The sequence below is a fragment of the Paenibacillus sp. PCH8 genome (assembly GCF_002968835.1).
GTDB lineage: Bacteria > Bacillota > Bacilli > Paenibacillales > Paenibacillaceae > Paenibacillus.
In genome coordinates this window covers 2,825,907-2,883,577 of sequence record NZ_PKQK01000001.1, presented here as the reverse complement: position 1 = coordinate 2,883,577, position 57,671 = coordinate 2,825,907, and the positions used below count along the sequence as shown (strand labels likewise).

41 protein-coding genes and 2 pseudogenes (1 of these 43 only partly in view) are annotated in these 57,671 nt (G+C 41.7%); 9 read left to right on the top strand and 34 right to left on the bottom strand.

Annotated features, from left to right (window positions below; genetic code table 11):
- Window positions 1-11,100, bottom strand: partial view of a hybrid non-ribosomal peptide synthetase/type I polyketide synthase gene (locus tag C0Q44_RS12225; protein WP_105407474.1) — the 5' portion only. The gene continues 5,598 nt to the left of window position 1, outside the view; the window shows 11,100 of its 16,698 coding nt (coding positions 1-11,100); its start codon is at window positions 11,098-11,100; the stop codon falls past the left edge of the window.
- A 62-nt stretch (window positions 11,101-11,162) separates the two neighbouring features.
- Window positions 11,163-11,639 (bottom strand): DUF6790 family protein, encoded by a 477-nt coding sequence (locus tag C0Q44_RS12220; RefSeq protein ID WP_181150958.1) that lies wholly within the window; start codon window positions 11,637-11,639, stop codon window positions 11,163-11,165.
- Between the two features lie 499 nt (window positions 11,640-12,138).
- Between C0Q44_RS12220 and C0Q44_RS12215 the strand changes: the two genes are divergently transcribed.
- A complete protein-coding gene (locus tag C0Q44_RS12215) occupies window positions 12,139-12,996 on the top strand; it encodes an SDR family oxidoreductase (RefSeq protein WP_105407473.1) in 858 nt (285 codons plus the stop codon).
- Window positions 12,997-13,136: 140 nt separating this feature from the next.
- Here the strand turns inward: C0Q44_RS12215 and imm48 are convergent, their stop codons facing one another.
- The 14 genes from imm48 to C0Q44_RS12150 all read right to left on the bottom strand — a co-directional run bounded on the left by imm48 (window position 13,137) and on the right by C0Q44_RS12150 (window position 30,427).
- Window positions 13,137-13,577, bottom strand: a complete 441-nt coding sequence (gene imm48 / locus C0Q44_RS12210; RefSeq protein WP_105407472.1) for an Imm48 family immunity protein — start codon at window positions 13,575-13,577, stop codon at window positions 13,137-13,139.
- 191 nt (window positions 13,578-13,768) lie between these two features.
- Window positions 13,769-14,758: a serine/threonine protein kinase gene (locus C0Q44_RS12205; RefSeq protein WP_105407471.1), complete on the bottom strand. Its 990-nt coding sequence runs from the start codon at window positions 14,756-14,758 to the stop codon at window positions 13,769-13,771.
- A gap of 295 nt (window positions 14,759-15,053) precedes the next feature.
- Window positions 15,054-15,923 (bottom strand): alpha/beta fold hydrolase, encoded by an 870-nt coding sequence (locus C0Q44_RS12200; RefSeq protein WP_105407470.1) that lies wholly within the window; start codon window positions 15,921-15,923, stop codon window positions 15,054-15,056.
- A gap of 211 nt (window positions 15,924-16,134) precedes the next feature.
- Complete coding sequence (gene rnhA, locus C0Q44_RS12195) at window positions 16,135-16,788, bottom strand: ribonuclease H (protein WP_105407469.1); 654 nt, start codon at window positions 16,786-16,788, stop codon at window positions 16,135-16,137.
- A gap of 79 nt (window positions 16,789-16,867) precedes the next feature.
- Complete coding sequence (locus tag C0Q44_RS12190) at window positions 16,868-19,003, bottom strand: peptidase domain-containing ABC transporter (RefSeq protein ID WP_105407468.1); 2,136 nt, start codon at window positions 19,001-19,003, stop codon at window positions 16,868-16,870.
- Between the two features lie 41 nt (window positions 19,004-19,044).
- Window positions 19,045-21,858: a type 2 lanthipeptide synthetase LanM gene (lanM, locus tag C0Q44_RS12185; RefSeq protein ID WP_181150957.1), complete on the bottom strand. Its 2,814-nt coding sequence runs from the start codon at window positions 21,856-21,858 to the stop codon at window positions 19,045-19,047.
- Window positions 21,859-22,001: 143 nt separating this feature from the next.
- The gene (locus C0Q44_RS29855; protein WP_146113448.1) at window positions 22,002-22,184 is read right to left on the bottom strand and encodes a class II lanthipeptide, LchA2/BrtA2 family; all 183 of its coding nucleotides are present in this window, start codon (window positions 22,182-22,184) and stop codon (window positions 22,002-22,004) included.
- A gap of 215 nt (window positions 22,185-22,399) precedes the next feature.
- Entirely contained in the window at window positions 22,400-24,550 is a 2,151-nt protein-coding gene (locus C0Q44_RS12180) for a peptidase domain-containing ABC transporter (RefSeq protein ID WP_105407466.1), read from the bottom strand.
- Between the two features lie 88 nt (window positions 24,551-24,638).
- Window positions 24,639-27,662, bottom strand: coding sequence for a type 2 lanthipeptide synthetase LanM (gene lanM, locus C0Q44_RS12175; protein WP_105407465.1), 3,024 nt, complete (start codon window positions 27,660-27,662; stop codon window positions 24,639-24,641).
- Between the two features lie 59 nt (window positions 27,663-27,721).
- Window positions 27,722-27,928 (bottom strand): plantaricin C family lantibiotic, encoded by a 207-nt coding sequence (locus C0Q44_RS12170; RefSeq protein ID WP_105407464.1) that lies wholly within the window; start codon window positions 27,926-27,928, stop codon window positions 27,722-27,724.
- A gap of 268 nt (window positions 27,929-28,196) precedes the next feature.
- Window positions 28,197-28,940, bottom strand: coding sequence for an ABC transporter permease (locus tag C0Q44_RS12165; protein WP_105407463.1), 744 nt, complete (start codon window positions 28,938-28,940; stop codon window positions 28,197-28,199).
- Window positions 28,937-29,851, bottom strand: a complete 915-nt coding sequence (locus tag C0Q44_RS12160) for an ABC transporter ATP-binding protein (RefSeq protein WP_105407462.1) — start codon at window positions 29,849-29,851, stop codon at window positions 28,937-28,939. The genes C0Q44_RS12165 and C0Q44_RS12160 overlap by 4 nt, the downstream gene beginning before the upstream one ends.
- Before the next feature lie 16 nt (window positions 29,852-29,867).
- Complete coding sequence (locus tag C0Q44_RS12155) at window positions 29,868-30,197, bottom strand: hypothetical protein (RefSeq protein ID WP_105407461.1); 330 nt, start codon at window positions 30,195-30,197, stop codon at window positions 29,868-29,870.
- Window positions 30,198-30,199: 2 nt separating this feature from the next.
- The gene (locus C0Q44_RS12150) at window positions 30,200-30,427 is read right to left on the bottom strand and encodes a helix-turn-helix transcriptional regulator (protein ID WP_105407460.1); all 228 of its coding nucleotides are present in this window, start codon (window positions 30,425-30,427) and stop codon (window positions 30,200-30,202) included.
- A 174-nt stretch (window positions 30,428-30,601) separates the two neighbouring features.
- On the opposite strand from C0Q44_RS12150, the gene C0Q44_RS12145 reads away from it, so the two are divergent.
- Window positions 30,602-31,959 (top strand): IS3 family transposase gene (locus tag C0Q44_RS12145; protein ID WP_105407459.1). Its coding sequence is split into 2 segments (ribosomal slippage): window positions 30,602-31,055 and window positions 31,055-31,959, totalling 1,359 coding nucleotides; the frame shifts between segments, so codons are not numbered across the junction.
- A gap of 163 nt (window positions 31,960-32,122) precedes the next feature.
- Here C0Q44_RS12145 and C0Q44_RS30930 read toward each other — a convergent pair.
- From C0Q44_RS30930 to C0Q44_RS12125, 6 genes are all read right to left on the bottom strand, one after another.
- Window positions 32,123-32,248 (bottom strand): hypothetical protein, encoded by a 126-nt coding sequence (locus C0Q44_RS30930; RefSeq protein ID WP_258166258.1) that lies wholly within the window; start codon window positions 32,246-32,248, stop codon window positions 32,123-32,125.
- Between the two features lie 48 nt (window positions 32,249-32,296).
- Window positions 32,297-32,659 carry a TroA family protein gene (locus tag C0Q44_RS12140; RefSeq protein ID WP_105407458.1) on the bottom strand — a complete coding sequence of 121 codons (363 nt, stop codon included), beginning with the start codon at window positions 32,657-32,659 and terminating at the stop codon, window positions 32,297-32,299.
- A 4-nt stretch (window positions 32,660-32,663) separates the two neighbouring features.
- A complete protein-coding gene (locus tag C0Q44_RS30185; protein ID WP_181150956.1) occupies window positions 32,664-32,834 on the bottom strand; it encodes a hypothetical protein in 171 nt (56 codons plus the stop codon).
- Between the two features lie 296 nt (window positions 32,835-33,130).
- Complete coding sequence (locus C0Q44_RS12135; RefSeq protein WP_258166296.1) at window positions 33,131-33,541, bottom strand: nitroreductase family protein; 411 nt, start codon at window positions 33,539-33,541, stop codon at window positions 33,131-33,133.
- Between the two features lie 130 nt (window positions 33,542-33,671).
- A complete protein-coding gene (locus tag C0Q44_RS12130) occupies window positions 33,672-34,439 on the bottom strand; it encodes an ABC transporter ATP-binding protein (protein WP_105407456.1) in 768 nt (255 codons plus the stop codon).
- Between the two features lies 1 nt (window position 34,440).
- Window positions 34,441-35,565 carry a FecCD family ABC transporter permease gene (locus C0Q44_RS12125; RefSeq protein ID WP_258166295.1) on the bottom strand — a complete coding sequence of 375 codons (1,125 nt, stop codon included), beginning with the start codon at window positions 35,563-35,565 and terminating at the stop codon, window positions 34,441-34,443.
- 232 nt (window positions 35,566-35,797) lie between these two features.
- On the opposite strand from C0Q44_RS12125, the gene C0Q44_RS30180 reads away from it, so the two are divergent.
- The gene (locus tag C0Q44_RS30180; RefSeq protein ID WP_181150955.1) at window positions 35,798-35,953 is read left to right on the top strand and encodes a hypothetical protein; all 156 of its coding nucleotides are present in this window, start codon (window positions 35,798-35,800) and stop codon (window positions 35,951-35,953) included.
- Window positions 35,954-36,147: 194 nt separating this feature from the next.
- Here the strand turns inward: C0Q44_RS30180 and C0Q44_RS12120 are convergent, their stop codons facing one another.
- The 6 genes from C0Q44_RS12120 to C0Q44_RS12095 form a co-directional block, all read right to left on the bottom strand.
- Window positions 36,148-37,359: a macrolide family glycosyltransferase gene (locus tag C0Q44_RS12120; protein WP_105407454.1), complete on the bottom strand. Its 1,212-nt coding sequence runs from the start codon at window positions 37,357-37,359 to the stop codon at window positions 36,148-36,150.
- Between the two features lie 70 nt (window positions 37,360-37,429).
- Complete coding sequence (locus tag C0Q44_RS12115) at window positions 37,430-38,794, bottom strand: MFS transporter (RefSeq protein WP_105407453.1); 1,365 nt, start codon at window positions 38,792-38,794, stop codon at window positions 37,430-37,432.
- Between the two features lie 210 nt (window positions 38,795-39,004).
- A complete protein-coding gene (locus C0Q44_RS12110) occupies window positions 39,005-39,292 on the bottom strand; it encodes a HesB/YadR/YfhF family protein (RefSeq protein ID WP_105407452.1) in 288 nt (95 codons plus the stop codon).
- A gap of 21 nt (window positions 39,293-39,313) precedes the next feature.
- Window positions 39,314-39,673 (bottom strand): HesB/IscA family protein, encoded by a 360-nt coding sequence (locus tag C0Q44_RS12105; protein WP_105407451.1) that lies wholly within the window; start codon window positions 39,671-39,673, stop codon window positions 39,314-39,316.
- Window positions 39,674-39,694: 21 nt separating this feature from the next.
- Complete coding sequence (locus C0Q44_RS31770; RefSeq protein ID WP_374955080.1) at window positions 39,695-40,012, bottom strand: winged helix-turn-helix transcriptional regulator; 318 nt, start codon at window positions 40,010-40,012, stop codon at window positions 39,695-39,697.
- A 12-nt stretch (window positions 40,013-40,024) separates the two neighbouring features.
- Window positions 40,025-41,383 (bottom strand): MFS transporter, encoded by a 1,359-nt coding sequence (locus tag C0Q44_RS12095; RefSeq protein ID WP_105407449.1) that lies wholly within the window; start codon window positions 41,381-41,383, stop codon window positions 40,025-40,027.
- Between the two features lie 166 nt (window positions 41,384-41,549).
- Here C0Q44_RS12095 and C0Q44_RS12090 point away from each other — a divergent pair, with 166 nt between their 5' ends.
- Window positions 41,550-42,209 (top strand): helix-turn-helix transcriptional regulator, encoded by a 660-nt coding sequence (locus C0Q44_RS12090; protein WP_105407448.1) that lies wholly within the window; start codon window positions 41,550-41,552, stop codon window positions 42,207-42,209.
- Between the two features lie 546 nt (window positions 42,210-42,755).
- Here the strand turns inward: C0Q44_RS12090 and C0Q44_RS12085 are convergent.
- Window positions 42,756-44,102, bottom strand: a complete 1,347-nt coding sequence (locus tag C0Q44_RS12085; RefSeq protein ID WP_105407447.1) for an amino acid permease — start codon at window positions 44,100-44,102, stop codon at window positions 42,756-42,758.
- 655 nt (window positions 44,103-44,757) lie between these two features.
- On the opposite strand from C0Q44_RS12085, the gene C0Q44_RS12080 reads away from it, so the two are divergent.
- The 5 genes from C0Q44_RS12080 (at window position 44,758) to C0Q44_RS12060 (ending at window position 54,262) form a co-directional block, all read left to right on the top strand.
- Complete coding sequence (locus C0Q44_RS12080; protein ID WP_181150953.1) at window positions 44,758-46,287, top strand: hypothetical protein; 1,530 nt, start codon at window positions 44,758-44,760, stop codon at window positions 46,285-46,287.
- Window positions 46,236-49,286 carry a hypothetical protein gene (locus tag C0Q44_RS12075; protein ID WP_181150952.1) on the top strand — a complete coding sequence of 1,017 codons (3,051 nt, stop codon included), beginning with the start codon at window positions 46,236-46,238 and terminating at the stop codon, window positions 49,284-49,286. Before C0Q44_RS12080 ends, C0Q44_RS12075 begins: the two co-directional genes overlap by 52 nt.
- 165 nt (window positions 49,287-49,451) lie before the next feature.
- Window positions 49,452-50,759 (top strand): glycosyltransferase family 2 protein, encoded by a 1,308-nt coding sequence (locus tag C0Q44_RS12070; RefSeq protein WP_181150951.1) that lies wholly within the window; start codon window positions 49,452-49,454, stop codon window positions 50,757-50,759.
- Between the two features lie 30 nt (window positions 50,760-50,789).
- Window positions 50,790-52,598, top strand: a complete 1,809-nt coding sequence (locus tag C0Q44_RS12065) for a FecR family protein (RefSeq protein ID WP_181150950.1) — start codon at window positions 50,790-50,792, stop codon at window positions 52,596-52,598.
- A gap of 44 nt (window positions 52,599-52,642) precedes the next feature.
- Window positions 52,643-54,262 carry a stalk domain-containing protein gene (locus tag C0Q44_RS12060; protein ID WP_105407442.1) on the top strand — a complete coding sequence of 540 codons (1,620 nt, stop codon included), beginning with the start codon at window positions 52,643-52,645 and terminating at the stop codon, window positions 54,260-54,262.
- A 145-nt stretch (window positions 54,263-54,407) separates the two neighbouring features.
- Here C0Q44_RS12060 and C0Q44_RS12055 read toward each other — a convergent pair.
- The 5 genes and pseudogenes from C0Q44_RS12055 to C0Q44_RS12035 all read right to left on the bottom strand — a co-directional run.
- Window positions 54,408-54,686 (bottom strand): annotated as a pseudogene (locus C0Q44_RS12055) (sigma factor-like helix-turn-helix DNA-binding protein); the annotation flags it as partial.
- Window positions 54,687-55,027: 341 nt separating this feature from the next.
- Window positions 55,028-55,218: pseudogene (locus C0Q44_RS30925) on the bottom strand (IS5/IS1182 family transposase); the annotation flags it as partial.
- A gap of 135 nt (window positions 55,219-55,353) precedes the next feature.
- Window positions 55,354-56,055 (bottom strand): RNA polymerase sporulation sigma factor SigK, encoded by a 702-nt coding sequence (sigK, locus tag C0Q44_RS12045; RefSeq protein ID WP_105407441.1) that lies wholly within the window; start codon window positions 56,053-56,055, stop codon window positions 55,354-55,356.
- Window positions 56,056-56,185: 130 nt separating this feature from the next.
- Window positions 56,186-56,365: a hypothetical protein gene (locus C0Q44_RS12040; protein ID WP_105407440.1), complete on the bottom strand. Its 180-nt coding sequence runs from the start codon at window positions 56,363-56,365 to the stop codon at window positions 56,186-56,188.
- Window positions 56,366-56,636: 271 nt separating this feature from the next.
- Entirely contained in the window at window positions 56,637-57,452 is an 816-nt protein-coding gene (locus tag C0Q44_RS12035) for an alpha/beta hydrolase (protein WP_374955097.1), read from the bottom strand.
- Window positions 57,453-57,671 lie beyond the last annotated feature (219 nt).

Below are 57,671 nucleotides of genomic sequence, written 5' to 3'. Positions count from 1 at the left end.
AACCTCTGAAACCTGACTTCGGTATCCGGAAGCATACAGTTCCCGAATCTTGCGAGCATCCCAATTTGCAGCTCCGCTGAGATAAAACACGACTCTAGGCTTTCCGTTAACCACGCTTGCCTGAACCTCATAATCACTGGCCTGCTCCCTTGGCGGGATGTGACCTTCTACGGCGATCAGCACCTTTCGGTGAATGAATCTGCTTCTTCCCTTCTGCAAGGTCCAGGCCGCATTGGACAGCTGCTCCGGCATAGCATTGATCGCCTGTAGAACCGAATCATAGGTACGTTCCAGCGCAGTTTCGCTCTTGGCTGAGAAGGGGAGCAGCTGCAACGACTGATAATTGACATGGCTCTCCTGAGCGGGCGGTTGTTCCAGAATAACATGGGCATTGGTGCCACCAATTCCAAACGAACTGACCCCTGCACGCAGAACCCGTTCTGAGTCTTGGAACCGCTGTGCCTCCGTATTGATATAGAAGGGGCTGTGCTCCAAATCCAGCATCGGATTGGTCCGATCCATGTGAATCTGTGGCGGAACCGTCCGATGATACAGCGTTAGAACGGTTTTAATAAAACCTGCAACACCTGCTGCAGCGTCAAGATGTCCAATATTAGCTTTGACCGAACCCAGCGCACAATAATTTCTATTTTCCGTCCCCCACGACTGCCTGAGCGCCTCAATCTCAATCGGATCGCCCAGTTTGGTACCCGTTCCGTGCGCTTCCAGATAAGATATCTCCTTCGGAGCGACTCCCGAACGTTGCAGAGCGGCTTGAATAACCTTAACCTGTCCGGTAACACTCGGGGCCGTATATCCAATTTTGTCCAAACCATCATTATTGATTGCCGAGCCTTTAATAACTCCATATATATGATCGCCGTCTCGCTGCGCTAGATGGAGCGGTTTAAGGACAACCATTCCGCATCCATTACCGGATACGGTACCCGATGCTTGCTCATCGAATGGCCTGCAATGTCCGTCTTTTGAATAAATCATGCCTTCATGCCAGAGATAGCCCTCCCTGAGCGGGTAGGAAATGGAGACGCCTCCTGCAAGTGCCACATCACACTCTCCCCGGATCAGCGATTCCGCTGCCTGATGGATGGCGACCAGAGAAGTCGAGCATGCGGTCTGAACCGCCATGCTAGGTCCTCTCAGATTCAATTTGTGAGATACCCGGGTTGTAATATAATCCTTCTCATTGAGAGTCATGGCTTCAAAAGCTTGCAACAGATTGCCGGAACGACCGAGAAATTGCACCATCCATGGCAAACTTAATCCACTACCCGCAAACAATCCGATGGAACCCTCATAGCTGTATGGATCGCATCCGGCATGCTCAAGTGCTTCCCATGCGCACTGATGCAGCAAACGAATCTGCGGGTCCATCATATTGGACTCCTGATGCGGATATTCAAAAAATTCGGAATCAAAATAATCGGTATCTTGCAGCACACCCTTGGCTCTCACATAATCGGGATGTTCGAACTGCTCAGGTGGGACACCCGCCGATGTTAGATCCTTCTCGGTCAGACGAGTAATGCCATCCTTACCCTCCATCAGGTTCTCCCAGAATTCTTCAATAGTTCTGGATCCAGGAAAGTGCCCTGCCATCCCAATGACAGCTATATCCGTTGAAGAAGGTATTCTGCCCGTTTGCTCTGAAACAAATGGGATAGCATGTTCCGCTGTGTTCAGCTCCAATGGACTCTGTACCTGTTCCGTTATGCTCTGTTCCATCTCTTCTTGCTCAGACATCAGATAATCGACCAATGATGCAATCGAGGAATGTTCAAACAACTGCACAAGCGGAACACTTTTCTTCCAATATGCATTCAGTCGGTTATTAATCAGAATAAGTCCCAGTGAGTTGCCTCCGCTGTCAAAAAAATGTTCATGGACTCCGACGGTGTCTACATTCAATACTTCCTTCCACGCTCCAATAAGCATCTGTTCCAGCGCTGCTTTTGCCCGCTCCGTTCCCTGCATGGATGAGTTGTACACTGAAGTCAGACGGGTACCCTGTTCCGTTGCAATATCAGTTACCCGGAGAGCATTACGGTTCAGTTTGCCATTAGGCAGCACCGGCAGCTTGTCCAGGCGAATCAAGCGTGAAGGCATCATGTAATGTGGAAGCCGCTCTCTTAACCAGGTCCGAAGCAGAGCATCCTCATCATGCTTCATTCCAATAGCCTCAGGCTTCAGACTATAAAACAGAATTAATTGCAGATGATGAGACTCGTTTCCTTCGGTTTTTGCGACGGCTTCCCTTACGATGTCATGGCTCATCGCTGCCTGCTCAATTTCGTTCAATTCAATCCGGTATCCACGAATTTTCACCTGCTGATCAAGCCTGCCCAGTAACTCTATTTCCCCATCCGGCAGTATACGAGCCAAATCGCCTGTCCGATACAAGCGGCCCCCCAAAACATTGGAATTCACAATGAATCGTGTATCCGTCTCGACTGCATTGTTGAGGTACCCTCGGGATAATCCATTGCCTGCAATGCACAGTTCCCCTTCACTTCCGGTCGGCAGCATATCACCCTCATCATTCAGAATATATATCTCTGTATTGGCAATGGGCTTGCCAATCGTAATGCTGGCTGTGTCATTCAATTCTTTGGTCGTTGACCAAATCGTCGTTTCCGTTGGCCCGTACATATTAAAGACACGAGCCGACGTAAGCCGTTTCAAATCAGTGAGCAGGCCCACCGGAACAACTTCTCCTCCGGTAAGAACACACTTCAGATTGACCAGAGCCTGAGCGAACTCGGGATTTTCGACAAAAGCTTTGATGCGTGATACCGTGCTGAGAATATGTGTAACTCCATGTTCACGAATCCGCCGTGCAGCCAAGACCGGATCAAGCTGCTCCTGCTCATCTGCCAGATATAGCGAATGCCCGGTACATAAAGGCGTCCACACTTCAAATCCGAAGATGTCAAAAGAAATGGTCGTTACACTGATGATGCGATCTGTATCATGTGTGAAGAGATGTCTGTGCCTGATGTCTTCAACAAAATTCACCATCGCCCCATGGGTAATCATGGCCCCTTTAGGTCGACCTGTTGAGCCTGAAGTGAAGATCACACAGGACAGATCAGAAGACAATACGTTCACATTCGGATTGACGGATGAACGCACATCTCGCACGGCCGGATCATAGATCATCTGTACTCCGCCAAAAGGTACCGTATTCTCCTCACCAGATGTACATAGCAGCAAATTCATCTGACTATCTTCCATCATGTTCAGAATCCGCTGCGCCGGGAAAGTGGGGTCCAAAGGTACATAAGCTGCCCCAGCTTTCAGTACAGCAAGCAACATAATGATCAGTGCCTCATTGCGTCTCGATAATATGCCTACAGGTTCATCCCGGCTTACGCCCTGATCCATCAACTTCCATGCCAGCGTATTGGCTTTTTCATTAAGTTCCTTGTACGTAAGAGCAGCTCCGGAAGCTGCAAGTAGAGCTATTTTGTCTGGCATAAGCTCCGCTTGCAGTTCGAACAGACGGTGCAGACCGAGTCTGTGATCATTTTCGAGACGCGGACCGGCGAGTGAACGCACTACGGGCTTCTGAGAAAGAGTGTTTCTTTCAAACAGCTCATCCAAAGGCAGATTCGGCTGCTCAACAACCTGTTCGCACAATCCGATAAAATCCTGCATCAACCTTTCAATGGTTGTCCGGTCGAACAATTCCTGCGAGTATTCAATATATCCTTCAAGCACTTGCGTCTCCTTGTTTTCTTGACAAGTCATCAACAGATCATAGGTAGACGTACCTGTCTCGACCGGAAATGAACTGAATTGCAAACCATCAAGTTCAAGCCCGTGCAGCTCCATGTTCTGATAATCAAAGCAAACATCAAATATCGAATTTCGGTTCAACTCTCGCTTTAAGCCCAGTTGCATCACAAGTTCATTAAACGGATACTCCTGATATGCGAAAGCATCCAGTGTATGTTGCTTGAGTTCACGCAAAAAGTCAGCATATACACGCTCAGGTGCAGGAAAGTTTCGCATCGCAATCATATTAACAAACATGCCTACCGTCTCTCTGCATTCCTCTTGCAACCTTCCCGCAACTGGTGTTCCTACTACAATGTCCTGCTGGCCTGTGCGTTGTGCGAGAATAAGATTCCACACACTGAGCATCACCATATACATGGAAGCTTCCGATGAAGAAGCAAGCTTGTGCAAGTGCTCTGTCAACGAAGGACTCAATGTGAAATGGATACGCTCCCCTTTCATGGATCGCTGTGAAGGCCGGTCATGATCCAGTGGAAGCTGCAGGACAGGTACAGATGGGCCAAGACGTTCCAGCCAGAAGGCCCGATGCGAATCGTAACCCTGTGAAGCGAGACGTTGCTGCTGCCATACTGCGTAATCCTTGTATTGCAAACGGACTGCATGTTCACCGCCAAAATACAATTCATTGAAGTCACGCGTTATGATCTCAACAGATGTGCCATCCGCGATAATATGGTGAATATCAAAAAATAGCAGATGCTTCCGCTCACCAATCTTAATCAGTGCAACACGCATAAGCGGTGTCTGTCCCAGATCAAATGGACGAATCAATGACTGAATAAAGGATGACACCTCTTGATCGTTCGCTAATTGCTGCTCGGTATAGCTCATATTCAAGTGAACTGACGGATGGATAATCTGCACGACCTGATCTGCCCTTATCTCAAATGTTGTTCTGAGGACTTCATGATTCTGCACCAGCTTCTCCAATGCTGCTTCAACTCTTGCACGATCCAATTCACCTTCAATGATCGTTGCCGATGGCAAATTGTAAGCCGTATTGCCTGGATCAAGCATTGTTTGGGTGAACATACGCATCTGGGCAGAGGAGATCGGGTAAGCATCCATAAGGGGTGCAGCCTGAATCATCTGCTGATTTAGTTTTGGTATTGCCATGGAATACAGATGCTCTGCCAATTGAACAGGCGTAGAGTGATTAAAAACATCGGCAACCTCGGGTTGAATTCCTGTATAAGTGCGGATCGATGCAGACAAGCTGACTGCCTTGAGCGAATCGCCACCGACTGAGAAGAAATTAACGCTTTCCTCCAGATCGTCGATGCCAAAAATTGTTCGATAGGCCTCAAGAACAACCTGCTTTAACTGGTCTGGACCACCCGTGTAAACAGTCCCTATCAAGGAATCAGAACTGCCGTCTTTACTCTGATCCGTGTAATTCGTATCGTACCTGTTACCCGCACCTTCGGCTGCTGATGGCTTCAAAAGCGAAACACCAACGGGATAGGCTTGTTTGTTGAAAACATACGCGGGCAGAGAGCATTTACGGCGTATCGTCTGGCCCTTGAGCACTTTCCAATCTGGTTCAATGCCTTCGCACCATAACTCGGCGAGTCTGCGGCTCACATACATACTGTCCTGCTCTGTTTCCTTAACATGACGTAACATATTCAGCACGGTCTGAGATTCAGATGCTTTTTTATGTTGTCTGGCAAAGGAACTCAGTGTTCGTCCTGCACCAACCTCAATCAATACGGCCCGTTCGTCCTTCAATATTTCAGCCAGGTTGGATTCAAATAATACCGGCTCTAAAATGTGGCGGGACCAATAGTCCGGATTCGTGATTTCATCGGCAATAGCCCATGTACCACTCGTATTGGACAGCAGCGGAATCTGCGGAATATGAAGCGTATGTGCTGCGAGACAACGTTTAAATTCCTCGGCTGCCTGATTCATCATGGGTGTATGGAATGCGTGGGAGGTTTTGACACGGATACACTTCCATCCCATTCCTTCGGCTCTGGCTTCCATCCGGGCAATCGCTTCCGCTGTCCCGCCAATTACGCTAGAGCCTGTCGTATTAACTAAGGCCAGCCACACGTCTTCTTCCAGTTGCGACTTCACCAGATCGGCATCCGCCATAATGGCAAGCATTACGCCGGGTTGCTGCTGCTGCATCAAACGTCCACGAAGTCGTACCAGTTGGACAGCGTCTCGCAGTTCGAACACACCCGCTACTGCTGCGGCAGCTAGTTCACCAATGCTATGTCCTATCATGCCATCCGGCCGGATACCCAGACGGAGCAGTGACTTGGCCACGGCATAACTTGTCATGAATAACGCGAACTGACTGTACTCTGTCTGGTTGATTCGCTCAGGTTGCTGATCTCCATACACAACGGACAGCATCTCTTCCCGTTCCTCCGCAGGAAGCAGGTCCAGAATCTCCTGAATATAACTTCTGAATAGTGGAGCAATGCCGGCCTGCTCTGTAGATCTGTACAGTTCTGCCCCCATTCCCTGATACTGACTACCTTGCCCTGGGAACATAAAGAATACGGGGCGGCTACCTTGAGCCGAATGGTGGTACACTCGTGCTTTCCCCAACTGTTGCATGAACTTGTCCGGATTATCCTTCCATGTTTTATCCAGCACAACCGCTTTACGATAGGAAAAAACAGATCGCCCTGTCTGTAAGGTCCACGCTGCGTCCGAAACAGACTGTTGTAGCGGCTGTTGTACCAGATGTTCCATAATCCGTTCAGCGGTACGGTTCAGCGAGTGCTCTGTTTTGGCCGAAAAAAGCAATACATTTACGTCTTCATCCGGACTGCACTTATCCATCTCGGGAGCCTCCTCCAATACCATGTGAGCATTCGTACCCCCCACACCAAATGAATTAATTCCTGCGCGCAGGACTCCAACATTAGCCTGTTTCCAGTCCACCCCATGCGCATTGACTTTGAAAGGCGTATTCGAAAAGTCGATCTTGGGATTTGGCTTCTCATAATTGGCGGTTCCGGGGATGTAACCTTGTCCAAGGCTGAGTGCCACCTTAATTAAACCAACTACCCCCGCCGCTGTATCCATGTGTCCCACATTGCCTTTAACCGACCCAAGGTAACAAAATTGCTTTTGTTCGGAGGCAAAGGCTCGCGTTAACGAATGGACTTCAATTGGATCGCCAAGCAACGTTCCTGTACCGTGCGCTTCTATATAACTCACCGTTTCCGGATCTACTCCAGCTACCTTGTATGCATCCTGGATGACTTCAGACTGGCCGCTTATGCTCGGAGCAAGAAAGCTGAGTTTCTCATGTCCGTCATTGTTAATTGCGGAACCCTTGATCACGCCATAGATATGATCCCCATCCCGCAGTGCGTCGGTTACCCGCTTCAGCACCACGATACCCATACCATTCGAGAACACCGTTCCGCTGGCATCTGCATCAAAAGGACGACAGTGCCCATCGGCAGAAAACATCATGCCATCTTCGTATACATAGCCCCCTTCATTGGGCAACTCCACGGTAATCCCACCAGCTACGGCTACATCACATTCTCCAACAATCAGTGATTGACATGCCAGATGTGGTGTAACCAGTGACGTTGAGCATCCCGTCAGAGCAGTATAGGCCGGCCCTCTCAGGTTAAGCTTATAGGCCATTCGGGTAGCCAAAAAATGATTGGTACTGAGGGTAAACGCCTCGTATTTGCTGCTATAATTGGCATCATTAAAAAGTACCTGGCGATACCATTCGAAATCATCTGACCCCCCAAGGAATACCCCTACTTTCCCCGCCTCATCGGGTTTGCACCCCGCATCCTCCAGCGCTTCCCAGATTCCTTGATACAGAAGTCTGAATTGAGGAGACATCATTTTGGCTTCGCCCGGCGTATAGTCGAAGAAACCGGCGTCAAACTCATCAATGCCATTGGCGCGACCTTTGGCTTTGACGTATCGAGGAGAGCGAAGCAACGCTTCTTCCACACCGAGTTCTCTTAATTCCTCATCACTATAAAAGTGAATGCTCTCACGTCGTTCAACAAGGTTGTTCCAGAACTCCCGAATATCCTCAGCGCCCGGCACATTGACTGCCATGCCCACAATAGCAATGTCCTCACGCTGGATACCCGCTTTTCGTTGGAACCTCTCTTTTCGCTCTTTGGGTATGTTACATTCCTCATCTTGCTGTCCCTGCGCTGCAAACTGCCGGAGTGTAGGACGTTCGAAAAAGCGAGGAACAGGGAACTCTACATCGGTATGATGCTTCAGTTTATTGTGAGCCTGAATGACGGAAAATGAATTGCCACCCAGTTCAAAGAAATGGTCGTCCCTTCCCACTTTCTCGACTCCCAGCACTTGAGCCCATACCGAGGCCACCAGTTTCTCAAGCTCATTGACCGGTGCGGCATAAGTCGCACTGGAAGCGTGAGCATGTGTCATGTCGGCGATAAGCGCATTCCGGTCCATCTTCCCGCTGCTGTTCAGCGGAAATTCGGATTTATGTACAAAAACGGACGGGATCATATATGCCGGTAATGAACGCGATACGTATTCTCTTAATTGGGCTGAAGGCAGTTCCTGATCGGAGAGATAGTAGGCGTAAAGCAAACCGGATCTGCCCTCGAACGATTTCATGACCACGACGCTCTGAATGATACCTGGATAAGACGAGAGGGTATTCTCAATCTCTCCCGTTTCCAGTCTGGCTCCCTGTATTTTCACTTGGAAATCAATGCGTCCCAGGTATTCTATCGTTCCGCTCGGCAGTGAACGAACCAGATCACCTGTACGGTACATATATCTGAAATACTCGGGGTCCTGCCCTTCCTTAAAAAAAGGATTGAGGACAAACTTCTCACGTGTCATCTGCTCCAGATTAAGATACCCACGCGCAAGTCCAACTCCGCTGAGGCACAGCTCGCCCGGGATGTCGATAGGCTGAAGCTCTTCATGAGTTCCAACGACATACCATCTGGACTCATTAAGCGGGTATCCAATCGGTACATTGCCCAATCCCTCGTAGGAGCTTAATGGATAATGGGATACCCATATTGTGCATTCTGTAGGGCCGTATACATTTTCCAAACTTGCTCCGATACCCAATCTCTCATATTTCTGAATAACATCCGGTGTGACAGCCTCTCCGCCTACAAACAGCCATTTCAGCGTTTCGAGCGCGGACAGATTCGAGCGAAGCTCCATGGTTTCCAGAAAAAGACGGAACAGAGTGGGTACAAAATTGATATGGGTTACCTGATGTGCTGCCACGGTAGACGCAATACGTGAGGGGTCTTTTTCCGCTCCAGGCTCAAGAATGCTTAATGCACCTTCACCCATAAACCAGCCAAATAGCTCCGTCGCAGAAACATCAAAGGTATAAGCCGTCTTCAGCAAATAAACATCATCCACCTGCATCGGAAAGCGCCGTTCCAGATCAAGCAGTGTGTTCACCACACTATGATTCTCGATCATGACTCCTTTAGGTTTGCCTGTGGACCCAGATGTGTACATGATATAGGCAAGACTATGCGGATTAAGCGGCTCTTCAAGATTCGAGCTATTTCCTGTATAGGCCTTATCATCCTCCGTGTAGATATAATGGACATCCAGAGTTTCGTCCTCTTTGTCAGGCCGCATAGCCAGCACGATGGAGATGTCTGCATCCGTTACAATATAGTCCTTTCTGGATAAAGGATAAGATGGGTCTACAGGTACAAAAGCACATCCAGCCTTCAATATCGCCAACAGGGCAATGACCAGATCCGAGCTGCGCGGCATCTGAACGCCGACTGCCTCATTATTGCTTTTCTTTCTCGCCACAATCTGTCTGGCCAATTGATTGGCCTTCGTATTGACTTGAGCATAGGTCTGGTATTGGGTTCCTTCCAGCAAAGCCTTCCGCTCCGGGAATCGTGCGACTTTTTCGTGAAATATATCCATAATATGTTGCGGAGAGTAAGGAAAATAGGAAGTTTGATTGAATTGGTGCAGTTCGTTTTCTTTCTCATCCTGCATCAGCAGGCTGAACTCGCTGATTCTCTTCTCGGGATTGGTTACCAGTTGATGGAGCAAGTATAGGAACCGTTGTCCCATCCGATCCATGGAATCCTCCCGGAACAAGCCAGGCTTATACTGCAACTTCAATTGTGCGCCTTGAGGTGAGCGATTCAGCACAACCATCAGATCGCCTGGAAATGTAACCTTGTCCTGTTCCAACATGCGCGTTCCAAGTGCATCTTCTTCATAGGAATCATAGACAAAGGAAATATCAAATAAGGATGGTGATCCGGGCTGAGCCTGTAAGTTGCCATCTCTGACAATGAGGTTATTGGGGTATCCGATATGTCTGTAGGTGTCCATCCAAATTGTGGCTACTTGCTGCAGCAGAGGTGTTAAAGTGGATTCGGGGTCAATATCAAAACGCATGGGCAGCATATGAACAAAACAGCCGATGGTTTCGTCCAGGTCCATGCCTGGACGATGAGAATAAGGGGAAGCAAACGTGATATCATTCGTACCGGCGTATTTATTCATCAGAATGCCAAAGGCACCCATAAAGAACATAAAGACGGTTACTTCATTGTCCTTGGAGATTTGCGTAATATCCGCCATCAATGATGCCGGAATATCAAAACGTCGTTCACGTCCAATGCCTTCTTGTGAAGAACCTGCCGGAAAATCGTGCTGTAAAGCCAGAGGTTCTGCACCTTTCATTCGATCTAACCAGTATTCCTGCTCTCGGATGTATTTGTTCTCATGCAGTTTCTGATTCTCAGCCTCGACGTAGGCGATAAATCCTTCGTCCTGCTTCACCTCCACAGGTCGATCTTGAAGGAGGCAAGTGTACGAGTAGAGCAGTTTGTTTTTCAACAGTTCAAGCGACATTCCGTCGCAGATCAGATGATGGATACAAAGGGTGAGGATATACTGGTTTTCGTCCAGCTGAACAACCATCATACGGAACAGAGGGCCTTGCTCCAATGCAAAAGGTGTCCCCATGCACTCTTCTATCCATGATTTAAGCTGCTGGTCCCTCAGATCCATCTGCTTCTCGCTGTTCAGATCCCTGAAGACAAGTGAGTAGTTCATATCTTCATGAACTGCCAGCACTGGCACATCATTTAGAATCTCAATTCGAGTACGCAGCACTACTTGTTGATAGATGAGTAATTCGATAGCTCGATGAAGTATCTCCATATTCAATTGACCTAAATGTATTGAAGCAGAGATGTTATACGCAACTGGATCATTCATCTGACAATCAAAATAAATTCCTTTTTGTGTTTCCGAAAGTTCAACGGTTTTTCGTACTATCATGACCACACCTCGTTCATTAATTGAGATTCAGGGGCTGAATGAAGCAAAAATCCGATAAGCGCTTAGTGCATTACCCAAATTCCTCCAGCCCATATGGAGAGAACCGTAATAAACGTCTGATACACAACATCCATAATAAGATTAGAGATACTATCTCCATCTGCTTTGCGATTTTTAATCATGACATAAGTATGAGACCACAGACCACTTAAACCGTATATGTACATCGTTACCAGCACACCTACCCAAAAATTTCCCTGAAACCAGATGGCCATAATGCCCATAACACCAAGCCCTACTTGAGAAAATCCATATTTGACCTGGAATGGTCCACCGGGCCAACCCAGCATTTTAGCTGTTTGATCGGCTCTGGCAATGTTGACAACATAACCTATAACACCGACCAGTCCAAACGTAACCACAAATTGATGAAGCAGCAGTACCCTGCTAATTTCGCTCATTTCCCCTGGAAAACCAAGCACATAAAGATGTACTCCCCCTGAGATTAGACCTAACAACCATAGTGCTAGAAACCACATTCTGTCCCACTCCTGCCACTTGTAATTTTGGAATCATTTGTAACTAAATGTATGTTTTTTGTAGATAACCACATTATATAATCGCTTTTTTATTTGTCAATTAATACATAATTTTCTATTTTGTCGAAGCATTTGTCATTTATATTCTCATATACGCAAAAAACAACTCTCTATAGTTCTATATAACTTGAAAATATTAGTACAAAAAACCTAAAATTACATTTATACCTGTGAAATCCACTTCTTTTTTAACACTCCAAAAGAACTACAACTCATTTATTTAGTACATACATATTCCCAAAATCTTTGTCCGTTTGACCTGTTAACACTAAATATGATCCATGATCCAATCCGATTTCAACGATGAAAAATTGACACTCCGACTTTTTGTAACTATTATTGTTACAAAGATGTTTATTGCAAATGAGTTGCTTCAGCAGGTCTGATATCACAAAGTTCCCTATTTTTTTGAAAACCACACCCACAGGAGGAAAAGAAGATGAAAATGCTAGTTACAGGCGCGACAGGTCATTTGGGTTCACTGGTAGTTGAGGCATTGTTAAAAACAAATGTTACAGGGGATTTGGCTGTGAGTGTGCGTTCACCAGAGAAAGCGGAATCACTGCGCGCTCAAGGCGTAGATGTTCGTCATGGTGATTTCGATCAACCAGAGACTTTGGAGAAGGCTTTTGCCGGTATAGACCGTTTGTTGCTGATCTCCACCGATGGTGATAATGAGACCAGAATTCGTCAGCACCAGAATGCTGTTGACGCTGCTCAAAAAGCAGGTGTAGGATTCATCGCTTACACAAGTGTTGTGAATGCAGAGAAAAATACCCTCTCCTTGGCTGAAGTACACCGCGTGACAGAGCAAGCTATTCGTGAGTCCGGCATTCCTTATTCATTCCTGCGTAACAACTGGTATTTGGAAAATGAAGCAGGCAGTGTGCAAGCGGCTACCCAAGGTGCACCTTGGGTTCATGCCACTAACGATGGCCAGGTAGGCTGGGCTACCCGTCAGGATTATGCCCATGCTGCTGCCGCTGTACTTGCCGCTGAAGGACATGAGAACACCGTATATGAGTTGTCCGGTAAACTGCGTACTCAAGCTGAATTGACTTCGATTGCGGGTGAAGTACTCGGACAGGAACTCAACGTACACAATGTAGCCGATGCCGCTTACGCTGACATCATGAAAGGTGCGGGTCTGCCTGACTTCGTCGTATCGATGCTCGTAGATATGCAAGGTGCGATTCGTGAAGGTGCGCTGGCTGTGAAGAGCGATACACTGGAGACATTGCTTGGTCGCCCCGCTCAACCATTGAGCGAAGGAATTAAAGCCATTTTGGGCAAGTGAGTTAGAGGTATGAGGGCTTTACAGATTTGAATTCTCTCTATGTTATATAAATAAAATACAAAGGGACACACCAACTCGTATTGGTCGTGTCCCTTTTCGATTTAACACCGGAGAGTCTTCCAAATCGGAATAAAACTCGGCTATTTCTGAGGTTGCACCGCTGTTAAAATTTCCTGAAAGTTACGTGCCAATCCTTCATCGTCTTCCTGATTGAACTGGCGATGTCCATCAATTCCACGCTGGATAATGGTGTTCATCACCGGATGAACTTCACGGTCAGAGGCTACTCGAATCAAGTCGTCGGCAAAATCGACGGCCTGCTGTTCACTGTAATTGAACGGCTTAATCAGCATCCGAATGCTCAGTGCATGAGCCTGCGACTCTGCCAGTTGATCCCGATGAGTTATGCCATATACCGCGCCAAAACCAAAAGCAGCCATAACTTGGCGCTCCAGTTCCGTCGTTTGCTCCAAAGGCGTACCGATCAGTTCACACATTCTGTCCACCATCTGCTCCAACTCATTTGCTGCTGCAGCCAGAATGACGTCATTAATATCGTCAGCGTTAATAAAATCAGTCATATTGTAATTCCCCATTTCTTTAGTTGTAATTGATCTATTCTCTCAACTCTATGAGAACATTGTATCGGAGTTAGGGTATTCGTTTCAAATTCGATCTAAAAAAAGCCAAATCTCCCCGATTACGAGTCGACTTGGCTCATCTCCATTGTACATAAATCTTCTAGCAAACTCTTCTTCAGCACGATACTCGCTTACGCCGGCTCATGCTGCTTCTTCGGTTCCAGATTATAGACCTGCGTATGTTCATTTTCTGCCAATGCCCACTCTACTTTACCCGGTTTACGTACTTTCCACACCCAGGCTTGAACTCGAAGTGAGCTTTTGACCCAAGTTAGGGAAGCACAGCGCTTCTCGGAACGAACTGTCAGTCCCCAATGAATAACACGAGCCAGCCACGGATTCACATACTCATTATGTGAGCGAACAGATGGTAATTCATCCTGGAACAATCGCTGCTTCACGTCCAGAGGTGCCTGCCCGCATGTCCAATAATGGAGCAGAGCCGCGAGGCTATAGATATCCGACATGGGTCCCTGACTGGATTTCTCCGAATAGAACTCCAACGGTGAGTAACCCTTGGATGTAAAGATCGCCTGTCTCTCTCCAGATGGCATAGGCCAACGAGTAGCGGAACCGAAGTCCAATAGTTTGGGAGTACCATCCTCCATCACCATAATGTTGGAAGGTTTCACATCCCGATGAAGAATACCTTGCTTATGTATGTAGTCCAGTGTATCCACCAACGGAAGCAATGTCTCCGTAATGAATGCAGCATCAAGAGCATGGTTATGTTCGTTCAGATATTCGGTTAGCGTGATGCCCGTACAATATTCCATGATGAGATATCCCGTATCATGCGCTTCAAAATGATCCACATATGAAACAATATGAGGGTGATTCAGCTTCGATAACAGTTCACCTTCAAGCAGAAAAGCAGACAGCAACTCCTGGTATTGACCGCCATATCCCCGCGAAGAGCAGAACACCCCTCGCTTGTCTGACTGACGTTCAGCCAGTCTCTGCGGGAAAAATTCCTTAATGGCTACCTTGGCACCTGTGTTACGATCTCGCCCCACATATACAATAGCCAGCTCACTACAAGATAATACCTGTCTCACCTGATATGTATCATTTAAAATCACATTGCGCTGCAATGCCATTTTGTAATTGTCTTTTCTCATAACAGACCTCTTTTCAACCTTGTCGATCGGAAGACTTTCCACATATTGCATCATTCGGTTCAACCAGAAGACAGTCTATCGCCAACTATGTTTATAAACCGAATGACGCTGTTTGAAACACATCTATGCGAAATATAATTTTTTTTGATATTAAACGTACTCTATCTATCACTAATTCATATTCACACTCTTTATAGTAGAAAGGACTCTCTTATATACTGTATCGACAGATGGGACGAATTTCGTTATTAAACCAGAATAGAAAAATGTTCCAATCCCATCTCTTATAGATTTTTCAATAATTCTTCTGTAAGAACTTCCCTATTTCCTCGTTCATCTGAACCAGTACATCCTGCGACGGAAAATGGCCTGTATCATACTTAATAGCTTGTACATTTGAAATAATTTTCTGAGCGCGCTCAATACATTTATCCGCAGGGAAAAAGACATCCTTCTCTCCGACCAATAACAAGGTTGGTGAAGTATAATTAACCAGTTCCGCTCGCTCCGTGAGCTTAGGCAGATCCTGCTCTATACTCACGTATTTGAAAAGTTTACCGATGATATTTTTATCCATTTCTTTCATACAGTTGCACGACATGTTGTCCGTAATTTTTTGCAAAGAAGATGGTGAAGACGTCATGCGATACTTGACGAGCGGCAGCGTGATATCCTGAGCTGTTTTAATTTTGGAATTGACCGCGAGACCCGCAGGAGCAACCAATACGGAGCACGAAATGCGTTCCGGAATATAGGTAGCCAGTCTGAGGATAATGCCTCCTCCAAACGATGGACCGATAAATGCACTCTTTTCGATATCATAGTGGTCAAGCAGATCCGACACCCATAATGCCAAACTATCAAACCGTGTCGAGATGCTCGCTTCCTCACTATAGCCGGGATGACCAATCGTATCTGGAGCAATAATCCGGTATTCTTTGAACAAGGAAGAGAACCATGACAACGTCATCGGGTTCACACAATTACCGCCCTGAAGAATAAATAACGGCTTGCCATCTTGAGGACCTGTCATTAAAACATGCGTCTTCCCAAAACGTGTCTCCACATACTCCCGTGTAAATCCCTCACCCAACTCATTCAAATAAATCTCATACTCTTCAAGTATGCTACTCTTGCCTTCTTCACTTCTATAAATGGAACTCATGTCTGCCTCCTGCAAAATATACTCAAAATAACTGATTCTAGTGAATGGACTTGCTAATCAATGGAGCAAAAAGATAAAGAGGGCCTGCAGATGACAGGCTCCTCCATATGTTTAACTAATCATATTCAGATGATTATAGAGCGGAAACTGGAAATTGTAAATAACGATTCTAATAGACCAGAAATAAAAGGTTATTCTTAGAGGCAAATCGTTATTTCCGGCCGTAATCGGCTTTGATTTCGCCCCACTGCTTCGTCTGCCATTTCAGTACCTTATTGCTGTACGTATTCGTCTGTAGCCACTGCTCTGCACGTTCAATCATCAGCCAGATCTCTTCCGTGGAGTTGTCCCGTGCTAACGTCGTGGCTACTTTCTTCTGCTTCAGCCATTTCATGGCATTGACCGAGTCGGTATACACCGTTTGGGTACTGCCTTCTTTCTTCAGATGTGCGAGGGCATGTACAATAGCCAGGAATTCGCCCAAATTGTTCGTACCTTTGGAGATGGGTCCGACGGAGAAGATAATTTCACCTGTGCGGGTGTCTACCCCTTTGTATTCTACAGGTCCGGGGTTACCACGTGTGCCCACATCAACAGAAATGCTGTCGTAATCCACTCCTTCCGACGTTTCCATACCTGCGCTTCTTCCACTACCAGCCGACTTCGTCTTCGACGCTCCGCCTGCACTTGAACCCCAGTTCCCTTTCCATCCGGCACGGTATGCCTCTTCTGCGGTCGCTTTGGATTCATACGATTTATATTTAGCTCCGGTATACTGATCCGTCTGTGCTTTGCATTCTGCCCATGTGCTGTACACGCCTGGCTTCTTACCTTCCCAGACTACGTAGTATTTCTGCTTTGCCATCCATAACCGCTCCTTTGTTTACTGCATCAATATCCTATTGTAAACGATTGGGAGGGATGAATGAAAGTGTCTCACGCTTCTACTGCGGCACTAATGAGTTGGACTTTAATAGATCGAAATAATTTCTATAAAAATCATTATTTCCCAGCAAATATTCGTGATTTCCACAATCATCAATTTCCCCATTTTTTAGTACAACAATTTTGTCCGCATCTCGAATCGATGAGAGTTTATGAGAAATAATTATTCTAGTACAATGTATTTCTTTTAAATAATCATCAATTTGCTTTTCGTTTTTATAGTCCAATGAGCTTGTTGCTTCATCAAGAACGATGAATTTAGGATTATTTATAAGCGACCTAGCAATGGCTATCCTTTGCCTTTGTCCACCGGATAAATTGGTTCCTGACTCAGAGATTAATGTGTTAAACTTCATAGGCATGCTCATAATATCATCGTAAATGTTGGTTTTACTTGAGATTCTATTTAAATGTTCCTCATCAACTTCATCACCATGAAGTATGATATTTTCTCTTATACTTTTATTGAAAAGGGTAATTTCCTGCGGGACAACACCAATTAAACTTTTCAAATAATTAGTCTCAATTTCACTGCTGTCATATCCATCAAAATATACGTTCCCAGAGGTTGGGGGATATAATCCAACTATAATTTTAGCTAATGTACTTTTCCCACTTCCACTCTCTCCAACTAGCGCAACTTTTTCTCCAGAATTAATACTTAATGTTATTCCACTCAAAACATTTCTTTTTCCATATTTGTAGGTAATATTATCTAAGAGTATATTACCTTCCAATGCTGGCTTTATTCCCTCTTGGTTGCCTACTTCCTCATCCTCAGCTAGAACATCATGTACTCTGTTTAAATACAGTGTTGATGCAACGAAAGAAGAATAAAGCTGAAATAAAGACTTACATATACCAAATAGCTGGATCGATAAGGAATAAAGCATTACAACTACCCCAATATTTAACTTTTCTTGTAAATAGAGATAGGAACCCAGTCCAATAACAAGTAATGGAGAAACTGTTTCAAATGCGCCTATTACAGTCTGTAAATAATTTGAAAAGTTCTCCTTTGCTCTGATCGATGAGATAAAACATTCTAATTTCTTTTTCCATTCCATATATACTTTTGATTCAATTCCGTTAATTTTTACTGAGAACATATTAAATATCATTTCATTTTGATAGGATTGCAGCTTTGAAGTATTCATTACCTCAATATTCGTAAATCTGGCCAAATACTTTCTATTCACTAACAAAAGTAAGCTATATATCAAAATCAGAACACAACATAATAACGCGATGGGAGTGGAGAAAAAAAACATATACATGATTACAAAGACAAGAAAAAATAAATTCATTGCGCTTGTTATCACTTCTGTAGACAATGTATTTCTTATAATTCTTATACTGGAAGCACTATATAAAATATCTCCTGATGAACGAAATTGAAAGAAATGGTATGGTAGCTTCAACAAATGAGAGAAAAAATCATCCATGAATTTATAATCGACATTATTATTAATATACAACACTGATTTTCCCTGAACTAGTTTAATAATCGTTTGGAATGCTACGACGATTAAAGCTGAAATTAAAACACTTTTTATGTTTATTCCGTCGCTACTTAATCGATTAATAATTTCTTGTATAAAGTAACTCAGTATTAGCGTTATCCCATATAGTAGTAATGAAGAAAACAAAAAAACCATCATGGATTTTTTGTTTAAAAAAATATACTTCACATAGTGACTCCACACACGCTCCCTTTTCCTTACTTCTGTCTTTTCAGTTGTAGCTACTTCTATAATATAGTTACTAAATTTCCTGTTAAACTCTTCATAAGAAATTCTAACCTTATCTATCGATCCTGGATCGAATATCCAAACACCTTTTTTATCAAATTTTTCAATAACAACAAAATGATTTTCTTCCCAGAAAGCAATGCAGGGCAAACCAAAATTTTCTGTATCATTTGCTTCAATATGATATACTTTTGCTTCAAAATTTAGATTTTCAAATATTTCAATCATATCCAATAAATTCAATCCGTCTCTTCCCGTTTTCCCCATTGCCCTCAATTCTTTAAGGGTTACGTTACACTTGTAAAAATCACATATCATAGCTATGCAAGAATATCCACATTCAGTCTGATGGATTTGTCCAACCATCCTCATTCTTTTTTTCACTTTACGCTCTCCCAATTTAAATTAATAACCATTTAGTAGCGTCAAACTTCTAAGTAAAGAACTTTAGGAATATCTTGAATTAAAATGGAAATTAAGAAGTAAACTAAACCGGCCTCCCCTAAAAACAGCCCTATGGACTCAGCATTTGCTCCTAAACCACCAATATAGTCGTTTCCATTTTTCGGAACATAAAAATACTTTTCATGTAAAGCATTGTTGTACTTCAAAATCAGGAAATTCCCAAGATAGCCATGACATAAGGAATAATTCGTAAACCGCTGAAGCGATTTTTCCGAATTATCTTTTAATTGATCCAGCATCAAAATATCTTGAGGCATATTATATTTCATTATATTCCTGGAATAATATACTCCTACCGATCCTTGACACCAGTAGTCCTCACTATGCTCGTTATCGTTCTTCCTAGTATCACACCACTTGTGCATAGATGGATCATATTTCTCGTTTTCCATTTTAAGAAGTGCCACCATTATATTATGTGGGATACTAGTATAAGCAGAGGCGAGATCTAGAGCAAAGGCAATACCAGAAAAACCATGTGCGAAACCTGTACGGTAATCCTGAGCTGACATCTGAACTTCTATCTCATCTATAATATACTTAGTGATCACTCCTATATTTATGCTCAGCTCTTTGGTTTCAGATGCATTATTAACTCTGCACAAAATGGCTAACAGACTACTTATACCACTAACAAAATCAATTTCAATCTGTTCTTGTTCGATCATACTTATAACTTTAATTGAGAATTTCCCTGCCAGCTCGACCGCTTTAGATATTAACATTTCTTCATTTCTTAACTTGCCTAAATAAAGATACGTGTAGATAATAGAAGCAGTGTTCCCAAATCCACATATATTATTTTCATGCTCAAGTACCTTTTCTTCATTAGTGACGATATCCTCAAGTAAAAGTGAATAATAAGGTTCATATTTCTCAGAATTAATGTACTTAGATAATAAACTAAATAAAATACTCATTCCTGTAATACCATCGTATAAACCATACATCATATAACCCAACTTAGCTTTATGATTGTGATCATTAATGTGTGAGAACCATTGAATTCGCCCACTTGGTAGCTTGGTGGATTTATTTAATATATTCTCAACCCAATAATCTATTTGTTCTATAATAGCTGCTTTGTCGTCAATGTGTATTCTCAGAGCTTCTTCTGAGTCGATATATTTTGAATCAACATCCGTTTTTGATAATTCGAATTGAAGAGACAGTTTTATAATTTTAACTTGTAACTTCAAATCATCATTATTTAGTAAATTAATTTTCTCTTTTGCATATGACATTGGAGACGCTTTGAAATAATTATCCATTTGAACAGTATTAATTTTTAAAGATTTACTTCCGATTGTAGTAGAGAAGTAAGGTACATCTTCATTTTCTAAACTTTTCATCTCTTCTTTAATTGCAACAAGAGGAAATTTTTCGGATTCAGATTCCAGTAACAAGTTAAAAAGCTCTTTTCTTTTTTCATTGCTTATTAAGTATTTAGGATACTTAGACATCGCAATAAATTCAGCATAAGTTTGAGTAGGCCGTAAAACCACTCTTATTGTATCTGTCTTGAAAATATCAATGATCTTTGAAAATTCATCTTTGAAAGATCGTATTAAATTATAGCCATATGTAAATCCTTCGCAGATTTCATCAATGTACTGAGATGCTTCTCTTTTTTCTCCTTCAAAAGAAGGTATATTTCTTTTCCCACTTACCACAAAAGGTTTTTTAATAAATTGCATATCGTCACTATTAATATTCGTAAGCTTCAAGTTTGAATATAGACTAGATACCTGGCCGTCTTTTCCTGATAATCCACTTATCTCAAAATCCAATATTTTTCCATAATCCATAGGAAGCATCATCGTAGACAACACGGATGACTGATAAGATTCTGTAAGTTCATCTCCATCATAAGATTCTATACTGGAAAAGAATGTTTCGATATCGATCAGGACTGGATGTGACTCATCCGCAATTAAATTTTCATAATGAAAATCACTGGCATTGAGAATGTACATAAGAGCTATATTGATCCCTTGCCTATAGTAAAAATCACGTGCTGAGTCTGAACTCTTTAAATCTCTATTATTGATATATTCCTGCCATCCATATTCTTGTTTATCTATTACTTTAGGATATCTTAGAAACCGATTATGGCTGCTCCCTTTGGAATTAATCCAATCTAACGTTGCATTAAAATGCTTCTCCAAACTTAATGATTTAGGCTTGTAAACAAATTTCCCCAAAGAGCTCTCTATTAATTTGACACTTTTTCCATTATTATGAGAATCCCCCATTCCAAATTTATACCCAATTAGAATAAAATCAGAATGAAAGAATATGCTCCTAATATCATTGTAATCCTCTCTCACTTTTGTAAGAATATAAATTTGCTCTTCTAATATTTGATTTATACTTAATACTATTAGTGATAGTAATTCAGAATACACTTCTATGATCTCAAAGAAACCTTCCTGAGAACCTAATATTTGTTCTACAAAATAAGAGTAACGTTCTTCTTTAGTTTCCCCAAGCAATGAACCGCTTACTCGATTTATGTTTAATTCTGTTAATAAAGTGTTTGAACAAATTTCTCTGATTTTATTCAAAATCTCATCTTGTATGTTATTGAAGTAAATAGAATGAAAGATAGTTGAGTTCATAAATGACATAAAGTTACTTTCAATAAGACGTTTGATTGAATAACAAAATGGATTATAAAAAGTGTAGAAATATTCAGCTGTTTCTGAACTCGTTTTCTCACCGATAATAAAATATTCCGTAAGTAAACTTAGTAGCTCTTGATTATTTTTCAATAGTGGAAAAGTACAAGTACTATTCATTATTCCGGCCCCTTTATCGTTCAATAAATGGTATCCCATCGTACAAAAAAAGCAAATTATCAAGAGTACGACTTTGACTAATTTGCTCTTCTTCTAAAAAATTATAATTTCAAAGATTAACAATCACCTGTGCAAGCTGTTGATGGACAAACTGCCATCGTAACTAAGCCACAAATCCAAGAAGAAGTTGTGATAGGAGGAATAGCCCCTCCGACTCTATCCTGCAGCTCACTTACTTCTTTCTCACAAATAAAAGTGTTATTCTCCAAAATTTCTTTTCTAATTTCGCGTTTTGTCATTTAATATTCTTCCCTTCGTAATCAATTTTTAAGAAACTATTTATGTTAACTTTTGTCAAAGTCGTACCCAATAATTAATATTAATTTTTTGACCACCGCTTGATCTAAACAGGAAAGAAAGATGCTTCTCTTATACTTCAAACGGTGGTTGAAAATTGCTAGAAATATTTAAAATATGAATTGGACTCTAGGCAATCACCATGGATGAGAGAGATCTAATCCGAATATAAGCTGCAATATTTCCCTTTATTATCCATCAACTCACTGTGTGTTCCTTGTTCTACTATTTCTCCATCTTCCATAAAATAAATACAATCACAATTCTTAATGCTATCTAACCGATGTGCAACAATTATTGAAATATTTTCCTGACTGAGTATGTTATTCATGATTTTTTTCTCAGTTGTATAATCAAGATAACTCGTTCCTTCATCAAATATGAGAACTGTTGGATTGTTCAATATGGCTCTTGCAATTGCAATTCTTTGTTTCTGTCCACCAGATAAATCCATACCAGAGTCTGTAGTTACTGTATAATATTGCATAGGAAACTTAGATACATCTTGATCGAGGCACGCAGCTTCTGCAGCTTTCTTCACATCTGCCTCATTATAGACATTTCTTTGTGCACGTATATTTTCATAAATTGTATCTGCATAAATATGCATATCTTGGAGGACACAAGATACCTGCTTACTTAAGGAAATCGTGTCTATTTCATTCGCTGGTATGCCATTATAAAAAATAGGCAGATTTTTCTCTCTATACAATCCAGATAACAATTTGATAAGCGTACTTTTACCACAACCTGTTGAGCCCACAAATGCTATTTTCTCACCACTTTGAATACAAAGATTAATATTCTTAAGAACCAAACTGGCATCCTTTGCATACGCAAAGTTCAAATTTTTTATTTCAATTTTTATGATTTTATCTATTTCTTTGATGCCTTGAATCTCTTCAGGATGCAGCACGATATCATTAATTCTTTCAATGAAACTTGAGTTGACAATGTACTCACTATACGTGTTCAACACTTGACTTATTAATGAGATCGACATAATGGTAAACGTTTGGGCAATGATAATGTCGCCTAGTGTTACTTCCTGATAAATGAATAAATAAAACCCTACTAAAAGTAGCAATAAAGGAATTACAATGTTGATTGTATTTCCGAAAGTTGAAAGAATACCTTGATAAATCTGCTTTCTTTTTCTTATCTTTTGTAATTGAGAAAACACATCTTCCCATCTTGAGTAAATTTCATTCTCTGACCGCATCACCTTCGTCAACTGAATTGAGTGTAGTGTCTCTATTTGAATACCGTTAGATAATGAATTTAAAGTGAACTCTTGATGACCCAATTCTTTGATTTTATTGGATAGACTGATAATGAGTATTTGGTTCAGTACTAATAAAATAATGTGTATCCAGAACAATTTCACTGATATTGAACAGACATATCCAATTAAAATGAGAAATAATCCAATATCAAAAAACATTTTTATATACTTGTCCAAAAGGAAATCTTTCAGAAGATTCACACTACCCAAGCTAGTCATCAATTCGCCATTAGTCCGAGATTCAAAAAACGAATAAGGTAAATTCAACGTTTTTTTGAATGCTTCTGACACTATTTTTTTCTCAGTATCCACACGAAGAGACAAAGAGATAATCTCACGAATGAATGCTGTAATGCCTACAACCATGAAAAACAGTATCAATACAATAAGAAAATCATTGATAGTCCCTAAATGCTCTTCAAGGTTAGTATGATTCGTAACTTCTGAGATGCTATTAATTATTCTTTTAGAAAATTCTGCAGAAAAAATAGTTATTAGATACATAAAAATCGATAGCACTATGCTTAATGTTATTTTGCCTGCTGATGATTTCAATGATGAAATAAAGAAATACCATTTTTTCTTAAACCCTATATCAGGTATTTTTAAAGAATCCTCTAATGGATGAACCTCTAATAATATGTTATTGAAATGAGTTAATATATCCTTTTCAGTACAAGAAATCCTACCTAATTCAGGATCTATAATCGAATAACGATTATTCTTTATGCTTTCCAATACAACAAAGTGTCTGTTGTCCCAGAAAAGAATAGCTGGGAGATTCACCTTTTTCAGTGTGTCTGTTATACCAGCAGTCTTTATTTTTAGTACTCTGGCTTTGTAATTATACTTTTCAATATATCCTTTTATATGAAATATATTGACTCCATCCCTAATTGAACCAATCTCATTGCGAATATCTCTTAATTGAACATGACAACCATGATAATCTAATACCATTTTGCAACAACAAAGCCCACATTCATTGGGTTGTAATTGTCTGATTATCTTGATTCTTTTCATTTAAACACCTCATGAGGGGGCAATTTCCTATCTTCTTCGTTTTGTGTAGGTGCCACTACACTGGTCTTTGAATCTATTTCACTAGCATTTATAAGGTAAAGAAATCAAACGTTTGTTCTGGATACAAATGTTGCAATACGGAATGTCCCCAGCCCGAAACGCCTATCACTAAACCTAAGGATTCTGAATGGGATAACACTTGTTTTTTCCATTTTTTATCTATAGTTTTATGGAACATACTAATATATGTTGTATTGCATTGTTCCAGAAGATTCTCATCACCAAACACCATCGCGTATTTTTGAATAATTCTCAAGCTTCCTAAATCTCCATGACAATAAGAAGGATTAGCTCCAAATCCTTTTTCGACGATAATATCAACTAAATTTCTTATATATCTTTCATCTTTCAGCATTTCTGACTTGGATTCTTTAGCTATTATTTGAGTTAATAACAAACCTGGAACTCCATGACACCAACCGTGTGAATATTTTTTTGATTTAGGAATATTTTCCCAATCATTCAAATCTTCATCATAAGCTGTATCAATGTAATTGGATATTTCTTTTAAGAAATCATTACTTACAAGTTGATATCCTATTACGTCATCCTCGATTGATTTTAGTTTGATCAGTGATGCCAAAATACCAGCATTTCCATGGGCATAGCCAACATATGCTAATGTATTTTTGTTCTCCCAATAACAAAAATTCTCCTTGCGTACAGCGTTCGTATACAAATTAGAATAAGAGTCCTCTAACAATGGACGGATAAGGTTACGATAACCAGGATATAATTCATCTAAAGCAATTAAACTTGTGATTAATCCACTAGATCCCGAAAAAATATCATAGTTATTACTATTTTTCACCAATCGCTTCAGTCTTTGTAATGATGTGTCCATTATCTCTTCAAAATTCTGAATAGGTATTATTTTATTAATAACCGCTATACTTAATAATAATCCACTGGTTCCATTGTAATAGCCAACATTGCCACTTTCATATAGTTTTTCCTGTTGTAAAAAACGGATATTATAATTCATAGCTTTGATAACAATTTCTTTATATTTTTCATTACTAGTGAATTTATAAAGTTGAGCCAGGAAGAGGGCAATTCCTGCATTACCTAAGTAAACATCATTCCCTACTGGTCCAACACCAAATTCCGATTCTTCTTTTCCTAGAATAGTAGTACTGATCCATGTAACAGATTCTTTGTTAGCATGAATCGCTCGTTTTATTAATAGATCTCCAATATTTTGAACAAGATATCCAGCTTTTTCAAGCTCGATATTATTTTTTTCTCCTTCTAAAGATCCAAAGACAATATCTGTTTTATCACCTTTGTATTCTTTTAATCTCATTGCTTGGTCAATCAAAATTTTCTGGTTATCTAGGTCATCTAATGACATCTTATTTATTTTAAAAATCGTACTCTCCAGTGGAGTTTTATCTGAAAGTACACCTAGATTATTATTATTGGAATCCATTATCTCTAAACCATTCGTATTTGCATAAAATATTGGAATGTCATAGTTCATTAGTTGATTGTATTCACTGTAAACAAAGGATAATTGATTCTCACGTTCAAAAGCTAATTTGGAAAAGAGTATTTCACGATTCGTTTTATTCCCTATAATATAAATATTTTTACTAAGGAGAAGTAATTTAGAATATAAAAAAGTAGGACGTAATATCACTCTAATTTTCTGATTACTGAAATATTTGATTATCATATTCTGGTAAAGAATCTTATTATTCAGAATCCACTTATAAAAATATTCAAAACTACTTTGTATAATTAAATTCATTTCAAATATCTTAGAATCATCAATCTCTTTAATCGGATTATTTTCACTTACCCCATTGAATCCGAATTTCCTCACATGTTTTGGCTTTCCATCTTCGTCAATGCTAAACTCCGAAAATTTAAACGGTGAAGTTTTTTGTTTTTCCGCACCAATTCCACCAATCTCTAAGGAGTAATCATCTGAATCGTAGTTTTTAACGATCTTTTTAGGTAGTATTCCTATATCTAAAACCGTAGGATCAGAAGATTTGATAATTTCCAAAAATCCGTGATCATACAAATTCTCATTTAGGAATATGTTGGAATGAAAAAGTGATTCCAGATCAACTAAAACAGGATCTTTTCCATGCGCAATAATATTTTCACTGTGAAAATCAGTGCCATTTAATGTATACATAACACATAAAATATATCCTAATTTTTCGTAGTATATCTTCATTTCTTCCTGGTTTTCAACAAGAACATGTTCAACTTCTTTGAAGTAGGAATAGTTGAGTTCACTGATAACTTCTGCTCGCTTAAAGTTGAATTTCTCATCATATGTAGATAATTGATCCATAAAGTCAAAAAAGTTTATATCAAGCTCACCAGTTCTCGGTTTGTAATATACAATCCCCTGATTAAATTCAATCTTAGCAACACTCTTACCATTGGAATGTGTGTCACCACTCCCAATTTTAATATCCTTCACTTTAAGAGATGAATTGGATATCGGTAATAAAGATTGTATTTTTTTTAAATCAACCGTTATATTATTAATGATATTTTCAATATATTGTAAATAATGATTAATTCTTAGGCTAATTAGAGAGAACAGATCAGGATATAATATTTCACATTGGCTTCTAAAACGTTTAGTGTGAAATACTTCTTCAATGAAGATTTGAAGAGCCTCCTCACCGTTTTTATTTATGAAATTTGTATTATTCTCTTTAAAATAAAGCGTAGCCTCATCAATTAGAAAATACCACAGATCATTTTCTATGATTTTCTCCAGCTGATTATTCTGGGACTCTCTGAAATTGATTTTGTCCAATAAAATTTCACAAGGATCGATAATGTTATTCAATTTAATCAAGAAAAAATCGAGTTCCTTTTTGAAAAAATCATCTTTCTCTTGACCCAATTCAATACTTTCAATGCTTAATATTTTGTTTGCGTTTTCATTGTTAATTTTATCAACTAACATATCTATACTTGCATCGAAGAAGTGTTCGAGATGAGATTCCAAATTTTTTTCATTCGGAATACTTAGTAGAGATTTCCAGAATGGTATTACATCATCTTTAGTCAAATTCACAATGGTCCCTCCCTAAACTCTTGATAAAATAAGCTGGGTATATGTATAACCTAATTTAATTAGTTACAGGCGCGCTGACATTCTTTTGATAATGTACACCAACCGCCTTCATTACCTAAGAAATTGCTGAGTGTAAACGTATTTGTAGTACATCCACCTTGAATACTGATGTCAACTTCGGTAAGTTCTTCTGCTAACACAGGAGATAAAAATTCCATTTTCTCATTTTTATTGAAAGTAATAAAAGGGTTTCTATTATTTACCATTACAATCACTCCTACTTTTTAGAATATATACCCAGCTGATTTACATTATAAGACTTTTTTTTACTTTTTCAATCTTTTTTTTGATTATATTTACATTTATTGAAGTTATATGTGTTTTGTTTGTGACATTTTATATCATTCTCCTCTCATCCTTCCCCTTACAAAAAAAACTACACTATCCTAGGTTAAACACCTACGATAGTGTAGTTTCATGTTTGTTTTAAATTCCAGGAACATCACTCTTCATATATGTCAAAATTCTTTAAACTCATATCTCTTTTTTATTGAAAATTAGATTTCCTATAATAAAAGCAATTGAGAAATACACCACAGCCTCTAACCAATTAAATAAGACACTTCCAACCGAAAAGGGTATATTATCGGTCATTATAATAACAGGAAAAATTTTCAGATAAGGTTTAATTCCAACAATCAAATTCTCAAAATTCCCAAAAAACACAGGTATTATATACGTAATAATATAATACTTCACCAAATTAGAGATTATCTTTTCTTCTGTAAAACAAAGCATTATAGATATTGAAAAAGCTGCAATAAGAAGAGGAATTGTTTGAATTATACTTTGAAAAAAAATAGTTTGTTCGGTAGGATTTTTATGTACTATAAGCAACTCAATCGTAGAAACAATAAGGATCAAATCAATAATACTGATTAAGACTAATATAGAAAATATGATAACAAATTTTGATATATATATGCTTTTTCTGCTTATTCCTGACGCAACTACATTTTTAAACGTACCATTGGAATATTCGCTGGAAAACAGATAAATCGTTAGAAATGGTATAATAAGTATAAGACTGTTAAATGACAGTCTGCAGAATTTATATATAAACCCTGTATTGTTATAACCGAAATCAGGGTTTGAAAGCCCAACCGACCACACTAGAAAAACCCCAAATATAGGAATTGCCGCAATAATAAAAGGTAACAAATATATAAGTTTTCTAGATTTTATTCTGTATATTTCACTTTTAAGATAATTATTCATCTTTCCACACCTCCAACTAAATTGATAAAATAGTCTTCCAAGGAGTCAGTATCTTCATGTATGGATTGTATTTTCTCGTCTGCCTGAAGGATAACTTTTGATATACCCGAAATATCTATATGTTCACCAGATATTTTAATAGCCAGATTATCTTGCAGAGTTACTTCGTTATTTTTAAAAGTGTTTTTTAGAAGAGGATATATTTTATTGTAATTAGAAACTTTGATGATAATTGAGCTCTTAGCAATCTTTTTAAAATCTTCAATACTAATTTCCTTAATCATTTTCCCATTATCAATAAAGCCTATTTTTGTAATTAAATGTTCAAGTTCAGATAGAATATGGCTAGAAATCAGTATAGTCGTATTCGATGTTTTATTTAATTCCAGTAAAAAATTTCTTATTTCTTTGATGCCAATGGGATCTAATCCGTTAATTGGTTCATCCAAAATTAAAATTTTTGGATCATTTAGTAAGGCGAGAGCGATCCCCAGTCTTTGCTTATTCCCAAGAGAATATTGTTTGAACTTCTTTTCTGCGAATTTATTTAAATCTAAATCGTTAAGAAGTTTTTCAATGCGCTTCTTATCAGTGATTCCTTTTTGAATTCTATAATATTCCAGATTTTGCCTACCTGTTAACTCGGGGTAAAATGCTGGATATTCTATTAAAGAACCGATGTTTCCCCTTTGATCAGAACCTTGTTTCAGTTTTTTTCCAAACAACTCTATTTCCCCTGAGTATTGAGTAGATTGACCACATAATACTCGAAGCAAAGAAGACTTACCTGCGCCATTTTTCCCAATTAAACCATAAATATCGCCTTCATTAATTCTCAGATTGATATTATCCAGAGCTAAGGTATTTCGATATTGTTTATTTAAATTTTCTATTTTAATTAATGTGCTCATCTGTCCCTACCTCCGCTCAATTTTTAAAGTCTCTAACGTAGTAATAAGCAGCTGATATAGCTCCTACCAGGACAGTAACCGCAAAGCACATATAAATGATTTGTTTGTAATGCAACATATCGTTTGGAACTAAAACAACAAATAGGGCGAATACAATGATAAGTGAGATAAACATCTTATTCGTCACATTAAGCCTGATTTGTAAGCTGTATTCATCTTTTTTTCCAATCTTGTTCAAAAACAAAGTATATACAAACGCACTGATTATCCCTATAAATGTAACTACACCTATGAAAATGTTGAAATTACTACTAACGTCTAACCAGCGATCTAAATTATTCATCATGCTCAGATCCCCCCCTTTTGATATATAAAAACTTCTTCGATACTTACGCCAAAAAAATCAGCAATTTTATACGCCAAAAGCAAAGATGGAGAGTAATTATTCTTTTCCATAACAAAAATCGTTTGTTTAGAGACTCCTACAACTTTTGCAAGATCGCTTTGAGACATTTTTCTTAGTACCCTGAATTCATAAACTTTATTTAAGATCAGATCAGATTTATTTTCCAATATTGATCACTCCTTCCATTTAGATTGTAAATTATTTCTTAAAAAAAGTAAAGTATACTTATACTTTTTTAAGAAATAATTTACCACGCTGAACCTCCAAAAAAATAAAGACCACCCCTCAATTGAACTGCACCCCAATTGTTAGACACAATTACCAATTGGAGGTGCAGTTTTTTTATGACCAAATTTAGCACAGATGAAAAAATACAAGCTGTTATGCGTTATAAAAAGGGATCAGAGAGCATGAAAAGCATCGCAAAATCGATCGGGCTTCACCATTCTGTCTTTTTAAACTGGATTAGACAATATGAGCATCATGGTGAAAAAGCCTTTATAAAGGGCTATACATCATATCCTGCACAGATTAAACTAGACATACTTCATTATATGAACGAATTTGGGACGTCTGTTAGAGAAACGGCTACTATATTTAATATTCCTAGCCACAGTACCCTTTTAAGCTGGATTAAAAGCTTAGAATTACAAGGGGGAGACGCCCTGCAACCAAAGAAAAAGGGGCGCTCATCCATGAAAAAAGGAACTAAATCACAGAAGGATCAAACGTTAGTAGAAGGGTCTGTAGAGGCTTTACAAGCAGAGGTAGAGCGTTTGAGAATGGAGAATGCCTACTTAAAAAAGTTGAATGCCTTAGTTCAAAACAAGGGAAAATCACCAAACAAGACAAAGCTCAAGTAGTCTATGAACTAAGGAATCAATTTTCGGTGAAAGCACTTCTTCAGCTAGCAGATATCCTGCGTAGCACGTATTATTATGTGGTAAAGGCGTTGGGAGCGCCAGACAAGGATTCGGAGTTAAAAGACATGATCCAAGCGATTTATGATGAGCATGAGGGACGCTATGGTTATCGTTGTATTCGTGACGAGTTAATCAATCGTGGACACCGTGTGAATCATAAAAAGGTACACCGTGTGATGAAGGTATTGGGATTAAATTGTTTGGTACGTATGAAGAAATACCGTTCGTATAAAGGAACGATTGGCACGATCGCACCGAATCTATTGGAACGCAACTTCCACGCGGAAAGGCCAAACGAGAAGTGGGTTACAGATATTACAGAGTTTAAATTGCTCGGAGAAAAATTGTATTTATCCCCCATACTCGATCTATATAACGGAGAAATCATTACATATACGATTGGTTCAAGACCAGTCTACTCCCTTGTTTCCACGATGTTAGATCAAGCATTTTACCGATTAACAGATGAGGATAAACTCCTTATTCATTCGGATCAAGGTTGGCACTATCAGATGAAACCGTATCGTCATGCCCTTGAAGAACGCGGTATCACGCAAAGTATGTCCCGTAAAGGTAACTGCTACGATAACGCCGTCATGGAGAACTTCTTTGGCATCATGAAATCCGAGTTTTTGTATTTAAAGGAATTTGAAAATATCTCACATTTTAAACAAGAGCTATCCAAATACATTGATTATTACAACAACAAACGCATTAAGGCAAAACTAAAGGGCATGAGTCCCGTACGCTACCGGATTCATGCCCAACAAGTTGCCTAATGATATAACCTGTCTAACTTTATGGGGTCACTTCAAATTGAGCAAATCAACATTGCTCAATTGAGGGGTGGTCTTTATCACTTCAATTTTAATTTTCAACTTATATCAACTGTCATGTACATCTCCACTCACCTCTGGATCATGTCCTGCATAACTAAACTATTTACAACCATGATTTCTCCATATAATCTATCAACAGATTCAGTACAATTGGATCATAATAAGCAATCCACAGTGTAGTATCCATCGTATAGACCTGCTTCGCTTTAACCACATCAAGTTCATCCATAACGACGTGTTGTGGATTTCACCTCTAAATCCTGATTGCTGTAATCCCTCAGAACAAAGAGGTAATTGCCATCAAGTTCAGCAAAATCTCCACGAATATCATTGTACTGTTATCCTTGTCATTCTCCATCAGTTTTGGTGCATTCATTCTCAGATCACCATACAGAATACTAGCTGTAAGGTGCGAAGTAGTATGCAGACAGACACTATTGTCTTTTGGACGAAACAACGCAACAATATCTTCTCCCAGCTTGGCGGACAAGGCTGATTTCATCTCGGTAATACGAGTATTGTATTGATCAAGTACCTGGTCTGCTTCCTGATCCTTATCCATGATCTTTCCAAATTTCTTCAATGTATCACGCCAGTCTTCATTCCGTTCCAGCATCAGTGTATTCGCAATGAGTGTCAACTTCTCATAGATTCCTTCCTGGGAACTCGGTGTAGATGATCATATCGGGACTCAGTTGCAAAATGGCTTCCAGATTCGGCTCGTCCCAAGTACCGATCTGTTTCACATCAACCAGCCTATCTACAAGGTATTCCGGGAATTGCTCATGATCCGTTTCAGCTAATACGCTACTCACATGATCCTAGAAAAAAGGCTACCTCTGATCCAGAAACTATATCCTAATTCGAGAAATTTCCAGCGTAGTAACTTTCCCGGCATGACAGACCAGTTTACTTCGTGCCTAATGTTCCATCTCATCCAAGCGGAGAAATGCTTCCCCCTAACAATTAGAAGCGAAGCCCTCCCGGGCCTCGCTTCTAATTGTTAATCGTTAGTTTATCTGCTGCATACATATGCGGACGCGGCTTGGGAATGACATCGGGATAACCAATATGCAATACACCCACAATTCGCTCCCCAGGCAATACCCTGTCATCTCACGGAAGTTCGGGGTAACAGGAATGTATTCGTTTTCCATACTACGCCAAGTCTGCTCCCAAGCTGCAAGTTGAAAACTTTGAATCCAGCTGCACACCGTACCAAAATCTTCGATCCATTGCTTTGACCGTGGATCTTCCTCATGACAACGACCAGATGTAGTTGAATGACAGCATATTCTGCTCTGCGGGATTCCTCGTACCCACGACGATCTTCGGTAAACTGCTCGCGGAAAGCATCCGAAAACTGGATATATCGCCAAGGCTCACGTAAGCCATGATTAGGTGCCCAATTCGCCGTATTCTGCAAGAATGCCAGCACTTCCTGCGGAACCGGATCACTCTTGAACCGCCTTATGGCTCGATGCTCCATAATTGCCTGTGCTACCGGGGACATCTCGATCACTTTCGTCAAACATCACTCCTTATTATCTGGTTGTATCGCTGATGTTTAGCTTGGTTGATTCGTTGGCGGAGCGGGTTATTTCTGACCTCTACGTTCTCGTATAAATGCTTAGTTCAATTAATAGTCGTAATCACCGTGTGCTCAGGTAAGCAATACCCAGACCGCCCGTAACCGGATTCTGATAGATTTCACAGTCTACGTCGAATACCTCACCAATCATCTCGCGAGTCAGAATATCAGCCGGTTTGCCATGGACAACAATCTGGCCTTTTTTCACTACATAGAGATAATCACAATATTCTGCGGCGAGTTCGAGGTCATGGAGCGCTGCCAATATACCAATGCCGAGTCCACGAACAATGTTCAGAATCTGAAGCTGGTATTTGATGTCCAGATGGTTGGTCGGCTCGTCCAGAATCAGGAATTCAGGTTGCTGTGCCAGGACACGCGCCAATACCACACGCTGTTTCTCTCCCCCAGACAAAGACACGTAATTACGCTCCGCATGTCCAGTCAGATGTACTTTTTCCAGCGCCTGCTCCACGATTGCATGATCCTGTTCATTGTCCGATTCCAGCAGTTTTTTGTGTGGAGTACGACCCATCATGACCATCTCGCGCACCGTAAAATCAAAGCTCAATTCATTAAACTGGCCGACAACGCCCAAATGTCTGGAGACAACCTTCGGACTAGATTTGAGAATATCGATATCATCCAGAAAAACCTTGCCATGCTGCGGTTTGATCACTTTATAGATGCTCTTGAGCAAGGTAGATTTGCCACATCCATTCGGACCAATCAGTCCAACAAACCGCTTGCCGTTCACCTGTAATGAAATGTCCCTTATGATGTCCGTATTCAGCACGGAGATGGATACATTTTCAACGTTCAGTTTCATGTTAATTTCCTCCAAAACCGTAGCCTTTTTTGACGAGCATATACATAAACATCGGCGCACCAATCATGGCTGTAATAATACCAATCGGCAGCTCAACACTGGAAATTAGTGATCGTGCAATAACGTCCGTCCAGATCAGGAAAATAGCTCCGAACAGCACGGATATAGGCATCACTTTGCGATGATCTGAACCAACCAGACCTCTCACGATATGCGGAATAATCAGTCCGACAAATCCGATCATGCCGCATCCGGCTACCATCACGCCCGTTACCAGAGCAGTTAACAGCATGTACAGCCTGCGGTATACACTCAGATTGATGCCTAGTGTAACCGCTGCTTCATCCCCCAGTAACATCGTATTGAGTACTCTCGACTGCAACAGGAAGAATAGAATGGCTACAAGCACCACAATACCCACCAGCGGAAGTTTGTTCCATCCGGAAGCTGCAAGGCTGCCCATGGTCCAGAACGTCACTGTCTTGATGCCTTCGGCATTGTTGGCAAAATAAATAATAAAGTTGGAAAAGGCGCTGCACAGCGCGTTAATGACCATACCGGCAAGCACCAGCTTGACCGATGTCATTTTTCCCCGTATACCCGCAAGGGTCAACACCAAGAGAGAAGCCCCCATCGCTCCGGCAAAAGCCCAGAAAGCCACACCGGTCTGACCCAGCCAGCCAATGGCGCCAAAGCCAATGAGAATTGCAAAAGTTGCTCCGAGTGAAGCGCCTGAGGATATACCCAATATGTATGGATCAGCTAGCGGATTCTGCACAGCCGCCTGTATAACAGCACCGCACAAGGCCAGACCTGCACCGATAAACATCGCCATCAGCACACGCGGAAAACGAATCTGCCAGATGATATCCGTAAAGGACCCTGCTTCGATTGGTGTTGCTCCCCACTGAAATCCTGTTAATTTGTACAAAAGAATACGATAGGACTCCCCCAGCGGAATACGTACTTGTCCGATAGAAACTGCGATACCCACGGAAATGATCGTAATGATGATCAAAGCTGCAATCAATAATGCAAACCCTGATTTGCTATGAACCATAGACTCTTTTTTCCCCACTGTACGCTGTGTCTGAACCTGAACCATCTGTGCCATCTCTTCCCCCATCAATTCTGTGTAAATTAAATATAGATACTTGAATCAATTTCATAACTCACTAAAATGGATTTTTTGTAACTAGATATAGACAAAATGAACCCTTTTGATCTATATCTAGCCTTGATTGAAGCAGCTAAAGGTATTATGAAATTGATTCACTTACAACGTATTTTCTCGGATTATAATTGAGAATGATTATCTTTGTCAATTATAACCACATAGAAAAGGGGTTCATCGTTTAATGAAATTCACATCCAGAACCAGCGGCGTTGCTGCTCTGTACGGTTCCGTTACACCGGATGTGGCGGATGAGTTTGCCAAAATCTTGATAGCCTGTATAGCGATATTGCACAACTCGGGCAAATCTTCGACGTTCAGGAAAATGCCGCAACATTAATGTTACAGATTTCAGCCAGTTCTGGGGTTATGGATATCAAATTCTGGATGGCGTTGAGAAAATGGCACAGCAAATGAGCAGGAGAAGAAATTCTCACTGCTCATTTTGCTGCTGCGCCTCTAATAAATCATGTAGGCCCGCAAGTGGCTCAACTGGAGTTCTGAAGACGTGTATCCGTGTTAGCACTAGGGAGATTAAACCTTGGCAAAATGGTTCATAATCATTTTGGCAGCCTGCTTATAACCGCCAGCCTGCCTTAAAGATTCACCGATGAGGTAAGCCTGATGTTTATAAAGCGAATTATGTAGTACTTCTACTAATGCCTCTCTCAAATCAGTTGCACTAAGGTTATGTTTGTTCAAAGTAATACCCGCACCCAACTCCTGTACCCGATTGGCGACAAGAGGCTGATCCGATGTTAATGGAATCATCACCAGCGGAACGTTATAATAGAGAGCCTCACTCGTGCTGTTCATTCCGGCATGAGTAATAAAAACATCCGTATGCTGCAGCATGTCCAACTGCGCAATGTATGGCCTGACGATGAAATTAGAAGGAATTTGATCCGCCAGCGGTTCCATATCCGTGTATTTTCCTGAAGATAGAACAACGTTTAATGGCAGATCTCCCAGTGCTTCAAAGCACAGCTGGTAGAAATCCAAATTTTTATTCAAAATGGTTCCCATGGCAATGTACACCGTATGCGGATGACGTTCATGAAGCAGTTCGAACGAGAAAGTTGGAGCATCTTGGCGCGGTATGATTGAAGGACCAGTGAAAATAAAACGATCATCCAGCTTGTCTGCATGTGGCTGAAAATAACGGCTCGTATACACAAGCTTTAACCGACCTGCATGTGCCGGAATTTCTTCCATGGCTGGCATGTTCACTTGAAATTCATGGGCTAACTCACGCGTGATTTTCATCGTGGCCTCATATAGGCCTTTTGTATCCGTATCTCTCTCACTCAAACCTTGTGTAGACCCCAGAGGCTCTACAAAAGCAAAGGAAGCAATCGAACATACCGCAGGAATTCCCAATTTTTCTGCAAGAATAGTCCCTCCCCATCCCATCAGGGAATCAAAGATCATATAATCGAACTTTTGATTTTCTATCACTCGCAGCACATTGGGGATGATCCTCCGAATAATACCGCTTACCATCATATGAATGAACTGATAAGAATGCTTGTACTCCTGGGGTTTCAACACCGGATCATGAGAGAAGGCATCTTGTGGAAATGGATAGGTAAGTATCCGGGCACCGGTTTGTTCAATTCGGGAACGATATTCCTCCGTACATACATAGACAACTTCCTCACCATTGTCTATCAACTGAGTAACTAATCCTAACGACGGATTCACATGTCCTTCAGCTGGAGTAATGACTACTAATACACGTGCCATCTTATCCACCTCCCAATATAATTTGTCCCCCCGTTCTTCGTGATGTATTTAACGACGCGACCGTCATCCGTTACATGGGAATGTTATCCTTCAACTGGCTGATCGGATGATGTTCTTGATGAACGAGTTTGGTAATTCGAAGTGATGCCAAGAAACTTAACAAGACCCATAGTAATTGCAGTGATAACACGATCAAAACGCCAGTCGATATGCCCCATTGTAAAGTTTCGGACAAGGCAATCAGAGCGCCACCGACTCCAATGCTTACTCCCATATAGAAGGAATCTACGAATTGCAGATTCGCGGACATTTCTCCCTCTTTCCTGGGCAAGGCATGTTGTAAAGCAATGGCTGCAGTTGTAGGGTTGGCCAATCCAACGCCGAACCCTGTAATCATTTGTGAGAGAAGAATGAGTATTATTCCACCGTCCGTCAGAATAAGAGCTAGGATCACAAGTACAGTCCCAGCGATCATAATCCCAATGCCCGTCATAACTCTGCCCTTTCGGGCACGACCCTGATCTCGTACATCAAGCTTGGCTTGCAACCACGCTGCGGCAGACCAGCTCAGAGAACCTGCTGCTACAAGGAGGCCAGCAAGGTCAGCTGATAACCCTTTCACTTCGGTTAGTGCCAAGATCACAAAACTCTCCGTTGTAAAATAACAAGCAACATACAGTCCTCTGGAAACCAAAGTAGCAGGCAATCCTTTTTTTACCGAAAAAGTGCCCACAGGCAGCAGTTTACGCATTGGTGGAATCATGACGACTAATCCACCCAAAGTGAGTACTATGCCTTTCCAATCCGTTATCATACCAAGTCCTGTGAGTAACAGGCCCGTTCCAACGGCAAGTAGAATCGCGTAAATAATCTTTGAGTCAGCAGCTTGCGCTGGACCTGTCAGATCTTGCCCTAGCTGCAAATCACGGAAAGAGCGGAATGTAAGACTCAACGCTATTCCAATCAAGGGTAAAACGATCCAGAAAACATATCGCCACGAGATGTAGGAAGCAATAAGGCCTGCTGCATAAGGCCCGATTAAGGTAGGCAGGACAAATGCCATGGAGAATGCAGCCAGGATTTGAGTACGAAGTGCATCTGGATAATGCAACGTCACACAGGTATAAACGCATGTGATCAGGGCCCCCGCTCCAAAACCTTGTAGGGCTCTTCCTACAATAAGCATATGCATATCGAAAGAGACAGCTGAGACCACAGTTCCTAGCACAAAAACACTAAAAGATATCAGCATCGATGTAAAAACGCCGCGCTTGTCAACCTGTTGACCCATAACCAAGGTTCCAATAAGCTGAGATAACAAAAATGCGCTGAAAATCCAACCGTATAAATGAATTCCCTCTAAACTTTGTGCCATTTTCGCGGCAATTGTCGTGATAGCCAGTCCTTCGAAAGCTACGGTGGCCAGAACCAGCATTATCCCAATCGTAGGCGCCCTATACTGAGCATCAAAAATCCCAATCTGATGGTTATTTGTCTTCTACACCTCCGTAATTACATGGTTTATATGGAAAATTAATCCTATTCCACTTCCTAAATATACATTGACCACACTACTTTGTAAAGTTAAATGTTTAAATAGTAGGATCATGGAGTAGGATCATGGTCTAGAATATGATTCCCATGTTCAATAGGAGATTTTGCTTGAAAATATGCCATTTTCATTACAGTCAATTTGGAGAAGTTCATCCTGCAGGATCCAGGCATCTGTTTTTTCAACAAAGAAATCAAATCCTCCAATAGATTGAACCAATGCGGGATCGACTGGTGTAGCACTCGCATTGATGCCAATTGTAAAAGCATCGGAGCCTCCTCCAACATATTTTGCATAAATCCTTACATATTGGCCCTCTTCCAATTCCCATTCATTCTTAAATGAATCGATTGCTTTATCAGATACTACAAATGAGATCATTGCTCTGCACTCCTTCCTTAATTAATCACATTTTTTCACTTCACCACGATAATTGGCCATTCTGAAACTGGCCCCGCATCCACACGAAACTTTGGCATTTGGATTATTCATCGTGAATCCGCCTAACATTCCGCTTTCTTCATAGTCAATCTCAAGACCATCAATATATGGAATACTGTTCGCGTGAACCAATATCCTAAATTGCTTTTTATTTAACACAATGTCTTCTTCTGCCTGCTGCTCATCCACGATAAGGGTATAAGATAAACCACTGCATCCCCCTTCATCAACACCTACTCTAAGGAAGGCATTTTGGATATCCGCACTTGATAAAATTTCGACAATTCTGTCCGATGCTGTATCGCTGACCTCGATGATCATATTCATTCCTCCCTGGCGGTATCATTTTGAGAACCTGGTATCCCAGTCCATTAGACAGGGTATGAATGTAGCAAGAGCAACTCCTTTTGGCGTAAGTTCATACATAATTTGTGTAGGGCATGTCAGTATTGTTCTTTTGACCAAATGATCATGTTGAAGACCCTTTAAACGTCTAGAAAGGATCATTTCGGAAATGGAAGGAATGCTTTCAGAAATTTCACCAAATTTCTTCGGACCTTGAGACAGAGCGCTTAAAATATGGATCGTCCATTTCGTTCCAATGATGCGATAAGCTGTAAATAGTTTATTCGGATCTTCAGTGAACAATGGTCTGTACACCCACTTTCTTATTCATCCGCGTGGTGAGATCCGAGTGCTGGCAATGATACTCATGACGATCAATATGAGATGGAAACCCATGGCTACAATTAAGCCGGATTGAAGTGACATTCCGCCAGCCTGACACACGACAAGGATGGAACCACCAATCCCGATCACTACCCCCGGTGTAAAAGAATCTGCAAATTGCAGATTTGCTGAGGTTTGGCCCACGCCTTCTTCCCCCGTTTGGGAAAATGCGACAACACCGCTAATCGGATGCGCCAATCCAATACCGACTCCTGCGATGATCTGACCAATAACTGCAATGGTAACGGTCACAACAGGTACCCAAAATACGATGGCAATCCCTATGGCAAGTAACAGTACGCCAAGAATAATTCTCATATGACGTCCACGGCCCTGATCTGCCGCATCCCACCGTCCTTGCAGATACGCAATGATACACCAACTTAATGCAGCACTCGCCACAATTAATCCGGCCTGAGAAGGTGTAATTCCTTTCACATCGATTAAAGCCAATACCAAGAAATTCTGTGTGCTAGTATAGGCAGCGAAGAACAATCCACGTGTTGCCAAAATAGCTGGCATTCCTCTGCGCAACGTAAGTGTTCCCTTAGGTAGCAATTTACGGAGAGGAAATATCATCAATACGAAGCCAATTATGACTAAAACAAATCCCATAATGCTCGGAAGCCTACTTAGACCAACCAGGAAAATCCCTGTACCCAACGTTAAGAGTAACGCCATCCAAGTGGATGAAGATCCGCTATCCCCTCCGTTCTTTTGCACTTTCAATTTCCTAAAGGCAGGTAAACTAAGCAATGCTGAAACCACCAGCACAGGTAAGATCCCCCAGAAAACAAAGCGCCAGGACCACTGATCTGCGATAACTCCTGCTACATATGGACCGAGCATGGACGGAAGAACATAGGCAGTACCAAATGCTCCAAGAATTTTGGCACGCAACTCATCCGGGTAACTTAACGATATAGCTGTATACACACAAGTCATCATAGCTCCTGCACCCAAACCCTGCAGAGCCCGTGATCCTATCATAATATACATGTCGCCTGCAGTTGCGGCAGCGATCAACCCTACGATAAACAACAGAAGTGCATAAGTGAACGGTGCTGCAGGTCCTCTTTTATCAATGATTCGACCGACGACCAGCGTTCCGATAATCTGCGCAAGCAGATATGTACTGAATATCCATCCGAACAGGCTAAGGCCGTTCAAGTCTCCAGCAATCGAAGGAGCAATGGTGGTTACGGATAGACCTTCGAATCCAACGGCCATCACTGATAAAATAATCCCTATGGTTAGTGCAAAATAACGCGGGCTGAAAATACTTTGATGATTAGACGACATGAAATGTGACCTCCAAGAAAATTGGTATGTATACTTCGTATCCGGATACTTAGTAAACATTTTTGTTTATAATGTCTAAGCTACAGTTCAGCTTTGACTTTGTCAACATTTTTGTTTAAAATGTAGGGAGTGATGTAGATTCAGTTGCTTTAAAAGGAGGTGCACCATGAGCGGAAATCAAACCAAAAAGGATGTCTCGACCAGTACCCGGAGAGCGATTATTGATCTGTTAAAAGAGCGCGGGGGAATGGATGTTGTCGCACTGTCCTCTCAGTTTTCGTTATCCGGAATGGCTATTCGTCAACATCTGAATGCGCTAAAAGAAGAAGGATTGGTTACAAATGTGGAAGAGGCCCGTCCCATGGGTCGACCCACCAAGCTATGGATATTAACTCCCGCGGCTAATCGTTTTTTCCCAAGCGGATATTCGGATTTATCCGTCAGCCTCATCCATTCGATGAAGGAAGCCTTTGGTAATGAAGGGCTGGACAAGCTGTTGGATGTTCGGAATAAAAATATGCAAGAACAATATCTTCAGCATCTTGGGAATGCATCGGGTGTTAGAGAAAAGTTGGAGAAATTGGCCGAAATTCGCACAAATGAAGGTTATATGGCCGAGGTTAAAGAGCAGGATGATGGCAGTCTCCTACTCATTGAGAAGCATTGTCCGATCTGTGAGGCGGCGGCAGTATGTACCGGGTTATGCAAAAATGAATTACATTTATTTAAAACGGTTCTAGGCAATAATGTTCATATTGAACGGGGAGAGTACCTTTTAGCAGGAGGAACAAAATGCGTATACACCGTTAGGCAAAATAAGCCATGACGAAAAGAGCAACCTCATAGGAGATTGCTCTTTTTTGTTTACACATTTTTGCAGCTTACACTTCTCTTGCGAGTTTCTCCACTTAGAATCATCCATATCAGGATAACCATTTTTATGTATTTCATTTCTTTGCCTTACCTTACAGATAGATATGGCAATCCTTGATGATGTTTTGGATGTAATTTTAGCAAGTTCATATAGTTAACATGTTTTCTGATTTTGTCCATAAAAAATCCCCCATACTAGACAGTGTAATCGGCTGATTTTTCTGTCTATATAAGTTGAACTACAGATTATTTACACGGACACTACGATGACAGAATAACCTTTCAATCGCTGTTATCTCCAGATTTTTTTGATTCCCTTTTCGCAAGGGAAAATCGGGTGATAGCGTATGCTTCCGATGCAGCTTTCTTTCAGAAAGCTTTTAGGCGAACGCTTCGCTTTTTCAGGTTTTTTCTGTCCTCTCCGTTATCGTGTAAATGATTAGTTCAACTTATATAGTACGGGGGATCATATGAAGTTAGGGGCAGCCTGCTTTCTGGTTTATACCGTTTTCTTTTTGAATTTATAAATGACTGCCATGAGAATAAACCACACAGGGGTGACAAATAACGCCACTCGCGTGTCCTCAGCCAACGCCAAGACCACCAACACAAAAGCTAGAAATGCCAGAATCAGATAGTTGGAAAAAGGATACAGCGGCAGTCTGAAGCGACTCTGACTTGCCAGTTCCGGCTGGGTGCGGCGATATCGGAGATGGCAGATCACCATGATACCCCAGACGAAAATAAAACACACGGTCGACACGCTGGTGATTAGCGTAAATACCCCTTCCGGCATGATATAGTTGAGAACAATCGCGATCAGGATAACGATCGTGGAGAAAAATAGCGCATTGGAAGGAACTTTCCTGTTATTTAAACGAGCAAACGATTCGGGTGCGCTGCGATCCTTTGCCATGGAGAACACCATACGACTTGTACTAAAAATGGCACTGTTACACGCCGAAGCTGCGGACGTCAGTACCACAAAATTCACAATACCGGCAGCTGCCGCAATACCTACTGCTGCGAACACCTGTACAAACGGACTTTCCGTAGGCACAATGGCGTTCCAAGGGTAGATGCTCATGATAATGAACAACGCACCCACATAAAAGAGTAGCACCCGGATCGGGATCTGATTAATCGCTCTCGGGATAACCTTCTCCGGGTTCTCGGTTTCCCCCGCTGTCAGTCCCACCAGTTCCATGCCTACAAAAGCAAACACCACCATCTGGAACGATATGATAAATCCATGCAGCCCATTCGGGAACCATCCCCCATGAGTCCACAGATTGGTGAAACTCGCAGGACCCTGATCGGTGGTAAAACCTTTAAAAATCATGTATAAACCAACGACAATGAGGGCCAGAATGGCTATTACTTTAATCAGAGCAAACCAGAATTCCATTTCCCCAAACAGCTTGACCGTAGCCAGATTCATAATTAGCAAAATGACCAGTGCAATGAGACCCGGCATCCACTGAGGTACATCGGGAAACCAGAACTGCGTGTATAATCCAACGGCGGTAATGTCAGCCATAGCAATGGAAATCCAACAGAACCAGTAGGTCCATCCAGTAATGAATGCTGTCATATTTCCCAGGTAATCACGTACAAAATCGACAAAGGAATGATACTGCAAATTGCTGAGAAGCAGTTCGCCCAATGCTCGCATAATGAGGAACAGCACGATTCCCGTAATGATGTAAGCCAGCAAAATGGATGGCCCTGTCAGTTGGATCGTTTTACCTGCTCCGAGAAACAGACCTGTACCAATCGCACCTCCAATCGCCATCAGTTGCACATGCCTGTTCTTTAATCCTCTTGTTAACGTTGCTTCCTGCATGGTACACCACCACTCTCTTTCTGTTCATGCTCTCTACGATGCAAAATAATAATACTCATCATATAATAAACTGCCCTGAATACATATGCTTATTTTTATATTTTTCATACAACAAAAAGGCCGCCTTTCGTGCAAAGCGCCTACCTATGGAAATGACAATAGGCTATCTGCAAATGTAAGTTTCTCTTGCGTTTTTTTCCAAATTAAGTTATTTATAACAGAATTTAATCTTCATATGTCATAAAATAAGAAAATTCTAATTAACATCGTAATTAACGTCGATATACTACTAAAGAACTACAGATTTTGGAGGTTAATAATGAAAAAGCGTTCTAATAAGAAAAATTTAAAAAAGAAAACAACTGCTGTCATATCTTTAGCAATGATACTAACTTCTCAAGTTTCTCCATTTGTTCAAATTGCTAGAGCGTCACCAAGTATGCAACCCAACAAGAATATGACACTTTCTTCTAATAGTAAGGTAAGTCTCAGGGTAGACCCTAGCTATAATTACATAACATCTAAAGATAATAAAAACGTAATAACGGTTTCAACCGAATCAGGAAACACACTAAGCATTGAACCTTTAAAAGAGGGAAGCACATTTTTTAATTTGGTCATTTCTAATCTAGAAAATACTTTCGTTCAATCTTTTGTGATTAAAGCTGTTACTGCTGGAACAGATGGCATTTTAGACATAGGGGATATTGTGAATTTCCTGAATATCTCCCCTTCTTCTGCTGTTGCAAGTGACGTAAGAATGATGTTAGAAGGAATTGAATCTCGTGCCTTTTCCAAGCCGAACGACAATGGTTCAAACCTAGCACCCTTAATCGTAAGCTCGCCGCTCATTACATTCGATCCGAATACGAATGAGTTCATTCCAAACTTTTTGGATACGTCCTACTTGTTCCAAGATCCCAATGGCGATGCTCTCTCCTATGCGTTGGTGCAAGGACCGGATGACCTCAGTGGGCTGAGTGTGAGTCTGTGGGGCAGCGAGTTATATCTGGGCGGAACGCCAACGATGCCGACGTCCTTCACCGTGCGAGCGACGGATCCACGAGGACTGTATGCCGATCTCACTAGCACGTTGAATTTTGTGCCAGAACCAGTGTCTCATGGGGTCGTTCAAGCCAGTGGAACACGCACGCAGATTGACCTGAATTCGTATTTCCAAGATCGAGACAACGACCCATTGGTCTTTGCTCTGGAAGGGACCAGCCACGCGGCGTATGCTCATATTGATGACAACTTGTTAACGTATAGCGGGTCCATTATTCAGCCCATCAACTTGCAGGTTTCTGCCACTGATCCTAAAGGCTGGTCAGTGCACAATATCATACAAATTCAGGGCGAAAACTTGGCACCACTGATCGTGAGTTCGCCTATGATTACGTTCGATCCGAATACGAATGACTTCATTCCAAGCTATTGGAATACGTCGTACTTTTTCCAGGATCCCAATGGCGATGCGCTCTCCTATGCGTTGGTGCAGGGACCGGACGACCTCAGTGGGCTGAGTCTGAGTCTACTATGGGGCAACAAGTTGTTCTTTGGCGGAACGCCAACGATGCCGACGTCCTTCACCGTACGAGCAACAGATCCACGCGGACTGTACGCCGATCTGACTAGCACGTTGAACTTTGTGCCAGAACCGGTATCTCATGGGGTCGTTCAAGCTAGCGGTACACGTACGCAGATTGACCTGAATTCGTATTTCCGAGATCGAGACAACGACCCGTTGGTCTTTGCTCTAGAAGGGACCAGCCACGCGGCGTATGCTCATATTGATGACAACTTGTTAACCTATAGCGGATCCATTATTCAGCCCGTCAACTTGCAGGTTTCTGCCACTGATCCTAAAGGCTGGTCAGTGCACAATATCATACAAATTCAGGGCGAAAACTTGGCACCACTGATCGTGAGTTCGCCTATGATTACATTCGATCCGAATACGAATGACTTCATTCCAAGCTATTGGAATACATCGTACTTTTTCCAGGATCCCAATGGCGATGCGCTCTCCTATGCGTTGGTGCAGGAACCAGATGTCCTCAGTGGTCTGAGTGTGAGTCTGTGGGGCAGCGAGTTATACCTGGGGGAACACCAACGATACCGACGTCTTTCACCGTGCGAGCGACGGATCCGCAAGGCCTGTACGCGGATCTCACTAGCACGTTGAACTTTGTGCCAGAACCAGTGTCTCATGGGGTCGTTCAAGCCAGTGGAACACGCACGCAGATTGACCTGAATTCGTATTTCCGAGATCGGGACAACGACCCGTTAGTCTTTGCTTTGGAAGGGACTAGCCACGCAGCGTATGCTCACATCGATGGCAACTTGTTAACCTATAGCGGATCCATTATTCAGCCCGTCAACTTGCAGGTTTCTGCCACTGATCCTAAAGGCTGGTCAGTGCACAATATCATACAAATTCAGGGCGAAAACTTGGCACCACTGATCGTGAGTTCGCCTATGATTACATTCGATCCGAATACGAATGACTTCATTCCCGGCTTTTTGGATACGTCCTACTTATTCCAAGATCCGAATGGCGATGCGCTCTCCTATGCGCTGGTGCAGGAGCCGGATGCGCTCAGTGGCCTGAGTGTGAGTCTGTGGGGCAGCGAGTTATATCTGGGCGGAACGCCAACGATGCCGACGTCCTTCACCGTGCGAGCGACGGATCCGCAAGGACTGTACGCGGATCTGACTAGCACGTTGAATTTTGTGCCGGAACCGGTATCTCATGGGGTGGTTCAAGCCAGCGGAACACGCACGCAGATTGACCTGAATTCGTATTTCCGAGATCGAGACAACGACCCGTTGGTCTTTGCTCTGGAAGGGACTAGCCACGCGGCGTATGCTCATATTGATGACAACTTGTTAACGTATAGCGGGTCCATTATTCAGCCCGTCAACTTGCAGGTTTCTGCCACTGATCCTAAAGGCTGGTCAGTGCACAATATCATACAAATTCAGGGCGAAAACTTGGCACCACTGATCGTGAGTTCGCCTATGATTACATTCGATCCGAATACGAATGACTTCATTCCAAGCTATTGGAATACATCGTACTTTTTCCAGGATCCCAATGGCGATGCGCTATCCTATGCGCTGGTGCAGGAGCCGGATGCGCTCAGTGGGCTGAGTCTGAGTCTACTATGGGGCAACAAGTTGTTCTTTGGCGGAACGCCAACGATGCCGACGTCCTTCACCGTGCGAGCGACGGATCCGCAAGGACTGTACGCGGATCTGACTAGCACGTTGAATTTTGTGCCGGAACCGGTATCTCATGGGGTAGTTCAAGCCAGCGGAACACGCACGCAGATTGACCTGAATTCGTATTTCCAAGATCGAGACAACGACCCGTTAGTCTTTGCTTTGGAAGGGACTAGCCACGCAGCGTATGCTCACATCGATGACAACTTGTTAACGTATAGCGGGTCCATTATTCAGCCCGTCAACTTGCAGGTTTCTGCCACTGATCCTAAAGGCTGGTCAGTGCACAATATCATACAAATTCAGGGCGAAAACTTGGCACCACTGATCGTGAGTTCGCCTATGATTACATTCGATCCGAATACGAATGACTTCATTCCAAGCTATTGGAATACATCGTACTTTTTCCAGGATCCCAATGGCGATGCGCTATCCTATGCGCTGGTGCAGGAGCCGGATGCGCTCAGTGGGCTGAGTCTGAGTCTACTATGGGGCAACAAGTTGTTCTTTGGCGGAACGCCAACGATGCCGACGTCCTTCACCGTGCGAGCGACGGATCCGCAAGGCCTGTACGCGGATCTCACTAGCACGTTGAACTTTGTGCCAGAACCAGTGTCTCATGGGGTCGTTCAAGCCAGTGGAACACGCACGCAGATTGACCTGAATTCGTATTTCCAAGATCGAGACAACGACCCATTGGTCTTTGCTCTGGAAGGGACCAGCCACGCGGCGTATGCTCATATTGATGACAACTTGTTAACGTATAGCGGGTCCATTATTCAGCCCGTCAACTTGCAGGTTTCTGCCACTGATCCTAAAGGCTGGTCAGTGCACAATATCATACAAATTCAGGGCGAAAACTTGGCACCACTGATCGTGAGTTCGCCTATGATTACATTCGATCCGAATACGAATGACTTCATTCCCGGCTTTTTGGATACGTCCTACTTATTCCAAGATCCGAATGGCGATGCGCTCTCCTATGCGCTGGTGCAGGAGCCGGATGCGCTCAGTGGCCTGAGTGTGAGTCTGTGGGGCAGCGAGTTATATCTGGGCGGAACGCCAACGATGCCGACGTCCTTCACCGTGCGAGCGACGGATCCGCAAGGACTGTACGCGGATCTCACTAGCACGTTGAATTTTGTGCCGGAACCGGTATCTCATGGGGTAGTTCAAGCCAGCGGAACACTCACGCAGATTGACTTGAATTCGTATTTCCGAGATCGAGACAACGACCCGTTGGTCTTTGCTCTAGAAGGGACCAGCCACGCGGCGTATGCTCACATTGATGGCAACCTGTTAACCTATAGCGGGTCCATTATTCAGCCTGTCAACTTGCAGGTTTCTGCCACTGATCCTAAAGGCTGGTCAGTGCACAATATCATACAAATTCAGGGCGAAAACTTGGCACCACTGATCGTGAGTTCGCCTATGATTACATTCGATCCGAATACGAATGACTTCATTCCCGGATTTTTGGATACGTCCTATTTGTTCCAAGATCCCAATGGCGATGCGCTCTCCTATGCGCTGGTGCAGGAGCCGGATGCGCTCAGTGGCCTGAGTGTGAGTCTGTGGGGCAGCGAGTTATATCTGGGCGGAACGCCAACGATGCCGACGTCCTTCACCGTGCGAGCGACGGATCCGCAAGGCCTGTACGCGGATCTGACTAGCACGTTGAATTTTGTGCCGGAACCGGTATCTCATGGGGTGGTTCAAGCCAGTGGAACACTCACGCAGATTGACCTGAATTCGTATTTCCGAGATCGAGACAACGACCCTCTTTCATTTGTTATTGACGGAAATAACAGCAGTGGTTCAATAAGTGCCTGGGTGGACGGAAATATCCTATCTTTCTCAGGTATTGTCACGAACCCGTTTAGTTTGAATATTAGAGCCATTGATGAAAAACGTTTTACGGTCACCAATGTTATTCACATTGAACCGAACAACAAATAATTCAGAAATTTTCACACGGAAGGAACAATCATGGATCCCAGACATAAGCACATATCTGACTTAATATTGAGTCATTCATACCACTTAGCTGAATTAGCTGCTAAAAAACATGTACAGGAGTTCCCCATAGATGGCCAAGGTTGGCTATTGTTTGGGGAGGCCCTGATGAAACAAGGTAAAGGAAACACAGCTCAGCTCCTATTCGACCGTGCTTTGTTTCTTGATCCTAAAGGGAAATGGATGCAATTCATGCAGAGCGAATTGCAAAAGGTGACCCGCGATGAAGTCGTGAGTGAAGACATCGAAAAGCTCCTGTCTACTCCCAAGGTTACGATCTCTGCAGCTCTTATTGTAAAAGATGAAGAACGGAGCATAGAGAGATGCATTGAGAGTATTGTAGATGCTGTCGATGAAATAATCGTTATAGATTCCGGCTCAACAGACCTAACCTTGAGCCTACTTCAAAAATATCCACAAGTCCAAGTTCATCAAAGGGAGTGGAATGATAGTTTCGCGGAATTACGCAATGAAGCACTGCGACATGTCACTTCAGATTGGGTGTTCTGGTTGGATGCAGATGAGTGGCTTCATGAGGATGATAGTAGACTAATTCGACTTGCGGCGGGAATTTACAGCAGCATGAATACTTATATTCCTGCGCTGCAGCCTTGCTTAATTAACTATGTAAAAAACGGTCATGTCACGGAATATTCCGTTCCACGTTTTTTCCAGACAAACAGAGGGATTCATTATAACGGAAGAATTCATGAGCAGATTGCCACAGAAAAAGAAGGGGTTTTTACTTCTAACGTTCTGCATAAGCCTATTGGAATTCGTCTGCATCACGATGGTTATGAACCTGAAATCAAAGCTCAAAAAAACAAAATAACACGCAATATCAACCTTTTAAGAATGATGTCGAAAGAAGAGCCCACAAACCCAGGATGGTGGTATTTTCTTGGGCGTGAAACAATGAGTACTGAAGATAAACAGAGCTCATTGTTTTACTTTGCTAAAGCTCTTGAATTAGCCGAGTCTAATCGTTATTTCGGGCGAATAGCAGAAATTCACATGTTGATGGGAAAAATCTATAGTTCCCAAAACAAACTTGAAGCAGCTGAAAAATCTTATTCTAAAGCTCTTGCACTACATCCTGATTATCCGGACGCCCACTTCTTATTGGCAAGCATAGCCGTATCTAAGGCTCAGAAATTATTAGAAGGAGCCTACAAACATGTGAGTGCAGCTTCCAACGGTTTTCATACCTATCGCGGAACCGTTGCTCCTGATCAGAGCATTCATATGTGGAAAGCCGAGTTGCTGCGCTCAGATCTTCTTGTGCTCAATGGTCACTTTGCCGAAGCGGTATCCATACTAAAAGCATTACAAGCTGAAATCCCAAGTTTGGACATTATAGATACAAAATTAAAATTTATTGAACAACAAATACACCAATTATCAAACAGAGCTTAAACGCTCAACATGGAAAAGAGGGATGTTACTTTGGTTAAACGGATTCGTACTTTAACGCTCTTCCTTGCCTTATTGGTTATGATAACAAGTTCCTACAGCGTATCGGCATCTACAACAGCAAATGAAGGTGCATATCTTACAACAGTTCAAGGTGATGTAATCGTTACGCGAGCAGGAGGAATCAAATCAATTTCTGCCTTTGCCAACATGAAGCTGTATCAAGGTGATCGAATCATTACTGGAGATAATGGGTCGGTAACAATTAAAGTCAGTCACCCTGAGTCAGTAAGATATGTGGGGAAAAACTCCAACGCTGTAATCTCTAACTTAAAGCAAAGCGTTTCCGGAAATAAATTCTCTATCAAATTGTGGGCCGGATCAATGTGGAGTTCTATATCAGGCTTAGCAAACGCTGATGAGGATTTCGTCGAAACTCCTGGCTCTAAACTACATGTTCGAGGTACTAACTTTTACGTTACGGTTCAATCAGATGGCACATTATCAATGTTCGTCGCTTCTGGATTGGTCGCTGTATCTTCAGCTAACCAACCTTCTTCAAGTGTACCCTTTTTAGTAGCACCAACACAGCAGATACGCATAAACCCTGCCGCTCTTCCTGAAAATATGAAGAATACTCTGGCTGTTGTAGATGTAGCTAACGTAGTGGGACAAGTGGATCCTTTCATTTTAAAAGCAATGATTACAAGCTCTCCTTCCATTATTGAAGAGAATAAAAAGCTTGAAATACAATTGAAGGATTCTTTGGATAAGAAAATTCAACCCGTGCTCCAACGAGATGGAGTACAATCTGACATAAGTATTAAAAACCAAGAGAACCTTATTACCTACTTAGAAAATATCAACAGATTAATGTCGAATATTACGTTCGAATCCGTTCAGCAAGATAAAGTAAATCTTAATGAAATGAATGCAATTCTTATGACTACCAACCAACAAATAAACGATCCCGATCGTAAAATTCGTTTACAGAATATTGGATCCCTTCATCCATTGGGAGGACTCGACCCAGCTACTGTCCAGAATAAGGAAAAAGAACAATCTCGTCTAGAAACTTTTCAAAAGGATGCTGAAAAGCAGCAACTTCTTCTTCAGTCGGATTTCAAAGCTAAATTGAGCTTATCCTTGCAACAAATTCTAGATAACAAACGAATCCTTGATTTTGCTAATAAGTCTATTCTTGAACAGCTTCAGAGTCATGCTGAAATGTTGTACACCGCTCAATTATCACCTGAAGAACTTACAACCTTCAAAAAAAACAAACAACTGCTTAAAATCGATCACTCAGGTTCTGCTACTGAACAAGTAGTTACAGCACCTAACTTGCCTAGTAGCCCTAGTACTCCTAGTACTCCAAATACTCCAAGTACTCCAGAAGTCACTTTAGAGCAGATCAACACAGTACAGGGCTTCAATCTATCTATTCGTTTGAAGAATTTTACGGGTTCCAACGCTATCTACGGTACCGAGTTTCACTTTCTCAGTGATAATGCCATTGAAGTCATTGGCCCAGAAAATCGATTTCTGAATACTTCATTCTTCGTTCCTGCCAACAGTGTGGATATCGTAAAAACTTATCTTGGAACTGTAGGTAACTCTTCAGTAACCAAAAAAGAAACGATTTATGCTGCAACCCAATTCGGCTCTGCATCAAACACTGCAATTTCTGACGGAATTTTGGCTACGATTCCTTTTTCTGTGAGTGGAGACGGAACGTTCAAACTGTTCTATGTTAAGATCGTTGATAGCACTGGTAAGACCATTTTGGAGTTAAACGAACCCAATGCTGCTTTGCCGGAAGCCTTAACTTTCACTAAATAAATGACTAATACAATAATCCGAAAATCTGTTCACAAGGAGTTTCTATGACTTTATTACAAAAATTAGCTCTCACTTTCAGTGCTGCCATCATTGGTTTCAGTACGAACGTAGCTTCCGCTGCTGATGTCACTCCGATATATAATGATAAAGGGAATATTATCGCCAAAATCTCTAGCATTGCTGGTAACGGGATATATGGCGAACAGGAAGGGGTTGCTTCTACTTCTTCTTTCAGGCAACCAATAGGTTTGGCGGTTGGCGCAAAAGAAAATTTGTTTATTTCAGATACTGGAAATCACAAAATTAGTATCTTTAGCTCTGATAACGTAAATACGTATGCCGGCCCTTCATCCTCCCTGCTCAGAGATTCGGGAGGACAGCCCTTGGGTGCACTTCTTGACGGAAATAAAGGAATCGCCCTGTTCCAGGCCCCTTCCGCCCTGGCTTACAGTACAGACAAAAACCTCTATATTGCCGATAGTGGTAACAATGCTATCCGGAAAGTGTCTTCAACAGGAGAAGTTGTTACTATTGCCGGAGATGGTAGGATTGGTGATCGTGACGGAAAAGGAACCGCTGCTTTATTTAATCACCCTCAGGGGATCACTGTGACAAAGAACGGGATTGTCTATGTAGCGGATACATTGAACCATGTTATTCGCAAGATTATGCCAGATGGAACCACTTCTACTATTACTGCCGCATCGGATCGTGTGGTTGAACATCACCCTGGTTTCGTATTGGCTGCCGGCGATTATAAAGATGGTCCTATCCAACAGGCTTTATTTAATGAGCCGACCGGCCTTGCACTTGATAACAAAGGGAATTTGTATGTCAGCGACTCTGGAAATCAACGGATTCGATATATTGATTTTTCCACCAATCAGGTCATCACTGTAGCTGGCAAATCGAAAGTAGAACATATTTCAATTTATAATAAAGATGCCTTATATGCACCGGGAAATTATAAGGATGGAGCTTCTCAATCGGCAGCCTTTCATTTCCCTAGAGGTATTACTCTAGATAAATCAGGTGGTCTTCTAATTGCTGATTCTCTCAATAATGTTATACGATATCTTAAAAACGGGATTGTAACTACAGTAGCTGGTAGTCAAACCGGGGAAGCCGGCTCCCAGAATGGTTTGGAGAGACTGGCTCTATTTAACGCCCCTCAGGATGTAGCTATCACATCAGATGGAACCATCTATGTGGCGGATATGGGAAATAACATTATCAGAAAAATCGATCCTTATGTCATGCCTGCAAACATTATTGGTAATAAATCTGTGATCAAAGTTGTTCTTGAGAATAAGCAACTTAAATTCGATACTTCTCCAGAGATCAATACCGGAAGAGTTATGGTACCTGTCCGACAAATTGCTGAAGCACTTGGTTTTGAAATAACTTTCTCTTCGGACGGTAGAACTATTAATCTAGAGAAAGACAACCGCTCCACCCAACTTTTTATTGGTTCCAAAAATATTAAAATCAAAGAAATAAATGGAATCGAAAAAACTAAAGAAGTGGATACAGTACCTTATGTGAAAAAAAATAGAACTTATGTTTCTCTGCGTTTTATTGCCGAAGAACTTGGAATAGATGTTCAGTGGGTTCCCACTAGTCGTACTGCCATACTCCGGAGTAATATAAATGGCGAGCTTTAAAGAATAATTTTTAAAATTGTTTTCAATTAAATAACATGTAAAATTATCCACATATAGGACACCAAAGAGATCAAGAAGTAGCCTCACTGATCTCTTGGTGTCCTATTATTTTCATATCCATGCTGCGCATAAATGTGTTTCTTCACTATTTTTGCTTATAAAACTCGTGATACAGCTTCATTAACGCCTGGTCCTCAATTCGAGATACATAGGAGCGTGCAACCCCAAGTTCCTTGACAATCTCGCGCTGGGTGCGTTCTTCCCCGCCTGCTTCCAGACCAAATCGACCAATCACAACTTCCTTCTCCCGATCATCCAAAATGTTGAGATTGCTATAAATTTTGCTTTTTTCAATCTTGAGCTGCACTTTATCTACATCGTCGTTGGCTTCTGTTCCGAGGATATCGTTTAGCGTGATTTCGTTAACATGAATGATAGACATTTCTGAAAAGCCTTGTCACTGCGGTAATCTTGGGTCGGGCAACATATTCTAATGTAAGAAAGGATACAGTCCAAACCAACACTGTTTATTCAGCGGAGTTCAAGTGGCAGTCGTCGAGGATGATCTGGCTGGTGGTGGCTCACTGAAGTAACCGAAATGAAGTATCCGGTTCAAGATAAGGCTTATTTGAGTGCGATTCTTGATTTGTCGGATAAAAGTAGGGTGTCCAGAAGTGCATCCCCTGTTTCATACTAACAGAGGATTCCAATGCACAAGTTGTATGCTGAAATATACTTGAACATGTAACTTGCAGGATGATAGGCCATCCCTTTTAACAAAGGAATGGCTGCTTTACCGTCACATTCAAATTCCGAGAGGAAATCATGGAGCCAAGGATATACTGACTCTGTATACCTACAGTAAGATGACCTTTATAGCCATACCAGATAACATTTTTTTCATGGCTATTTTTCTTGACTCTCCACTGCAGATTAATTGGCATTTGATCTCGCAGAATAGGAATACGATCAATAATTCTGACAATTAAAGAATAGATCAAGTGTCGAATAAAGGGCATAGGGGGGTCACCTCGTCTTATTAGTGAGTTTTCGTCACTCTACTAATTCGAGATTAGGGAGGTACTCCTTTCTTACCTCTTCTCTTTATAGAACTCATGATACAGCTTCATTAACGCTCGCTTCTCAATCCGCGATACATAAGAACGTGAAATTCCTAGTTCCTTGGCAATCTCGCGTTGAGTTCGTTCTTCCCCGCCTGCTTCCAGGCCGAATCTGCCAATAACGACTTCCTTCTCGCGATCATCCAGAATGTCGAGATTACGATAAATTTTGCTTTTCTCAATCTTGAGTTGCACCTTATCAATCACGTCATCGGCTTCTGTTCCGAGGATATCTATCAATGTAATTTCGTTACCCTCTTTATCCGTACCAATGGGATCATGCAGAGATACATCTTTACGTGTTTTCTTCAAAGAACGCAGATGCATCAGAATTTCATTCTCAATACACCTCGCCGCAAATGTGGCAAGTTTGGTGCCTTTACCTTGTTGAAAACTTTCAATCGCTTTGATCAAACCGATGGTTCCAATCGAAATCAGGTCTTCCTGATCTTCTCCCGTATTATCAAACTTCTTGACGATATGCGCCACAAGGCGCAGATTGTGTTCAATGAGCAAATTGCGGGAGTGGGCATTGCCTTCAGCCATGAGGCGTAAATGTTTGGCTTCTTCATCCTCAGCCAGTGGCTGGGGGAACGCATTATTTTTGACATACGAGACGAGTAACGTTAACTCTTTAATGAATAGAGCAATTGCGGTAAACAATCCGGGCACAGATGACACCTCCTGCAGTTTTACAACGATCTGGCCTGAGCACGTAAGGGAACAGGGTCGATCTATTGTATGTAGGCAGGGGCCCAGAAGTGCACGTACACTCGAAAAAGGAATGGCTTCTGAGATTATTTCACACGCTCACGAAAACGATGGAGCCCACCCGCTGAAGCAGGAGAAACTCTTTCTCCACACTTTGGATAAAGTATTTCTTCTCACCGAATATAACGACATCATTTGCGGCTAATGAAATATCACTTTTGAAATAAATCACATTGTCCGTTTCCCGGAAAGCACCTTTGTAGTAGAACATATAATCGACTCCCTAACACAGATAACTTGTATAACAAATGAACAAACACATTCAGCTTGGAGTGCTCGAATCTGTGAGATCCTCACCCCTCTTTTCAATAATGTCAAAGCAAATGTAATCTTCTTGATCCGCCATGTCAAATTCGGACTTCAATTGTATGTAGTTTATCAAATATTCATCAAAATTGTTTGGTTGGTAAGCCATTCAAAGCCCCAGCTCTGTGCATACAGAACTGAGGCTTTTGCTTACTCTCTATACAGATACCTGTTGATTACTTGAAGATTCGTTGGGAGAACTGATACAGTCCGCTGTTCCAGACAGATGGTTCATGTGCACCTACATCCTGGTACCATGTGTGGGGAATGTTCATACTGCTCAAACCATTTTTAAAGTTCTGGCTCACCCATAACAGATTGTCACTCGCTCCGCAGGAGATCCATAATAACTTCAGTTTGCTGGCTACTTGTCCAGGGTTGGTGACCAGTTGAGATACTGACATCGTATTTGGTGCTGCCGAGAAGGCGCCTACCCAAGCGAAGGTATTCAGATTCTTCAACCCGAAATTGAGAGATTGTCCACCTCCCATGGACAGACCTGCCAGAGCACGACTATTGCGATCCTTGAGCACCGGATAATTAGCTTCAATATGAGGGATCAGATCCTTGAGCAAATCTTGTTCAAATCTCTCAAATGCAGCTACTTTGTCCGGGGCAAAAATGTCACCAATCGGGCGATCATCCTTCATCGCGCGACCATTCGGGAAGACTACGATCATCTGTGACAGCTTGCCTTCGGAATACAGGTTGTCCAGAATGTTCTTAGGTTTCATGGCGTTAACCCACTCATACTCGTCCCCGCCAATACCATGCAGAAGATACAGAACGTTATACTTTTTGTTCGGTGAATATCCTGGCGGCGTGTACACCATTGCTTTCCGTGCATTGCCAACCGTTGTGGAATTATAGGTGATCAGATTCATATTGCCATGAGGAATATTATTTCGATATGAATCATAGCCAGATGGCGCCGGCACGACCTGGCTTGCAGCCAGAGCATTGCTAGCTTCATCATTGTTGGACACATTCATTGATTCATATGCTGAGTTCTGAGCCGCAACCTCACTCGAATCCGTGGCAAATGCCATCGTTGGGGCAAACATGGCAACGACCATTGAAAGACTTAAAATAATAGAAGTACGTTTTTTCATTTCACTATTCTCCTCTCCATTTTGGCAAACTTAAATAAAACCGTTTCTGAAAGCCCTTACAAAATTAGTTAGTTCACCTCCCTTCAGCAGTTCTAAAAA

Bases quoted from the DNA above. Each gene is read 5' to 3' on its own strand.
- C0Q44_RS12220 (WP_181150958.1), bottom strand. From the start codon at position 11,639: ATGTGGTTTCTAGCACTATGGTTGTTAGGTCTAATCTCAGGGGGAGTA.
- C0Q44_RS12115 (WP_105407453.1), bottom strand. From the start codon at position 38,794: ATGCTGGTTCTGGCCACCGTAGCTTTCGAAGGACTGGCTATCACGACA.
- C0Q44_RS12110 (WP_105407452.1), bottom strand. From the start codon at position 39,292: ATGATCTCATTTGTAGTATCTGATAAAGCAATCGATTCATTTAAGAAT.
- C0Q44_RS12090 (WP_105407448.1), top strand. From the start codon at position 41,550: ATGAGCGGAAATCAAACCAAAAAGGATGTCTCGACCAGTACCCGGAGA.
- C0Q44_RS12105 (WP_105407451.1), bottom strand. From the start codon at position 39,673: ATGATCATCGAGGTCAGCGATACAGCATCGGACAGAATTGTCGAAATT.
- C0Q44_RS12040 (WP_105407440.1), bottom strand. From the start codon at position 56,365: ATGTTCTACTACAAAGGTGCTTTCCGGGAAACGGACAATGTGATTTAT.
- C0Q44_RS12120 (WP_105407454.1), bottom strand. From the start codon at position 37,359: ATGGCACGTGTATTAGTAGTCATTACTCCAGCTGAAGGACATGTGAAT.
- C0Q44_RS12070 (WP_181150951.1), top strand. From the start codon at position 49,452: ATGAAACAAGGTAAAGGAAACACAGCTCAGCTCCTATTCGACCGTGCT.
- C0Q44_RS12160 (WP_105407462.1), bottom strand. From the start codon at position 29,851: ATGAGCACATTAATTAAAATAGAAAATTTAAATAAACAATATCGAAAT.
- C0Q44_RS12215 (WP_105407473.1), top strand. From the start codon at position 12,139: ATGAAAATGCTAGTTACAGGCGCGACAGGTCATTTGGGTTCACTGGTA.
- C0Q44_RS12130 (WP_105407456.1), bottom strand. From the start codon at position 34,439: ATGAAACTGAACGTTGAAAATGTATCCATCTCCGTGCTGAATACGGAC.
- C0Q44_RS30180 (WP_181150955.1), top strand. From the start codon at position 35,798: ATGAAATTCACATCCAGAACCAGCGGCGTTGCTGCTCTGTACGGTTCC.
- C0Q44_RS29855 (WP_146113448.1), bottom strand. From the start codon at position 22,184: ATGACAAAACGCGAAATTAGAAAAGAAATTTTGGAGAATAACACTTTT.
- C0Q44_RS12095 (WP_105407449.1), bottom strand. From the start codon at position 41,383: ATGTCGTCTAATCATCAAAGTATTTTCAGCCCGCGTTATTTTGCACTA.
- C0Q44_RS12165 (WP_105407463.1), bottom strand. From the start codon at position 28,940: ATGAATAATTATCTTAAAAGTGAAATATACAGAATAAAATCTAGAAAA.
- C0Q44_RS12200 (WP_105407470.1), bottom strand. From the start codon at position 15,923: ATGAGTTCCATTTATAGAAGTGAAGAAGGCAAGAGTAGCATACTTGAA.
- C0Q44_RS12205 (WP_105407471.1), bottom strand. From the start codon at position 14,758: ATGAGAAAAGACAATTACAAAATGGCATTGCAGCGCAATGTGATTTTA.
- C0Q44_RS30930 (WP_258166258.1), bottom strand. From the start codon at position 32,248: ATGGATGAACTTGATGTGGTTAAAGCGAAGCAGGTCTATACGATGGAT.
- C0Q44_RS12125 (WP_258166295.1), bottom strand. From the start codon at position 35,565: ATGGGGGAAGAGATGGCACAGATGGTTCAGGTTCAGACACAGCGTACA.
- C0Q44_RS12035 (WP_374955097.1), bottom strand. From the start codon at position 57,452: ATGAATGTGTCCAACAATGATGAAGCTAGCAATGCTCTGGCTGCAAGC.
- C0Q44_RS12180 (WP_105407466.1), bottom strand. From the start codon at position 24,550: ATGAAAAGAATCAAGATAATCAGACAATTACAACCCAATGAATGTGGG.
- C0Q44_RS12060 (WP_105407442.1), top strand. From the start codon at position 52,643: ATGACTTTATTACAAAAATTAGCTCTCACTTTCAGTGCTGCCATCATT.
- rnhA (WP_105407469.1), bottom strand. From the start codon at position 16,788: ATGGCAAAGCAGAAATACTACGTAGTCTGGGAAGGTAAGAAGCCAGGC.
- C0Q44_RS12155 (WP_105407461.1), bottom strand. From the start codon at position 30,197: ATGATGAATAATTTAGATCGCTGGTTAGACGTTAGTAGTAATTTCAAC.
- C0Q44_RS12085 (WP_105407447.1), bottom strand. From the start codon at position 44,102: ATGCAGGAAGCAACGTTAACAAGAGGATTAAAGAACAGGCATGTGCAA.
- C0Q44_RS12170 (WP_105407464.1), bottom strand. From the start codon at position 27,928: ATGGTAAATAATAGAAACCCTTTTATTACTTTCAATAAAAATGAGAAA.
- imm48 (WP_105407472.1), bottom strand. From the start codon at position 13,577: ATGACTGATTTTATTAACGCTGACGATATTAATGACGTCATTCTGGCT.